At 65.7% G+C, this 57,671-nt stretch carries 47 protein-coding genes (1 of these 47 running past the window's edge); 21 read left to right on the top strand and 26 right to left on the bottom strand.

Features of this window, described 5'->3' with window-relative positions:
- The 3 genes from RMP10_RS22645 to RMP10_RS22655 form a co-directional block, all read left to right on the top strand.
- Positions 1-655: RHS repeat-associated core domain-containing protein (locus RMP10_RS22645; RefSeq protein ID WP_310572338.1), on the top strand; the 655-nt coding region annotated here is incomplete at its 5' end.
- Positions 656-964, top strand: coding sequence for a hypothetical protein (locus RMP10_RS22650; protein WP_310572339.1), 309 nt, complete (start codon positions 656-658; stop codon positions 962-964).
- A 135-nt stretch (positions 965-1,099) separates the two neighbouring features.
- Entirely contained in the window at positions 1,100-1,276 is a 177-nt protein-coding gene (locus RMP10_RS22655) for a hypothetical protein (RefSeq protein ID WP_310572340.1), read from the top strand.
- A gap of 116 nt (positions 1,277-1,392) precedes the next feature.
- On the opposite strand, the gene RMP10_RS22660 is transcribed toward RMP10_RS22655, so the two are convergent.
- Positions 1,393-2,661, bottom strand: a complete 1,269-nt coding sequence (locus tag RMP10_RS22660) for a VanZ family protein (RefSeq protein WP_310572341.1) — start codon at positions 2,659-2,661, stop codon at positions 1,393-1,395.
- A gap of 68 nt (positions 2,662-2,729) precedes the next feature.
- Between RMP10_RS22660 and RMP10_RS22665 the strand changes: the two genes are divergently transcribed.
- From RMP10_RS22665 to RMP10_RS22680, 4 genes are read left to right on the top strand one after another with little or no spacing between them, the layout of a single operon-like run.
- Positions 2,730-5,882 carry a glycosyl hydrolase gene (locus RMP10_RS22665; protein WP_310572342.1) on the top strand — a complete coding sequence of 1,051 codons (3,153 nt, stop codon included), beginning with the start codon at positions 2,730-2,732 and terminating at the stop codon, positions 5,880-5,882.
- Entirely contained in the window at positions 5,879-7,141 is a 1,263-nt protein-coding gene (locus RMP10_RS22670; RefSeq protein ID WP_310572343.1) for a serine hydrolase, read from the top strand. The genes RMP10_RS22665 and RMP10_RS22670 overlap by 4 nt, the downstream gene beginning before the upstream one ends.
- A 41-nt stretch (positions 7,142-7,182) precedes the next feature.
- The gene (locus RMP10_RS22675) at positions 7,183-7,833 is read left to right on the top strand and encodes a hemolysin III family protein (protein WP_310572344.1); all 651 of its coding nucleotides are present in this window, start codon (positions 7,183-7,185) and stop codon (positions 7,831-7,833) included.
- Positions 7,834-7,840: 7 nt separating this feature from the next.
- Positions 7,841-8,203, top strand: a complete 363-nt coding sequence (locus RMP10_RS22680; protein WP_310572345.1) for a hypothetical protein — start codon at positions 7,841-7,843, stop codon at positions 8,201-8,203.
- 519 nt (positions 8,204-8,722) lie between these two features.
- Here RMP10_RS22680 and pdeM read toward each other — a convergent pair.
- Genes pdeM through RMP10_RS22700 form a run of 4 tightly spaced genes read right to left on the bottom strand, consistent with a single transcriptional unit; the run spans position 8,723 to position 14,532 of the window.
- Positions 8,723-9,394, bottom strand: a complete 672-nt coding sequence (pdeM, locus tag RMP10_RS22685; RefSeq protein WP_310572346.1) for a ligase-associated DNA damage response endonuclease PdeM — start codon at positions 9,392-9,394, stop codon at positions 8,723-8,725.
- On the bottom strand, positions 9,391-11,922 hold the full coding sequence (locus RMP10_RS22690) for a ligase-associated DNA damage response DEXH box helicase (RefSeq protein ID WP_310572347.1): 2,532 nt from the start codon (positions 11,920-11,922) through the stop codon (positions 9,391-9,393). Before RMP10_RS22690 ends, pdeM begins: the two co-directional genes overlap by 4 nt.
- The gene (locus tag RMP10_RS22695; protein WP_310572348.1) at positions 11,915-13,519 is read right to left on the bottom strand and encodes an ATP-dependent DNA ligase; all 1,605 of its coding nucleotides are present in this window, start codon (positions 13,517-13,519) and stop codon (positions 11,915-11,917) included. The genes RMP10_RS22690 and RMP10_RS22695 overlap by 8 nt, the downstream gene beginning before the upstream one ends.
- Positions 13,516-14,532, bottom strand: a complete 1,017-nt coding sequence (locus RMP10_RS22700) for a ligase-associated DNA damage response exonuclease (RefSeq protein WP_310572349.1) — start codon at positions 14,530-14,532, stop codon at positions 13,516-13,518. Before RMP10_RS22700 ends, RMP10_RS22695 begins: the two co-directional genes overlap by 4 nt.
- Positions 14,533-14,702: 170 nt before the next feature.
- Between RMP10_RS22700 and RMP10_RS22705 the strand changes: the two genes are divergently transcribed.
- Positions 14,703-17,573: a CHAT domain-containing protein gene (locus RMP10_RS22705; protein ID WP_310572350.1), complete on the top strand. Its 2,871-nt coding sequence runs from the start codon at positions 14,703-14,705 to the stop codon at positions 17,571-17,573.
- On the opposite strand, the gene RMP10_RS22710 is transcribed toward RMP10_RS22705, so the two are convergent.
- Both RMP10_RS22710 and RMP10_RS22715 read right to left on the bottom strand, forming a co-directional pair.
- Positions 17,570-18,235, bottom strand: a complete 666-nt coding sequence (locus tag RMP10_RS22710) for a hypothetical protein (RefSeq protein WP_310572351.1) — start codon at positions 18,233-18,235, stop codon at positions 17,570-17,572. The two genes, RMP10_RS22705 and RMP10_RS22710, sit on opposite strands and share 4 nt — an antisense overlap.
- On the bottom strand, positions 18,232-18,852 hold the full coding sequence (locus RMP10_RS22715; protein ID WP_310572352.1) for an RNA polymerase sigma factor: 621 nt from the start codon (positions 18,850-18,852) through the stop codon (positions 18,232-18,234). Before RMP10_RS22715 ends, RMP10_RS22710 begins: the two co-directional genes overlap by 4 nt.
- A 159-nt stretch (positions 18,853-19,011) precedes the next feature.
- On the opposite strand from RMP10_RS22715, the gene RMP10_RS22720 reads away from it, so the two are divergent.
- Positions 19,012-19,809, top strand: a complete 798-nt coding sequence (locus RMP10_RS22720; protein WP_310572353.1) for a PEP-CTERM sorting domain-containing protein — start codon at positions 19,012-19,014, stop codon at positions 19,807-19,809.
- On the opposite strand, the gene RMP10_RS22725 is transcribed toward RMP10_RS22720, so the two are convergent.
- From RMP10_RS22725 to RMP10_RS22745, 5 genes are all read right to left on the bottom strand, one after another.
- Entirely contained in the window at positions 19,806-20,600 is a 795-nt protein-coding gene (locus tag RMP10_RS22725; protein WP_310572354.1) for a DUF481 domain-containing protein, read from the bottom strand. The two genes, RMP10_RS22720 and RMP10_RS22725, sit on opposite strands and share 4 nt — an antisense overlap.
- On the bottom strand, positions 20,601-21,506 hold the full coding sequence (locus RMP10_RS22730; protein ID WP_310572355.1) for a pirin family protein: 906 nt from the start codon (positions 21,504-21,506) through the stop codon (positions 20,601-20,603).
- Between the two features lie 65 nt (positions 21,507-21,571).
- Complete coding sequence (locus RMP10_RS22735) at positions 21,572-23,467, bottom strand: serine/threonine-protein kinase (RefSeq protein WP_310572356.1); 1,896 nt, start codon at positions 23,465-23,467, stop codon at positions 21,572-21,574.
- Between the two features lie 118 nt (positions 23,468-23,585).
- On the bottom strand, positions 23,586-26,165 hold the full coding sequence (locus RMP10_RS22740) for a zinc-dependent metalloprotease (protein ID WP_310572357.1): 2,580 nt from the start codon (positions 26,163-26,165) through the stop codon (positions 23,586-23,588).
- Positions 26,166-26,284: 119 nt separating this feature from the next.
- Positions 26,285-28,390, bottom strand: coding sequence for a TonB-dependent receptor (locus RMP10_RS22745; protein ID WP_310572358.1), 2,106 nt, complete (start codon positions 28,388-28,390; stop codon positions 26,285-26,287).
- Between the two features lie 219 nt (positions 28,391-28,609).
- Between RMP10_RS22745 and RMP10_RS22750 the strand changes: the two genes are divergently transcribed.
- From RMP10_RS22750 to RMP10_RS22770, 5 genes are read left to right on the top strand one after another with little or no spacing between them, the layout of a single operon-like run.
- Positions 28,610-29,329 (top strand): DUF4331 family protein, encoded by a 720-nt coding sequence (locus RMP10_RS22750; RefSeq protein ID WP_310572359.1) that lies wholly within the window; start codon positions 28,610-28,612, stop codon positions 29,327-29,329.
- A gap of 32 nt (positions 29,330-29,361) precedes the next feature.
- The gene (locus tag RMP10_RS22755; protein WP_310572360.1) at positions 29,362-29,922 is read left to right on the top strand and encodes a DUF4331 family protein; all 561 of its coding nucleotides are present in this window, start codon (positions 29,362-29,364) and stop codon (positions 29,920-29,922) included.
- Positions 29,919-31,208, top strand: a complete 1,290-nt coding sequence (locus RMP10_RS22760; protein WP_310572361.1) for a hypothetical protein — start codon at positions 29,919-29,921, stop codon at positions 31,206-31,208. Before RMP10_RS22755 ends, RMP10_RS22760 begins: the two co-directional genes overlap by 4 nt.
- Before the next feature lies 1 nt (position 31,209).
- Positions 31,210-31,809: a HupE/UreJ family protein gene (locus tag RMP10_RS22765; protein WP_310572362.1), complete on the top strand. Its 600-nt coding sequence runs from the start codon at positions 31,210-31,212 to the stop codon at positions 31,807-31,809.
- Positions 31,806-32,309 (top strand): DUF6702 family protein, encoded by a 504-nt coding sequence (locus tag RMP10_RS22770; protein WP_310572363.1) that lies wholly within the window; start codon positions 31,806-31,808, stop codon positions 32,307-32,309. Before RMP10_RS22765 ends, RMP10_RS22770 begins: the two co-directional genes overlap by 4 nt.
- A gap of 63 nt (positions 32,310-32,372) precedes the next feature.
- Here RMP10_RS22770 and RMP10_RS22775 read toward each other — a convergent pair whose 3' ends face one another.
- The 5 genes from RMP10_RS22775 to RMP10_RS22795 all read right to left on the bottom strand — a co-directional run bounded on the left by RMP10_RS22775 (position 32,373) and on the right by RMP10_RS22795 (position 39,317).
- Positions 32,373-34,934, bottom strand: coding sequence for a zinc-dependent metalloprotease (locus RMP10_RS22775; protein ID WP_310572364.1), 2,562 nt, complete (start codon positions 34,932-34,934; stop codon positions 32,373-32,375).
- Positions 34,935-35,140: 206 nt separating this feature from the next.
- Positions 35,141-36,769 carry an alpha/beta fold hydrolase gene (locus tag RMP10_RS22780; protein WP_310572365.1) on the bottom strand — a complete coding sequence of 543 codons (1,629 nt, stop codon included), beginning with the start codon at positions 36,767-36,769 and terminating at the stop codon, positions 35,141-35,143.
- A gap of 5 nt (positions 36,770-36,774) precedes the next feature.
- Positions 36,775-38,223, bottom strand: coding sequence for an alpha/beta fold hydrolase (locus RMP10_RS22785; protein ID WP_310572366.1), 1,449 nt, complete (start codon positions 38,221-38,223; stop codon positions 36,775-36,777).
- Positions 38,220-38,429, bottom strand: coding sequence for a hypothetical protein (locus RMP10_RS22790; protein WP_310572367.1), 210 nt, complete (start codon positions 38,427-38,429; stop codon positions 38,220-38,222). The genes RMP10_RS22785 and RMP10_RS22790 overlap by 4 nt, the downstream gene beginning before the upstream one ends.
- An 18-nt stretch (positions 38,430-38,447) precedes the next feature.
- Positions 38,448-39,317 (bottom strand): SPFH domain-containing protein, encoded by an 870-nt coding sequence (locus tag RMP10_RS22795; RefSeq protein ID WP_310572368.1) that lies wholly within the window; start codon positions 39,315-39,317, stop codon positions 38,448-38,450.
- Positions 39,318-39,687: 370 nt separating this feature from the next.
- Between RMP10_RS22795 and RMP10_RS22800 the strand changes: the two genes are divergently transcribed.
- Complete coding sequence (locus tag RMP10_RS22800) at positions 39,688-42,963, top strand: glycosyl hydrolase (RefSeq protein WP_310572369.1); 3,276 nt, start codon at positions 39,688-39,690, stop codon at positions 42,961-42,963.
- A gap of 61 nt (positions 42,964-43,024) precedes the next feature.
- Here RMP10_RS22800 and RMP10_RS22805 read toward each other — a convergent pair whose 3' ends face one another.
- The 7 genes from RMP10_RS22805 to RMP10_RS22835 all read right to left on the bottom strand — a co-directional run bounded on the left by RMP10_RS22805 (position 43,025) and on the right by RMP10_RS22835 (position 49,802).
- Positions 43,025-44,269 carry an MFS transporter gene (locus tag RMP10_RS22805; RefSeq protein WP_310572370.1) on the bottom strand — a complete coding sequence of 415 codons (1,245 nt, stop codon included), beginning with the start codon at positions 44,267-44,269 and terminating at the stop codon, positions 43,025-43,027.
- A gap of 14 nt (positions 44,270-44,283) precedes the next feature.
- Positions 44,284-44,736, bottom strand: a complete 453-nt coding sequence (locus tag RMP10_RS22810; protein WP_310572371.1) for a hypothetical protein — start codon at positions 44,734-44,736, stop codon at positions 44,284-44,286.
- A 12-nt stretch (positions 44,737-44,748) separates the two neighbouring features.
- On the bottom strand, positions 44,749-46,662 hold the full coding sequence (locus RMP10_RS22815; protein ID WP_310572372.1) for an ATP-binding protein: 1,914 nt from the start codon (positions 46,660-46,662) through the stop codon (positions 44,749-44,751).
- A gap of 3 nt (positions 46,663-46,665) precedes the next feature.
- Complete coding sequence (locus tag RMP10_RS22820; RefSeq protein WP_310572373.1) at positions 46,666-47,583, bottom strand: enoyl-[acyl-carrier-protein] reductase; 918 nt, start codon at positions 47,581-47,583, stop codon at positions 46,666-46,668.
- 40 nt (positions 47,584-47,623) lie between these two features.
- Positions 47,624-48,664, bottom strand: coding sequence for an L-threonylcarbamoyladenylate synthase (locus RMP10_RS22825; protein WP_310572374.1), 1,041 nt, complete (start codon positions 48,662-48,664; stop codon positions 47,624-47,626).
- Positions 48,665-48,732: 68 nt separating this feature from the next.
- A complete protein-coding gene (locus tag RMP10_RS22830) occupies positions 48,733-49,545 on the bottom strand; it encodes an SDR family oxidoreductase (RefSeq protein ID WP_310572375.1) in 813 nt (270 codons plus the stop codon).
- On the bottom strand, positions 49,542-49,802 hold the full coding sequence (locus tag RMP10_RS22835) for a DUF2007 domain-containing protein (RefSeq protein WP_310572376.1): 261 nt from the start codon (positions 49,800-49,802) through the stop codon (positions 49,542-49,544). The genes RMP10_RS22830 and RMP10_RS22835 overlap by 4 nt, the downstream gene beginning before the upstream one ends.
- Before the next feature lie 79 nt (positions 49,803-49,881).
- Here RMP10_RS22835 and RMP10_RS22840 point away from each other — a divergent pair, with 79 nt between their 5' ends.
- Positions 49,882-50,469, top strand: coding sequence for a 2'-5' RNA ligase family protein (locus RMP10_RS22840; protein ID WP_309670780.1), 588 nt, complete (start codon positions 49,882-49,884; stop codon positions 50,467-50,469).
- On the opposite strand, the gene RMP10_RS22845 is transcribed toward RMP10_RS22840, so the two are convergent.
- Positions 50,414-50,905, bottom strand: a complete 492-nt coding sequence (locus RMP10_RS22845) for a hypothetical protein (protein ID WP_171226546.1) — start codon at positions 50,903-50,905, stop codon at positions 50,414-50,416. The two genes, RMP10_RS22840 and RMP10_RS22845, sit on opposite strands and share 56 nt — an antisense overlap.
- Positions 50,906-51,076: 171 nt before the next feature.
- Between RMP10_RS22845 and RMP10_RS22850 the strand changes: the two genes are divergently transcribed.
- The gene (locus RMP10_RS22850; protein ID WP_310572377.1) at positions 51,077-51,883 is read left to right on the top strand and encodes an enoyl-CoA hydratase-related protein; all 807 of its coding nucleotides are present in this window, start codon (positions 51,077-51,079) and stop codon (positions 51,881-51,883) included.
- A gap of 12 nt (positions 51,884-51,895) precedes the next feature.
- On the opposite strand, the gene RMP10_RS22855 is transcribed toward RMP10_RS22850, so the two are convergent.
- Positions 51,896-53,044: a sugar phosphate nucleotidyltransferase gene (locus RMP10_RS22855; RefSeq protein ID WP_310572378.1), complete on the bottom strand. Its 1,149-nt coding sequence runs from the start codon at positions 53,042-53,044 to the stop codon at positions 51,896-51,898.
- A 139-nt stretch (positions 53,045-53,183) separates the two neighbouring features.
- On the opposite strand from RMP10_RS22855, the gene RMP10_RS22860 reads away from it, so the two are divergent.
- From RMP10_RS22860 to RMP10_RS22875, 4 genes are all read left to right on the top strand, one after another.
- Complete coding sequence (locus RMP10_RS22860; RefSeq protein ID WP_310572379.1) at positions 53,184-54,215, top strand: DUF1835 domain-containing protein; 1,032 nt, start codon at positions 53,184-53,186, stop codon at positions 54,213-54,215.
- Positions 54,212-55,696, top strand: coding sequence for a pyridoxal-dependent decarboxylase (locus RMP10_RS22865; protein WP_310572380.1), 1,485 nt, complete (start codon positions 54,212-54,214; stop codon positions 55,694-55,696). The genes RMP10_RS22860 and RMP10_RS22865 overlap by 4 nt, the downstream gene beginning before the upstream one ends.
- A gap of 80 nt (positions 55,697-55,776) precedes the next feature.
- Positions 55,777-56,253: a RidA family protein gene (locus RMP10_RS22870; protein ID WP_310572381.1), complete on the top strand. Its 477-nt coding sequence runs from the start codon at positions 55,777-55,779 to the stop codon at positions 56,251-56,253.
- Positions 56,250-57,671: the 5' portion of an NAD-dependent malic enzyme gene (locus RMP10_RS22875; RefSeq protein WP_310572382.1), read on the top strand. 216 nt of this gene lie beyond the right edge of the window; 1,422 of the gene's 1,638 nt are visible here — the first part of the coding sequence; it begins with the start codon at positions 56,250-56,252; its stop codon lies beyond the right edge, outside the window. Before RMP10_RS22870 ends, RMP10_RS22875 begins: the two co-directional genes overlap by 4 nt.

A 57,671-nucleotide genomic window follows, 5' to 3' on the forward strand; every position in this document is an offset into this window, starting at 1 on the left:
CGACAAGGCGGACGCGACGGGCACGTTCTTCCGCCGCAACCGGCACTACGATCCGGTGAGCGCGCGGTTCACGCAGGAGGATCCGATCGGGATCGCGGGCGGGCTCAACCTGTATGGGTTTGCGGGCGGGGATCCGGTGAACTTCGGGGATCCGTTTGGGCTGTGTCCAAATCCGATGGCGACGGGTTTGGGCGCGCTGCAGTGCATTCTGACCGACTTCGTCGGCGGAGCTTCAAACGCACTGTCGAATGTTGCGACAGCAATCGGAGCGGCACGCGCCGCAGGGCAGCAGCGGAATGCAGCCTGTATGAGTGATGCGATGTGCATGGCGCTGTCGTTCGGAGTTGGTGGGATGGGTGGGGGAGCTAAAGGCTGGGCGGGACTGAACGCCAAAACTCTTGCAGGCAAGTCCATGGCCGAGGTTGAAGCAATGGTGCCGCAAGCGTGGGCTCGACAGACCACAGCCAGAGGAGGTGGCATTCGATATGTTCACCCAACCAATTTGGGAGAACAGCTCAGAGTTCAACCGGGCAATGCATTTGATCCGAATCCCCTGAAGCAGGGGCCATACTGTCGGATAAGTCAGTGCGGTCAGACTTCAAATCCAATTTCTCTTTTAGGTAACCCAACACTTCCACCTTCGCGGGAGGAGTAGATGGACAATTTCGAATCAGCAATCCTCGAGCTTGCGACTGAGGACTACATGGGCCTCTGGGAGTTTCTATGGTCCGAGGAAGCGAAAAATCCCGATTGTGATAAACTCGGGCTCCTGGAAGGATTGCAGCGATCGGTAAAGGAATTGGTCAAAAGCGGACGGTTAAGGATTTATCGAGGCTCAAACTTTACCGGTGAGGAGAAACTGGTTCCAGTTAGCGACCTGACTGAGCTGATTGACCTTCGCAGCTCCTGGGAGGCTCCGCAAACTGGTAGTGAACATCTTCGTGTACTTACTCCCGACGCTTAACCTGAATCGCTCCGACCATTGTACCACATCGGTCAGCATGACCGTGTAAGAACATATTGAAGAAGCCCGGTCATTCTGTCGTCAATCGCTCTGACTTTCGACCACGCGTGCGAACCGTCGTTACCGGTACGACGCGTGGGCAATGTGCAATTCGAGCAGCACCCGGACACCCGCCAGCACGACGATCGCCTGGCGTACTACGGCGCGGATGAGCGACTGCGGGCGGTGGCTGCGCGCACGTATGTCGAGCTCGAGCCGGGGACGCTGGTGTTCGAGGAGTACGGGCACGACGCGTTCGGGCGGCGGGTGTGAGTGCGGACCGCTCGGCGCTGCGATGTGGGGCTGTTCACCAAGTCGCGTGCGCCTCTGCGTTCTCTGCGCTCTCTGCTCCTCTGCGTCATCATTTCTCCTCGCCCACAAGCAGTACGCTACGCCGCCCGCGACACCACGGGCTCCGACGCCGCCAACGACGCCAGCAGCCGTCGCCGCTCCACGAGGGCCTTCACGTGATCACGCTGCAGCAGATACAGCCAGCCGCCGAAGAGCGCGGCGACGACGGTGAACACCCAGAGCAGCACGCTGGCGCCGGTGTCGGGGTACCATCCGCGCGCCACTTCCAGCAACAGTGAAATCCCGCCCGCCCACACCGCCACGCGCGGGGCGGCTTCACGCAGACCTCGCGCATCGCGTCCGTAGAACTCGGCGATCACGTACCCGGCCAGCGTAAATGCGGCCACGTGTTCGAGCAGTCGATACACCGCTGGCTGCGTGAGCTCCACCTGCACCGGTGCGAGGGCGATGATCCAGTGCCACGTCGGCGTGACGGCGTCGAGCGGCCAGAGCGACGACAGCGCCAGATACGCCGCAAACAGCGGCAACACCAATCGCAGGGTGGGCAGCTCGAAGCGACGATGCGTGCTCGCGGCGAGGTCGCGCGTAGTGGCGATGCTGCGCAACAGCGCGATGCCGACGGTGAGCGTGGCGCCGGCGCAGATCAGATCGATGTCACCGCGTGCACCAGGGACCACCGCCACCATCACCCAGCCTAGCGCGAGCGCCACCAGCCAACGCCGGTCCTGATACCCCGACCGATGGCGAGACGGCGCGAGATACGCGGCGTGCACGGTACCCAGAATCGCGCCGGCAAAAGCGGCCAGCGGCAGCACGAAGATCCGTCGCGCGCCGCCTTCGCTGCCGCTTCCGATCAGCCAGCAGAGGGGGATCAGCTGATACACCAGCCCCATGAGCGGCAGCTCCAGCGCCAACGACTGCACGGCGGTGTCGTCTTCCAGATGACGGGCCAGGCGGGAGAACGCCCACGCCCCGAGCGCCGCGCCGGCGGTGTTGGTGGCCAAATCGAGCAGCGACGTGTACCGCGTGGGTGAGAAGAGCTGCAGCGTCTCGATGGTGCCACTGAGCACGGCGCCGAGCACCACGACGCGAGGCCAGTCGGGCGGGGCGCCGCGGGGGCGCGTGAGCTGATACACGAACCCGAACGGCACGAACATCAGCACGTTCATCACGAGGTCCGACCAGTTCCAAATGTTGGTCAGGCCGTGCGCCGGTGTCCACTGAAAGCGGAAGGGCGCCATGGTGATAATCGACGTGACCAGCGCGAGGTAGCCGAGGACCGCCCGTCCGAGTCGGAGGGCGGTGAAATCGGCGGTGCGCCGGAAGCGGAAGCGGGTGACTGGCATGCTCCGAGGAGTATCGGCAGGTGGTAGCTTTTTACGGTCCCTCTTCCACCCCTGCCAGGCGTTTGCCCATGCGTTTCCCTGCTCTTCTGACCCCGCTCGCCTGCGGCGTCCTCTTCCAGACCGCGCTCAGCCCGTCGGTGGCCGTGGCTCAGGCCCCGCGCGCGGCGGCTAGCCTCCCGGCGCTCGACTCGACCACGTTTGCGGCCTTGTCGTGGCGCAATATCGGTCCGTTCCGTGGAGGCCGGTCGGTGGCGGCGGTGGGCGTGCCATCGCAGCCGCTCACGTACTTCGCGGGCTATACGGGAGGCGGGTTGTGGCGCACCGACGACGCCGGCAACAGCTGGCGCAACATCTCCGACGGCTACTTCAGGACGGGGTCGGTGGGGGCCATCGCGGTGGCGCCGAGCGACGAGAACGTGATTTACGTGGGCATGGGTGAGCACGCGATCCGCGGTCAGTCGTCGACGTACGGCGACGGCATGTACAAGAGCACCGATCAGGGGCGTAGCTGGACGCACATCGGTCTTGCCGCGTCGCGCCAGATCTCGGCCGTGCGCGTGCACCCGAGCAATCCCGACGTGGTGTACGTCGCGGTGCAGGGCGATCGCTGGAAAGGCACGACCGATCGCGGCATTTATCGGACGACGGACGGCGGCAAGACGTGGACGCAGCTGCTGAAGGGAGAGAACGCGTTCAGTGGGGCGAGCGACCTGTCGATGGACGCTACGAACCCACGCATTCTGTACGCAGCGATGTGGGATCATCAGCGCACGCCGTGGATGGTGCGAAGCGGTGGCGCCGGCAGCGGCATCTGGAAGTCGGTGGACGGGGGCGACACGTGGAAGCGCAGTCAGGAAGGGCTGCCGAAGCTGGTGGGCAAGATCGGCGTGTCGGCGTCGCCGGCCAATCCCGATCGTGTGTACGCGATTGTGGAAGCGGAGAACGGTGGACTGTTCCGCAGCGACGATGCCGGCAAGACGTGGCGTCAGCAGTCGGGCGACCGTTTGATTCAGACGCGCTCGTGGTATTACATGAACATCACGGCCGATCCGAAGAACGCCGACGTGGTATGGGTCATGAACGCGCCCGCGATGAAGTCGATCGACGGCGGCCGCACGTTCGCGAGTGTGTCGGCTACGCATGGCGACAACCACCAGCTGTGGATCAACCCGACCAATCCGAACTACCTCATCAACGCGAACGATGGCGGCGCGTCGATTTCACTGGATGGCGGCAAGAGCTGGAGCACGCAGGACAATCAGCCCACGTCGCAGTTTTATCACGTGGCGGTGGACGACGGCTTCCCGTACAAGCTGTACGGCGGCCAGCAGGACAACAGCTCGGTGATCATTCAGTCACAGAGCGACGGTGGCAGCATCGGCATTCGTGAGTGGACGGAAGGCCCGGGCTGCGAGAGCGCCAACATGGGGGTGAGCGCCAAGAATCCGCGCTACATCTACGGCGGTTGCTATCAGGGACTGATCGACGAGATGGACGCGAACAACGGCCTCACGCGTACAATCATGCCGTGGCCCGAGATGAACCTCACCGAGCCCACCGACAAGACGAAGTATCGCTTCAACTGGACGGCGCCGATCGAAGTCTCGATGCACGACGACAAGGTCGTGTACCATGGCGGCAACGTGCTGTTCAAGACGACGACGCGCGGACAGAGCTGGACGCCGATCTCGGGCGACCTCACGCGCAACGACAAGACGCGTCAGGGATGGGGCGGTGGTCCGATCACCAACGAAGGTGCCGGCGGCGAGGTGTACGCCACGATCGTCGTGATCGAAGAGTCGCCGCACGATGCTAACACGATGTATGTGGGCACCGACGACGGCGTGATTCAGCGCACGCGCGACGGAGGCAAGACGTGGACGAACGTCACGCCGGCGTCGTGGGGCGATGGACTCGTGAACGAGATCGCGATCTCGCCGCACGATGCGGGCACGATCTATGTGTCGTTCCGCAAGGATCGCCTAGGCGATCCGACGCCGCACATCTTCGTGTCGAAGGACTACGGCGCCACGTTCACGCGCATCGTGAATGGCTTGCGCGACGGAGAGCCGGTGCGTGTGGTGCGAGAAGACACCGAGCGCAAAGGCCTGTTGTACGCCGGTACGGAAACGGGCGTGTACGTGTCGTACGACGCCGGTGCGCAGTGGCTGCCATTCCGCGGCAATTTCCCCGTCGTCCCCGTGACGGATTTGCAGGTGAAGCACGGTGACTTGATCGCCGCCACCGAAGGACGGGCCTTCTGGATTCTCGACGATCTCTCGGTGTTGCGTCAGCGCGCTGATGTGATCGAGAAGGCGGCGATGCACCTGTATGCCCCGCGCGCGGCGATACTGGCTGGCGGCGGCGGTTTCGGCGCGCCGCGCAACGCGGGCAAGAACGCGCCGTACGGTGCGGTGATCAACTTCCGCTTGGCGGCGGCGCCCGATACGGCTTCGACGCTGCTGCTGGAATTCGTAGACGGTAAGAACGCCGTCGTGCGGTCGTTCGCCACGAAGGGTGACACGGTAAACAAGCTCACCGTGAAGCCGGGGCTGAATTCGTTCAACTGGAATCTGCGTCGTGCGGCGCCGGCGCGGTTGGCTGGCGTGCTGCTGTTCGGCGCCCCGGGTGACGGTGGTGCGCGCGTGGTGCCGGGCCTGTACACGGTGCGTCTCACCATGGGCAGCACGGTGCAGACGCAGAAGCTCGAGGTGAAGCAGGACCCGCGGCTTGACGTGCCGGCGCGGGTGGTGGCCGAGCGGGATTCGGTGGCGAACCTGCTGTCGAGTCGCATCAACGAGATTCACGAAGCGGTGTTGCGTGTGCGTGATCTGAAGACGCAGGTGCAGGGCTACGTGACCCGCGCCAAGGAAACGAGTGCGCCCGACACGATCGCCAAGGCGGGCCGCGCGCTCACCGAGAAGCTGGGCAAGCTGGATCCGAAGATGACGACGAAGGCCGGCAACGGGCAGGACATCATCAACTACGCCAACGGCATCAACGGCCAGTATGGCTTCCTGCTCGGTCAGGTGGAAGGCAACAGCGAACTCACGCAGCCGGTGAAGGATCGGTTGGTGGAGCTCGAGAAGCTGTGGCAGACGCTCAAGGCCGAAGTGGAGCAGGTGGAAACGGTTGATGTGAACGCGTTCAACGCACTGCTGCAGAAGCACAACGTGCCGGGCGTGATCGGAGCCGCGAAGAAGAAGGGGCCGATTGCATGAGCGCAGTTCTGCGTTTTGGGTATCGGGTTTTGAGTGGGACGGCGCTGGTGGGGGGACTGACCTCACCGGCGTTGGCGCAGAAGAAGGGCGCGGTGGCGCCGCCGTATGTACCGCCGGCGGGGGCGTGGGAACGTCGCTCGCCAAGTGCGATGGGCATGGATTCGGTGAAGCTCGCCGACGCCATTGCGTACGCCATCGAGAAGGAGAGCAAGACGCCGCGCGATCTCGAGCTCAATCACTACCAGACGTTTGGTCGCGAGCCCTTCGGGGCCGCGATCGGACCGCTGGCGCCGCGCGGTGGCGCCACGGGCGTGATTCTGCGTAAAGGCTACGTGGTGGCCACCTGGGGAGATCCGAACGCGGTCGAGATCACCAACAGTGTGACCAAGAGTTTCCTGAGCACCGTGGTGGGGCTCGCCTTCGACGCGGGGCGCATTCGCAGTGTGGACGACACGGTATCACAAGTGATGCCTCCGATCCTGCGCGCGTATCCCAACGGCACCGGACTCGGCGCCGACTGGCCGGGTGACGCCAAGTGGCTGCGTCCGTTCGACAGTCCGCACAACAAGCGCCTGACCTGGGATCACCTGTTACGGCAGGTAAGCGACTGGGAAGGCACGCTGTGGGGCAAGCCCGAGTGGGCCGACCGTCCGGCGCAGCAGGTGAACACGTGGACTACACGTCCGCGCGTGGAGCCGGGTTCGGCGTACGAGTACAACGACACGCGCGTGAATGTGCTCGCACTGGCGGCGTTGCAGGTGTGGCGTGAGCCGCTGCCGGACATTCTGCGTGACAAAATCATGGAGCCGATCGGCGCGTCGAACACATGGCGCTGGTACGGCTACGACAACTCGTGGATCGTGCTCGACGGCAAGTTGGTGCAATCGGTGAGCGGTGGCGGCCACTGGGGCGGCGGCATGATGATCAACGCCTGGGACCTGGCACGCTTTGGCTTGCTCACGCAGCGTCGTGGCGTGTGGGGTGGCAAGCAGCTGCTCTCCGAAGCGTGGGTGACGAAAGCGCTCACGCCCACCCCGGCGCAGCCCACATACGGCTACATGAACTGGTTCGTGAATACCGACCGGAAGTACGTGCCGGCGGCGCCGACGCAGGCATTCGTGCATGTGGGAGCCGGGAATAACATCATCTACGTGGATCCGGTGAACGACGTGGTCGCCGTGGTCCGCTGGATCGACACGAATGCGTCGGTGAACGGGTTTGTGGAGCGCCTGCTGGGTTCGCTGGCAGCGGCGAAGTAACACACGCGGTATGGCTGGCTGATTCGATTAGATTTTGAGGTATGCACACGGATCGATTCGTCAGCCTCCGCGAGGAGTTGGCCAATGCCGTCACGCACGGCGTTGGTCTGGTGCTCAGTCTCATCGGGATGCCCATCCTGATCCTCGCCGCGATGAATCGCGGCGAACGCGCCACGGTGATCGGCGCCAGCGTGTTCGGCGCCACGCTGATCGCCCTCTATGCGGCGAGTACGCTGTATCACGCGATCCCGCACCCCACGCTCAAGCAGAAGCTGCGCGTGGTCGATCACGCCGCGATCTACCTGCTCATTGCCGGCACGTACACGCCATTCACGCTTGGCGTACTGCGCGGCACTTGGGGCTGGACGCTGTTCGGCATCGTGTGGACGCTCGCCGCGCTCGGTGTGTTGTTCAAGGTGGTGTTCGGCAGCGGCGCGATGGCGAAGTTGTCCACGGCGATCTACGTGGCGATGGGCTGGGTGATCATCATCGCGATCAAACCGCTGATGGCCTCCATGGAGCACGCGGGATTGATGCTGCTGGTGGCCGGAGGGCTCTGCTACACGGGCGGTGTGATCTTCTATGTGGACCGCCGCCGCGCCTGGACGCATCCGGTGTGGCATCTGTTCGTCATGGGTGGCAGCATCTGCCATTATTTCGCGGTGCTCTGGTACGCCGCTCCTGCGCGATAACCGAGTGGTGCCGTTGGCGGTGCTCGGTCCGGCACTGCTGTTCCTGACGGCCGGCATCCTGCACTTCGTGATGCCGGCGTTCTTCGACCGCATCGTGCCACCGTGGGTGCCCAACGCGCGACTCGCCACGTACGTGAGTGGCGTGTTCGAGGTCCTGGGCGCCATCGGGTTGCTGATCCCGGCCACGCGTGTTGCCGCGGCATGGGGGCTCATTGCTCTGCTGGCTGCGGTGCTGCCGGCCAACATCCACATGCTGAATCAGGCGCGCGCCGCCCATGCATCGGCGGGGTACATCGCGGGGCTGTGGCTGCGCTTACCGTTGCAGCCGCTGTTGATGTGGTGGATCTGGCGTGTGGCAATTCGCCGCTGATTGCAACGTCGTGCTTTGTGTGATGGCTAAATAACGGCAGACCGCTGATTCTCGCTGATCACGCACGAATTCGTGCGGTGTGGGTCGCGCGCGCCGCATGCCAAGTTGGGGTCGTTTTTTGTTGTTCAACTACAAACAACGACCCGGCGTGCACCCCCGGTCTCCGGAGCGCGTACGTGCGAATCCGTGTGCTATTCGCGTAAATCCGTGGTAAGAGCTGTTCTCCCCTTTGCTGCGATTCGGAACTGCTCTGGATGCTTCGGCAGCAAAAGAAACGGCAAACCGCTGATTTCCGCGGACAACGCACGAATTGGTGCTGTGCAGACCGAGAGCTCCGCATGCCGCGTTAGGCCTGCTGTTTGTTGTTCAACGACAAACAGCGACCCCGTGTGCCCCCCGGACTCCGGAGCGCGCGCGTGCGAATCCGTGTGGGATTCGTGGCAATCCGCGGTCAAAGCTGTTCTGCAACGGTTGCTGCACAGCTCTGCTTCACTCGACGCACCAGAAGTGGTCAACGCGTTACAGCGCGATCACGTCGCGTTCGGCGATCACGAACAGCGTGTCCTGCTCCGACCGCTCGTACATGCCAGAACCGGTAAAGCTGGAGAAAGCCGGCAGCACCCCGACGCGGGGACCGAACACGAACGTGGCGAGGCGCGCGTGCTGACGGCCGCGGCCGAACACCGAGACGCACGGGTGCAAATGTCCCGCCAGCACGTAGCCGCCCGCGTGCTCTACCGGCTCGTGCACGCCGATGAATGGTCCGATGGCAAACGGCGCATCCACGCAGACAATACCCAACGAAGCCGGTGGATCGCCGGCATGCGCATCGTGATTACCACGCACCAATGTGATCGCGACCTCCGCATGCACCTCGCGCCATACGCCGATCGTGGCCAGTGTATCAGCATGGCGTCCGGCGCGTGCGTGCAGCAGATCACCCAGCACGACCAGATGGGTTGCCGCCGTATCGTGCAGCACGCGAGACAATCGCGCCAGGTCGCTGGCCGTGGTGCCCGTGGGCACCGGCACGAACGCGGCCCGAAACGCCGCCGCCTTACCCCAGTGGAGATCGGCGACCACGACGATGCCGCGCTCGGGGAGCCAGAGCGCGCGATCGGGCAAGAGCACGAGCCGCTCGCCGCCTACGATATGCGTGACGGCGCCGGACGGTATGAGATGCCCCCTCACGTCACCACCTTCGTGGCACGGCCCGCATGCGCGCGGAATGTCATCGACGTGCCCGATCGTGTCGACTTCTCGGCCGCGACCGTCATGCGGCGCACCCGATCCGCCAGCTTCTCCGAGGTCACACGCGACCGCGTAGAGTCGACCAACAGCGGAAAGGCGAGCGGCGTCGGACGCTCGACATCGATCACGCGCACGATGCTTTCCGACAGGCGCTGCAGCACACGGCCCAAGCGGCTCGATTCGAGCTGCCGCTCGAGCACCTCACGACGGGCCTGCTGCACCAACAGGTTCTCGGGATCGTAGTTCACGAACACATCGTACAACAATCCACTCGACGCCTGCATCTGCTTGACCGATTTCGACTGCCCCGGATAGCCTCCGAAAATCAAGCCGGCAACCCGAGCGATCTCCCGGAACTGCCGTCGGGCCAGCTCAGCGGCATTGAGGCTGTGCGTGATATCGTGCAGCAGGTGCTCCGTCGCCAGTAAGCCCGACTCCAATGCCTCTTCCAGCGGCGCGGCGTCGGCGGTGAGCAGCTCGAATCCATAATCGTTACAGGAGAACGAGAACGAGATTGGCGTCAGCTGCGCCATGCGATACGCAAACAGCGCGGCGAGTCCCTCGTGCACCAAGCGGCCTTCGAACGGATACACGAACAGGTGATGACCGTCGCGGGTTTCGCAGCGCTCGATGAGCAGCTCATCCGGCCGCGGAATGATGCTGCGCTCGGCCTGCAGCGTGAGTACCGGCTGGACCGCCTGCATCTCGGGATCGCTGTACACGCCCTGTCGCGCCTCCTCGAGCTTCGCCCGTACCGCGTGCGAGAGCTCGGTGCTGAGTGGCATGCGGGCGCCCTGCCAGCGCGGAATCGCCCCGGTGATGCCCTTCGCCTTGCGTACCCATGCCGTGAGATCGCGCAGCCGCACGAACTCCAGCGGTGTGCCGGCGAAAATGAACTTGTCGCCCGGGGCGAGACGAGACACGAACGACTCTTCCACCGTGCCGAGTCGGCCGCCCTTGAGATAGCGCACGGCGATGGCGGCGTCACTGACGATGGTGCCGATGTTCAGCACATGTCGCATTGCGACACGGCGATCGGTCACCATGTAGCGATCCCCCACCAGTTGTACGCGCGCATACTCGGGATAGGCCTTCAGGGCATTACCGCCGCGCGTCACGAAGTCGATGACCCAATCCAGCTCCACCTCGGTGAGGCGGCGATAGGCTCGTGTGGAACGCAGCTCCAACAGCACGTCGTCACGGGTGAACCCTCCACCCAGCGCGAGCGTGACCAGATGCTGCGCCAGGAGATCGAGTGGACGATCGAGCGGTTCACGACTCTCGATCGCGCCGGCGCGCATGGCGTCACGGGCGGCGGCCACTTCCACCAGCTCGAACGCATGCGTGGGCACGCACAGAATGCGCGACACGCGCCCCGGTGAATGCCCCGACCGACCGGCCCGCTGCATCAGGCGTGCGACGCCTTTGGGGCTGCCGATCTGCATGACGAGGTCGACCGGTGAGAAGTCCACGCCAAGATCCAGCGAGCTGGTGGCCACTACCACGCGATAGCGCCCCGTCTTGAGTCCGTCTTCCACGTCCTCCCGCTGCGTGCGTGAGAGCGAACCGTGATGAATCGCGGTGAACTCGAACCACGCCGGATTGGCCGCGATGATGGATTGAAACCAGATCTCACATTGCGAGCGTGTGTTGGTGAACACGATCGCACTCTGTGCGGCCTCGAGGCGCTGCATGACCTCGGGCAACAGCTTGGTGTTGAGGTGCCCCGCCCACGGAAACCGGTCGATGGTGTCCGGGGTGAGCGCCTCGACCTGGGTGTCTTTCGGCACGATGCCACGCACGAGTCGTCGCGCGTGTGGGGCGCCGTCGGCACGGTAGCCCAGCAGCGTGTCGGCTGCGGTGTCGAGATTGCCCAACGTGGCCGACACACCCCACGTGCGGAGCTGGGGACAGATGCGTCGCAGGCGCGCCAGCGCCAACTCCACCTGCGCGCCGCGTTTGGTGGAGAGCAGCTCGTGCCACTCGTCGACCACAATGCAGCGCAGGTCGGAGAATATCGCCTCGTGATCCTTGCGACAGAGCAGCAGTGAGAGCGACTCTGGCGTGGTCACGAGCGCTGACGGCAACCGGTCGCGCTGTCGCGCGCGTCGAGCGGCGGTCGTATCACCAGTGCGCGATTCGACGGTCCACGGCAGGCCCATCGCTTCAATCGGCTCACGCAATGCCTGCTCGGTATCGGCCGCGAGCGCCCGCAGCGGCGTGATCCAGAGTACCCGCAATGGCGCGCCGTCGGCACGACGACGCAGGGTGCGCGGCACTTCGTGCTCGGCCAGCGCTTCGAGTACGGGTCCCATCCAGGCGGCGTACGTTTTGCCGGTGCCGGTGGCGGCGTGAATGAGTCCCGACTCGCCGCTGGCGTAGGCGCTCCACACTTCACGCTGAAAGGCAAACGGACTCCATCCACGCGTGCCAAACCACTGCTCGAGCCGTGCTACTGCGTCACTCACCGGCGGGCTCCGAGTTGAGCAGTGCCTTGACCGTGTCCAGCGTATCCGCCTCGCTGGCCGGTTTGTCACGACGCCACCGCGCCATGCGCGGAAAGCGCACCGCGATGCCACTCTTGTGGCGCGTGCTGCGCTGAATGCCCTCGAAGGCCAGTTCGAACACGAGCTCCGGCTTTACGGTGCGTACCGGTCCGAACTTCTCGAGCGTGTTGCGACGCACGAAGGCGTCCACCTCGCGGATCTCGGCGTCGGTGAGTCCTGAATACGCCTTCGCAAAGGGCACGAGCGCGTCACCGTCCCAGATAGCGAACGTGTAGTCGGTAAAGAGTCCGGCGCGCCGACCGTGTCCCGCCTGCGCATATACCAATACCGCATCGACCGTGAGTGGATTCACCTTCCACTTCCACCAGTCCCCGACCTTGCGACCGACGCCATAGGGCGACACGCGACGCTTCAGCATGAGTCCTTCGGCCTGCATGTCGCGCGAACGTTCGCGGGCGTCGCGTGCGGCACTCCACGACGACACGTCGAGTACCGGCGACATTCCCATCGACGCACCACCGGGAAGTCGCGAGACGATGGACACGGCCAGCGCGCGGCGATCACGCATGGGCCGGTCACGCACATCGACGCCATCCGCCTCGAGGCAGTCGTACACGAGCAGATGGCAGGGCACGTCGGCCAAGAGTTTCTTGCCCACCGTCTTGCGGCCGATGCGCCGTTGCAGTTCACTGAACGGCAGCGGCTTGCCGTCACGCCAGGCCAAGAGTTCGCCGTCGAGCACAGTGCCATCAGGCAACCACGTGGCGCTCGCTTCGACTTCGGGAAAGCGATCGGCCAGCAGCTCCTCGCCGCGGCTCCACAAGAAGGTGCGCCCACGACGCCGTACAAGCTGTGCGCGAATCCCGTCCCACTTCCACTCCAGCTGCCAGTCGTCGGGCGCGCCCAGTGATTCGAGCTCGGCCTCAAGCGGATACGCGAGGTAGAACGGGTAGGGTCGACTCCAGTCGGCGTCAGTGGTTTCAGTGGCGACCAGCTGCGTGAACCACGCCGCGCTCGGCTCCCATTGTCCCATGAGACGATGCGCGATGGTCTCGGCGTTGATCCCGCTCACCTGGGCGAGCGCGCGCACTACGAGACCGTCGGACACGCCGACGCGAAATGATCCCGTGAGCAGTTTGTTGAAGAGAAAGCGCGAGGTGCCGTTGAGCGCCTCCCACGCGTGCCGCAACGCGTCGCGTTGCACATCGCTGTCCATCCGGGCGAGTGGTAGCAGCCGCTCTTCCACCCACCAAGCAAGCGTATGCGCGTCGTTGGCGTCGCTCTCGGGCACCAACAGCGAAATCGTTTCGGCCAGGTCGCCGGCTTGCGCGTAGCACTCTTCGAACAGCCACGCCGGTACATCGGCGGCCTGGGCCGCCCAGGCGCGCAAGTCGGGGGCGCGTACCAGTCGTTTTGGTCTGCGACCCAACAGAAACGCGACGGCCCAGGCGGCATCCGGCGCGGCGGCGGCGTTGAAGTACGCCACGAGTGCAGCAACCTTCTCGCTGGTCGCCGTCGTGGCGTCAATCGTATCGTACAGCGCGGCGAACTGTCTCATGACGCTGTATCCACCGTGACGTCATCGCGCTCGCCCTCGTAGCGCGTCGCGATGGCCCGCGCATCGAGACCGTGGTCGGTGAGCCACTTCACCACGGGACCGGTGAAGCCATGCGTGACCCAGACCCGCTCGGCGCCGGTGGCGCTGATCGCGCTGAGCAACTGCGGCCAATCCACGTGGTCACTGAGGGTAAAGCCCGTGTCGACTCCGCGTCGTCGTCGCGCTCCGCGCACTTGCATCCAGCCGCTGGCAAAGGCGGCGCGCGTGCTGCCGAAGCGACGCGCCCAGGCCGATCCGTCGGCGCTCGGGGGCGCCACTACGATCGCTCGCGATGTGGCCGATGCTTTCGTGGCCGTGAGCGCATACAGCGTGCTGGGCATCGCGATGCCGCCGTCGCGGTACACCTGCGTCATACGCTCCACGGCGCCGTGCGTGAGGATCGGTCCGATGGAGGGGTCGAGACCGGCCAGCATGCGCTGTGCCTTGCCGAGTGCGTAGCCGTACAGCAACGACACATGTCCGTCATTCGCGTTCTGGGTCCACCACGTGTTGATGTCGGCGAACACCCGTTGCTGGTTCGGCCAACGGTAGATCGGTAGGCCGAACGTACTTTCCGTGATGAACGTGTGACAGCGGACGGGCTCCCACGCGGCGCAGGTGGGATCGGGGTCGGTCTTGTAATCGCCGGACACCACCCAGACCTCGCCGCGATACGCGAGGCGGATCTGGGCCGAGCCCAGGATGTGTCCGGCTGGGTGAAACGACACGGTGACGCCGTTGATGTCACGCGTCTCGCCATAGGCAATCGATTCGAGGCCGGCCGACCATGCGCCGAGTCGTTCACGGGAGACACCTTCGCCATCGCGCGCCACGAGGTAGCGCTCACATCCCCACGTGAGGTGATCGCCGTGCGCATGCGTGATGAGCGCGCGCGGCACGGGAGCCCACGGGTCGATATAGCAATCGGCGGCGGCACAGTAGAGTCCGCGCGCGGTCTCGGTGAGCAGGGACATGATCTTCTGAGTGTCCGACCGTGCGTTCAGGTTCCCGCTGAGTACCCCGAAAGGCGCGAAGCTCTCTCGACAGTGTGCGCCTGGGACGTGCAGATTGGTGGACGATGCGTCTCGCTGCCCTTCGATCGTTGAATGCTTACCTGTTCCACCGCGCGCGGTCCGTTTCGGGCGTGCCGACGGTGCTGGCGCTCGCCGTGCTGGCGGGTGCCGTCGACGCGTTGTCTCCCCGCGTGCTGCGGGCACAGCGCGCTACGTTCGCGTCCGACCCGGCGCGGCTCGTACGCGAGGTCGTGCGCGAAGCGGACACCGCGGGCGTGCTGGCGGCGGAACAGCGCTGGCGGCCGCGGGTGCGTGGCGATCGGTACATGACCGCGCTGCTCGATGGTTCTCTGGCACGGCTGCGTTATCGCAGTGACGAAGCGACGCGACAGTATCGCGTGGCGCAGTCGGACTCACTGAGTCGCACCGGTGCCTACGCGATGATGGGCTTGGCCTCGGTGAGCGGACAGCGCTCACAGTACACGGAGGCGCTCTCGTTGTACCGGCGGGCGGCGCGGCGCATGGCCCAACTCGGTGATTCGGCCGGCCAGGTCGAAGCCATGCTCGGTGAGTCGATGACCGTGTTGCGGACCGCCGGCATTGAACCGGCGAAGCAGCTCTTTCGCGACGCGGCTGTGCTGCTCCCCGCTGGCGATGCCTGGTTGCGGGCCCGGCAGCGATGCCTGCTCCTCCAGGTCCAGGTGCGCGCGAGCGAAGTGATTACCGACAGCAGTTGGCAATTGGCGCTCAACGACGCGAAGCCGCAGGGCCCGCGGGTGTACGCCGACTGCCTCTTTGCGCAGGCGCAGTATCTCGACGGGCGCGGAAATCGCCAGCAGGTCGGCATCGTACTCGATACACTTGCCAGCGTACAGCGCCGGGCTGGGCTAATGCCGGGGCTAGCGGCCACGCTGCAGTGGAGAGGCACGACTTTTATTGTCGGCGGCTATTACTTGGCGGCTCGAAGACGACTGCGAGAGTCGCTCGATGTCGCGCGACAGAGTGAGAGTCGCGGCGGTGAAGCGTGGGCGATGCTGAATCTCGGGCAGATTGCGCAGCGCACCGGTGCGGTGGGCGACGCCGGCCGCATGCTGACCGAAGCACGAGCGATACTGCTCGAGATCGGTGACCGAACCGGGCTGGCGTTTGCCGACCGGTTCATCGCCGAGGGCATGCTGCTGCGAGGGGATCTGGTCGCCGCCGATTCGGCATTCCGTGCGATGGCGTCGCACAGCGATGCGGTTGCTCCAACGGCGAACGTCGAAGTGCTGTTGACACGCGCCGACATCGCGCGTCGTGAAGGGCAGCTCGCACTGAGCGGTCAGCTGCTGAATATGGCGGACTCGTTGGCGTCTGCGCGCAACTACACAGGGAATACAACCAATCGTGCCTACCAGCGTGGGCTTTTGGCACTCGAGCACGGCGATGCGGCGACCGCCCTCGCGATCTGGCGCGCGCTGCTTGGCGTGCGCGGTATGCGCGGTCCGAACAGATTCGAAGTAGAGAGTCGGATCGCCGAGGCGGAAGCCTCGACGGGCGCGCTCGACGCGGCCTGGCGTGACTTCAGCCAAGCGCAGGCGACGATCGACGGCTGGCGCGCGACGCGGACGCGACGCGAAGATCAGTTAGCCGCGCTCGCCGACCGACATCTCGATTGGGATCTCGATCTCGGTCTGGCGACCCTCGTGTCGCACTTTGCGGTCGCGCACCGGGATGCCGAAGCGTTATCCATCGCTGAGTGGCGTCGGGTTCGGAGCCGCGAGCAGCAGGCGCTGCAGCGCGGCGTCCTCGCGGTCGACGGGACGCGTGTCGTCGGTGTGGCAGTTCGTGCGTTCGACTCGCTTGCGGTCGATCCGCTCCGCATTTCAGCGTTGGCGCGCGCAAGGCTCGCTCGAACGCATGCCGTCGTGAGCTACATCGTGGGTCGTGGCGGCGAGCCCACCACCGCGTTCGTGCTGACGCGTGACACGCTGGTCAGCGTTCGCATGGCGCCGATCGATTCGTTGGCGTCGCGCATCGAGCGCTTCAGTGCCTTCCTGCAGGCGGGTCGGTTGATGGCGCCACTCTCGCGCGAGCTAGCGGCCGCGCTGATCGATCCGGTCGTGCGTGCGCTCCCGTCACATATCACGCGCGTGGTGCTGGTCCCTGACGGCGCGCTACATCGTCTGCCGTTTGTCGCGCTGACCCATCCCGCGGGTGGCGCCTTCATCGAGCACTACGAAGTGGCGGTTGCGCCGTCGGTAGAGGATGCGCTCGGTGGTGCGGTCGGCGTGCCGCGTTTCCAACGCGATGGCCGCGACGCCTATCGCGCCGTGGTGGTCGGAGCGCCGGCGACGATGCCGATGATGCCCGGTACCACGTCGTCGTGGTCGGCGCTTCCGGGCGCGCGCGAGGAAGCGCGTCAGGTATCGGGCATGCTGCGTGGCGGCGAACTGCTCGACGGTCGGGGCGCGACGCGCGATCGGATCTCAACGCGACTCGGCGCCGGTGGACAGATCCTCCATATCGCCAGTCACGCCGTAGCCGATCCCTCGTCGTTTGACGGCAGCGGTATCGTGGTGCAAGCGACGTCCACCCATGACGGGCTATTCGATCTCGGTGACTTCTCGGCGCAACCGTTGCCGTTCGACTTAGTCGTCTTTTCGGCCTGCGCGAGCGGTGACGGCGTGATGTTGAGCGGCCAGGCGCTCCATGGCCTCGTGAGCACGGCGCTGGATGCGGGAGCGCGCGGCGTGCTGGCCACGCGGTGGCGGGTCGACGACGCGGCGATCGGGCCCTACATGGACGCGTTCTATCGCGCGCAGTTCGCCGGACGCGACGTGGTCTCGTCGCTGCACGCCGTTCGCACGGCAGCGCTACGCCACGGGGCCTCACCGGCCATCTGGGCGAATCTCGAGTACTTCGGCGATCCGACGCTGCAGCTGACGCTGCAGGCGCGCCCCGCCAGTGTATGGGGGCGATGGAGCAGTGCCGTCCAGCGCTGGTTCTCGCGCGTCGACTAACGCTGGCGGGTCAGTCGCAGCTCGCTGCGCGTGCGACGACCGTCGACCGTCGCGACGGTTACCCACCAGCCGGTGGTGCGGGTGCGATCGACCTCGGTGACCGACGGCCCGAGGACCGCGGTGGTGTCGTTGACCACGAGCTGCGTCACCGACCGTCCGTTCGCATCGAGCAATTCCAGCGTGTAGCTGGTGCTACCAGGCACCGCGCTCCAGACGAACCGCTGCGCGTCCAAGAGGACCGCGCCGCTGGCCGGAGCAATCAGCTGTGGCGCCGCGCTCACGGCTCCTGCACGAAAGCGAATCGCCTCATCGGTGGGCGCGCGCGTGGCGAGCGGCACACCGACAGCCAGCACCAGCGCCGCCGCGGCGGCGAGTGGCCACCAGCGGCGCGTCGAGCGCGTGGTCCCACGGGTCATCGACGCACGCGACGTCGTGTTGGGCAGCGCCCCGCTCGAGGCGACGTGCGCGGCTTGCAGCAGCGCGAGCTGCGCCGACGCCCCCGACGTGATCGCCTGCTCGAGGATACGCTCGCGTTCCGATTCCGAAAGCTCGCCGTCGAGCGCCGTGCGCATCGCCTCGGGCGTCGGCTGTTCCGACGCCGGTCGCTGCGCACGCGCACGCCGAAGCGCCGCGTAGGCGCTGCGCAATTCGTCGTCGTTCACGGCGTCTGCTCTCCATCCGCACGTAGCGCGGCTCGCAGGTCATCGAGCCCACGGTACAACAGGTTGCGCACCTTCGCCTCCGACCAACCGGTCATGCCGGCAATTTCTTGGCGTTCATATCCCTCGAGATGCAGCTGCACGACGAGACGGCGATTCTGCACGATGCCGCCGAGCGCGGCCTCGAGCCGGTGCGACAGCTCCGTTGACGCGCTCGAGTCGACCGGGGCGACCTGCAGCGACGCGGGGAGCGTCTCCGACGCCAACACCGTGTCGAGCGTGTCCTCACGGCGCGCCGTCCGTCGACGCAGGAAGTCGATGACGGCGGACATGGCGACCTTGTGCAGATATGACGCACCGAGCGCGTCCAGATTCTCATCGCTGGCGCGCGTCTTCCACAGTCGGATGCGGATGTCCTGTAGGACCTCGTCGACATCGTACTCGCGCAGTCCACGGGCTTGCGCGGCGCGACGCATGAGTCCGCCGAACCGCAGGAGCACGCGATCGATCGCGCCCCCGTTGACCGGCGCGACCGATTCCGAGTCATCCACGGGTTCCCCGCCGACATGCGGCGCTCGCGCTGTGGATTTGTTGGGGATCGGGAGCGCGTCGTGGGCCACGGCGTGGAATCTACTGACGGGACTGTCGCGCGCGAGCCACAGAAATCGCGAGAGTGAGAATCCGGCAATTCGTCACGCGTTACTCAGACGACAGCTCGCCGGGATAGATGATGAGCAGGCCCTGGCGCACAGTAACTCCTTTTCGAGCGAGTCAGACCGATGAACGTACGATCAGTGGTTGCAGTTCTCGCGAGTGTAATACTGGGGACGACGGCCGGAGCGCAGTCGGTACAGTTTCAGAACGGCTCGACGTTTACCACCTCGGGGATCGCCGGCTTCGCCACCACGGGTTCCATGATGACGGGGCTTCGCATCACGGCCAACTTCAGTGGAGGTAGTGTCTTCAGTGGCACGTGGGGCGACATCGGATCCTCGTCACCCGGCAACTTTGGACTCATTGACTCCAACTGGGGTCAGCTGACGCTCGGCGCCGCTCAGAACACCAACAACTTCTTTTGGCAGCTCCAAGTGACCAACCCGTTGGCGGGTACGTTGACGTCGCTCACGTTCAACGGAGGACCAGCCGGCGTGGTGTTCGACTGCCGCTATACCGTGTCGGGATGCGACAACGTGGCCGGGAGCGGCACGGCGATCGACGGTACGCCCGGCTCAAGCGGTGCAATCTCGTTTCAGCTGTCGCCCACCAATACGTTTCCCGCTGTCGGCGTGACGGCGATCTACTCGAACCTCGTCGGCCTCACCGGTCAACCGCCGGTGGGCGATCTCTTCGAGCAGTTCACACTGCAGTTCGGCAACGGAAACGGCGCGGGTCTTTCAACGGAGTCCGGCGCGTTTCTGTACGGGGTGGATACGGACAACGTGTTGACCGGCAGCGTGCTCGTGCCGGGCGGGCCGCCGCCCAGTACCACCGTGCCCGAGCCGTCCACCTACGCGCTAATGGCCGCCGGTCTGGCGGGCACGCTGCTCATGGCGCGTCGTCGGCGCACAGAGGCCTAGAAGCTCAGCGTCAACCCGCTGGAGAAGAACGTGTCGGTGGTGCGCAGCTGCACGCTGTTCCGCACCGGCGGCTCGGAGTTGTAGCGGATCACATAGCCCACCTTGAGGCCGATCTGCTTGGAGATCGGCGCCACGATCGCGCTTTCGGTGTTCAGGAAGTATGCGCTCGTGCTGTCGCCGATCGCGGGCAGATACTCGGCGGTCTGCTGTATGTAGGCGAGCTCGGTGAGTCGATGACGGAATTCCATTGCGGCGCGCGCGGCGGGGAAGGCGCGTGCCGCCTTGGCCGTGGATCCCGGCGTAAGCGTCTGTGAGAAGAAGGAACCGCCCAGCGCCACATTGAGCTTGGTCTGCTTGACGTCGACGGCGGCCACGGTCACGCCGAAGCCCTGTTGGAAGCGACTGCTGATGCCCTGCACCACGTTGCGATCGTAGCGCGACGCGACGAACAGCGCGACGCGATCGGCCACGGTGCGCTCGCCGCGCACGCCACCGTTCCAGAAGTTCGTGTTGACCTTCTCGTTCGCTTCACCGTAGAAGAACGCCAGATCCTGCACGACGGACCAACCGACCACACTGTACTTGAGCCGGTTGTTCACGTTCGTGGTCAGCGCGCTGGCATTCCCGCTGGTTTGCGAGAAGCCGAGGGAGCCATTGACCTCCCACATCTTTTTTTTCTTCGGCGTGGTGGACTGGGCCGCAGACTGCTTGGCCGCGTCCTGTGCGTATAACGCAACGGGTGCGGCGAGGAGCAGCGTGCCGATGAACAGACGGAAGGCGGTTCTGCGCATTCAGTGTTTGATGAAGGTCCCCGCTTGCAACTCGCGCATGGCGACCTGCAACTCGGCCTGCGTGTTCATCACGATAGGACCGTACCAGGCGACCGGCTCCTTGATGGGGGCGCCGGAGACCAGCAGAAAGCGAAGCCCTTGCTCGCCGGCCCGCACCACGACTTCATCGCCGCTGTCGAAGAGCACCAGCGACCGATTGCCGGACATGTCCCGCACGAGGTCGTCGTCGTTGCCCGCCGTCCGCTCCGTCAGCACGCCCATCGGGTCCGAGGCATGACGGAACGTTCCAGTCCCTTCAAAAATGTAGGCGAAGGTACTGCGATATGCGTCCACCGGCAGTGACTTCGTACGGCCCGCCGGGACGAATACATCGAGGTAGCAGGGATCAGCAGCGATGCCGTCGACCGGGCCACGTTTGCCCCAGAATTCGCCACAGATCACGCGCACGGTGGTGCCGTCGTCATCGATGATCTCGGCGATCGCCTCGGACTGCACATCCTGGTAGCGAGGCGCGGTCATTTTCAGCGACGAGGGCAGGTTGGCCCACAACTGGAACCCGTGCATCCGTCCCTGGGCGTCGCCTTGTGGCATTTCGTGGTGCACGATGCCGCTGCCGGCGGTCATCCACTGCACGTCACCAGCGCCCAGCGTGCCGCGGTTGCCCAGCGAGTCGGCGTGCTCGACGTTGCCGGCGAGAACGTACGTGATGGTCTCGATGCCGCGATGTGGGTGCCACGGAAAGCCGGCCTGGTATTGCCGCGGGACGTCGTTCCGGAAATCATCGAACAGCAGAAACGGGTCGGTTTCCGACGTTTCGCCGAACCCGAAGGCGCGGTGCAGATGCACGCCGGCGCCTTCCATGGTGGCCTGGGCCTGCACGATTCGCTTGACGGGACGGATAGACATCAGACACTCTCGAGGTTGGGATGCCCTGCAATATATCTCAGTAATGAGCTAATGCAAGGGTCACATTAGAAGCCCAGGAGGTCTCCGCCGGAACTTATCGGGCGGGGTGGGGGCGGGGTGGGTGCCTCCCCGAAGATGTCGATGGATCGCATGGCGACATCGATCGTGGCCAACGCGGCTTGCAGCTCGGCCTCGGTTTTCCGGATCTCCCACCGATACAGCGGGCCGGCGGTGGCCAGTACCGCGACACCGGCCAACAGCGCGCCGGCCAGCGCCGGTCCCCCGATGGCGGCTCCAGCGAGCAACAAAGCCTTCTTGCCGATGAGCGCGCCAATGAAGCCGCCAAAAACGCCGCCGCCGCCGGCGATCAGGCTGTAGCCGGCGATGTTGGCCGTGAGCCCTTCTCGGAGGCTGACCTGAATCGTGACTTCGCAGGCCCTGGTGCTCCCCGGTGCGGCCGCCAACGTCACACGGAGCTCCGGGACGTACACGCCGTAGCGAGTCCACGTCCACTTATAGTTGCCGTCGACCATAGCCGGCAAATCGAACACTAAGACGCCACCATCAAGAGGGTGTCCGCCCAGTGTGTCGCGAAGCGTCAGCGACCATGGGGCTGCTTGCAGTGATCGTCCCAGCACCTGAAGTACTGCGCGAGGTGCGGCGGCAAAGCGACGCGTGACAGACAGCGTGCGCTGGGTGGTGCCGAACAGACGAGTGGCAAGGGTCTCCTTCCAGCGGGGCATCGGCTGCGCACGCTGGATCGCGTTCGGCGAAGCGCGGAGTTCGTCGAGCGCTAAGGCCACGTAACGCTGCGAAATACCCGCTTCAATCGCCGCCGCCTCGACATCGCGCAGTCGGTAGGCATCTGTGGGTAATGCCGCATCAGTGCGAGAACTCTGATCGGATGCTGTCGCGCCCTCCTGCGCGTTCACTGGGGCCATCGAGGTCGCCACCAACTGCTTGGTACCGGCGGTTGCCCGCATGCGAGACTCCAATCGGGCCGCCGCCTCCGCTTGCAGCTCCGCCGCGCGACGCCAGATGACCATGGCATCGTCGCTGGAAAGCGCGGTCTGCCCGCCTTCGTCGCGGGCGGCACTCTCGACGGCCTCAAGTGCCTTGCCCAGCGCGTCGGCCAGCTCTTCGCCGTTCGCAAAGCGATCATCGGCCCGTTTCCGGAGGCACTGATCGATCACCGCGGCCAGAGCCGGCGGCACGGCGGGCGCCACCGATCGGAGCGACGGTGGCTCCTTGGTGGCGTGAGCGACCAAGATCGCCTGCGGCGCCGACCCTTCGAACGGCAGCCGTCCACTGAGCGCCAGAAAGCCGATACAGCCCAGCGCGTACAGGTCGCTGCGGCCGTCGAGCGGCTCCCCGCTGGCCTGTTCGGGGCTCATGAAGTGGACGGTGCCGAGGACGTACCCGTCCTGGGTCAGCGCCGGATTGAAGTCGGAGCGGGCGATGCCGAAGTCGGTCACTACTGACCGGCCGGTGCCGCGTTCGAGCAGAATGTTGTCGGGCTTCACATCACGGTGGACGATCCCGCGGGCGTGCGCGTAGGCGAGTGCCCAGGCCACTTCGCGCAGCACCCGGACCACATCGGCGGCGGGCAGGGCGCCGCGATCGCGAATCCGCTCGCCTAGCGTCTCGCCTTCCACGAACCCCATCGCGAAGAAGGCGAAGCCGTTGATCTCGTCGGCGCGGTATACCGGCACGATGTTCGGATGCGACAGCTGCGCCGCCATCCGCGCTTCCCGCAGGAAGCGCTCTTTCGTTTCGGCGTGTTCGGCCAGCTGCGGCGGCAGCACCTTGAGCGCGACCAGCCGGTCGAGGCGCTCATCGCGGGCGAGCACCACGATGCCCATGCCGCCGCGCCCGAGCTCCCGCTGTATTTCGTATTGGCCGCGCAGGGCGGCTCGAACCGGGGCGACCTCGCCGGGGGCGGAATCAGCGTGCAATGACATGTGCGGAAAATTACGTGCGCGCGCTGCCTACGGTTACAGCGGCGTGGCCGAGGGTACGGAAAACGGGGCGGCCGTGCGCATCGCACGATCGCCCCGTTTCACCGTTGCCGATGCCGACCTACTTCTCCGTGTCGAGCATCGCCTTGATCTGGTCGCGCGCGTCCATCAGGTGCGCGCGGGTCGTACGATCCCCGGCGCGACCGACGGCCGCCGCCAGCTCACGATCGAGCGTGCGCATCTCGTCCTTGAGCAACGGGCGGAAATCGCGCGTATTCACCACCCCTTGTCCGAACAGGGCGGCCAACGCGGCGTCCTGCGGGTTCGCGGCCGGCGGTTTGATCTTGGAGGCCATCGCTTCGAGGTATGTGGCCTGCAGGCGACGACGATAGGCGTCAATCGGTTTGCCCGAATAGATCTCGCTGAACACCCCCTTCCGCAGGTCGGAGAGCATCTCGCCCAGCGCGTAGACCTCGCTCTTATTCGTGGCGATGGCCTCGAACTCCACCATGCGCTGCAGCTTGGCGTTCTGCACCAACGACGACAAGGTGCGGGCCTGCGCACCGCTCACGCGGTTGATGTTGCCGTCCGATTCGATCTTGCGGAGGATATCCATCTTGATCATCGCGGTCGGCGTGGTGAACACCTCGTCGTTCAGAAACTTCATCGCGGCCTTCTGACGGGCGCGCGGTACCATCGTCCACACTGGTCCGCTTTGGCTGACCGCTTTCTCCTGCTTGTCGAGGCCACCGACCACACGCGTCACGTGCTGTGCTTCGGTCGCCCACTGATTGAGTACGCCGCCGTACGTGGCGCGCAGCAGCGAGTAGTCGGCCGTCTTATCGGTCGTGGAGGCGGGCACCACCAGATCCACGATGCGACGCAGATTCTTGAAGCCCAAGCGCGTGGACTTCACCGCGTCGGCATCACCGATGGCTTCCGACTGCTCGCCGGGATCGACCTGCCCGCCGCCGTAGCGGTACCAGGGCACGGTGTCCTGCATGCGAGCCCAGCTGTCGAGCGTCGTCTTTTCGTCTTCCGGCCGTTTCGCGTTCGGGATGGGCGTGTAGCCCCACTTCACCGCGAACATGTCGTAGGGGCCGACCTTCGGCACGAGATCGCCGAGCGGGATGCCATCTTCGGGCTGCGCGACATAGTTGAACCGCGCGTAGTCCATGATCGACGGCGAATGTCCCATCTTGGCCACCCACGTCTTGCTGCGGACCGAGTCGACCGGGTACATCGAGCTGCTCTTGAAATTGTGCGGAAAGCCGAGCGTGTGGCCGACTTCGTGTGCCGCGACGAACTGCACCAGGCGTCCCATGAGCGAATCAGGGAACGGGAAGGTCTGGGCGCGCTTGTCGAGATGGCCCACCTGCGAGAAGTACCACTCGCGCTGCAGGTCCATGATGTTGTGGTACATCTGCACGTCGGCATCGATGATCTCGCCGCTGCGCGGGTCAACCGTGCTCGGTCCTACGGCATTCGCCACCGGCGACGGGAGCCAGCGCACCATCGCGACCGACGCGTCTTCACCGGAGAAGTCGGGATCGGAGGGCACGACGCCCGCCACGATGCCCTTGGCGAATCCCGCCTGCTCGAAGGCACCCTGCCACTCTTCGATGCCGGCCTTGATCCACGGCTTGAGCCACTCGGGCGTGGCCGGGTCGACGTAGTACGTGATCGGCTTCTTCGGCACGCACAGATTGCCGACCTTCTGATCGGAGCACTCGAGACGCCAGCGCGAGATGTACCGCCGCGGCAGCACGCGCTGCTCGGCCGAGCCGAAATCGGTCTTGTTCGGGCCGAAGTAGCCGACGCGCGCATCATTGAAGCGCGGCATCATCGGCACGTCGGGCAGACGCACGATCGAGAAGGTGTACGCTTCCGTGGTTGACTGGGCGCCGCCGATGTTGAGCCCCGGAATGGCAATACCACCACCGCCCTGTGGCGTGAACGTCTGCGTGGCCGTCACATTCACGTTGCGCGTGAAGGCCGCAAACTTCTCGATGTACGAGCGCGAGGCGTCAACGGCGGCGCGACGTCCGCCCGCGGTGAACTCCTGCACGCCGCCGGTGAACATGCGCGTCACTTCCACGACGGCCGCGCTATCCTTGCCATAGGCTTCGACGTTGAGGGCGGCGATGATCGGATAGAACTCGATCAGCGACATCGCGCGACGCGTGGAGAGCATGCTGTCGGTCGCGACGTTGTTGTAGTTGATGTCGCGAATGAGGATGCGATTGTCGCGGCGCTCGAAGCGGATCACGCGGTCGGGACCGAGCGTGCCGTTGATGCCGATGCCGGCGGGGGTACCGGCCAGCACGGTCGTGACCACGAAATCCTTCCCGACTTCGGCCGCGGGGATCTCGAAGTACAGGCGCGATCCCACCTGATGCACGCCGAACACGCCGGTTTTCGTCTTGGCGCGCGGCGTGATGACCGTCGCGTACGGACGCGGCACCGGGTCAGCGCCACCGCCTCCGATACCGGCGAGGCCCGCCGCGAGACCAGCAGGGAGTCCACCAGCGGGTGGCTGACCTGGGGTCGGCTGGCCCGGTGTCGGTTGACCCGGAGTCGGCGTGCCATTCTGGGCAGCGGGGCGAGCGGCAGGCGTCGGAGCGGGCGTCGGCTTCTTGGCCGGTTGACACGCGGCGAGCGCGAGCCCTGCCGCGGCCAGCGGGAGGGAGCGAAAGCGCATTGGACCTGATCGGAAAAGGGAGGGCGCGCCCGCGCATTCGGCGGGCTCCCCTAGAGTCTAGGCGAGCGCTCGGCCCGTAGCGAGTCGAAGTCTCGGGTTTCCTCTTCGCGGCATGACGACTAGAAGCCGCGCGACACGCCGACGCGCAGCATGCGCGGTTCGACGGGATGGACGTGCACATCCGCGACGCCAGTGCCAGCCTCGCCGGCAAGGCGCGAGGTATAGTAGTACTGGACGTCGCTGCTGCGCGCATTGGCGGCGTTCAACAGACTCGCCGTGAGTCGCGTACCACGAAACGTGGTGCCGACGCTCACGTTGAGTAGCGTCGTGGGCGTGCCGCGCACGCTATTGTCCTCGATCAGCGCACTCGATCCGAAGTGGCGAACACGCGCGATGGCGTGAACACCGGCCACGGGCTCCCACGTCGCGCCGGCCGTGATCACGCGCTCGAGCGCCCCCGGAATGCGATCGCTGTCCGGGCCCGCGTCCGCGAAGCGTGCGCGCGTGAAGGAAAGATCGCTATCGAGGGTGAGGGTGGTGGTCGGCTTCAGGTAGTTGGCCATCGTCACGCCTACCCGGCGACTGCGCCCCAGCGCCTCCGTGGTGCCGGCATCGCCCACGAACAGGAGCTCGCTGTCCAGCTGCAGCGACCAAACTGACGCCGTGGTGCGCAGCCATTCACCGGCCGACGTCCGAAGACCGACTTCAGCGGCACGCGAGCGGACCAGCGGGTCCACCGCGTCAACGGGTGCCCCGCTGACCGGGTCAATCCGAATCGTCGTCCCGCGGGCATCGTTGCTGTGAAAGCCGAACCCCCCGCCGAGATAGAGCTCCGTTCCGGTGGTGGGGGTGAAGACCATGGACGCTTTCGGACTGGCGATGGCGGCGCTGCGTGTGCCGCTGTTTCGCGGATCGTTGCTGCGCACGCGAAATCCGTACACGTCCTGCCGCATGCCGAGCACGGTGCGCAGGCGTGGGTGCCACCGCGACTCGAGGCTGACATAACCGCCCAGACTTCCCTGGTCGATGCCGTCGCGACGCACGGTATCGCCGCGAACGCGCGCTACGCTCCGGTAGAGTCCCACGGCAATGTCGTCGCCACGGAGCTGCACACCGCTCCGCAGCAGATGGGGAATACCGGCCACAATGCCAACCGTGGTCAGTTCGGCGTTCACACCGCCCAGCGTGCGGTCGTCGGTTTGGTTGATCTGATCGCCCGCTGCGGCATTGTCGAGGAAATACGTAAAGTTCGAGAAGAGCGTCAGCGCGTGGCGCACCACAAACGCGTCAACGGTTAGCGAGCCGCGCTTCCGCGTGCGCGTCCAGGCGAGGGAGAGACTCTGCCGCTGCGCGTCACCTCCCAGCGTGGGATCGACCTGTCCAAAACGCCCGATGGCGCCCGAGGCGACTACCCGACTGGGAATCTGATCGGTGGAGTTCCATCGATTGGCGTAGCCAAGTGCCAGCAGCGAGAGCTCATTGGTCCGTCCGCGCCAGGTCCAGCGTGCCATGCCGCTGAACTTTCCCAGGCGCTGCGGCTGCTCCCATGGTCCATCGTACTGCTTTGCTTCGCCGCCAAGGAGTAACTGACTTCGGCCCTTCGTCGTCCCCGCGCCAAGTACCGTGCGTCGGTAGCCGAACGCGCCGCTCTCGAGCAACGCAACAGGCGACGCAAACGATCGCGCCAGGTGCAGCGTGGCGCCGCCGGCGCTGCCGAAGTCGCCGATCTCCGCAAACATGGGCCCAAGTTTGTACTCGAGATGATCGACGAACTCGGGGATGAGTTGATTGAGGTCGGTATAGCCGTGCCCGTGCCCGTGCGTAGGAAGGTTGAGTGGCATGGACTCGAGGCGCGTTTGAAAGTCGGTGCCGTGATCGAGATTGAATCCGCGCACGACCATTTGATTGGCTTTGCCGTCTCCGCTGTGCTGCGTGAGGATCATGCCGGGCACGGCTTCGAGAATCTCGCCTTCACGTTGGAGCGGACGCAGCCGCAGATCGGCGCGACCGACGCGGCCCTGAGAGGCGGTCGTCGCCACCCCGACGAGGTCGTCGGCGCGTCCCCGTACGCGCACGGTGCGCAAGGTCGTCAACGTCGACGAGTCCGCGCGCGCCCTGACCGTTGCGCTCGTGTCGGTCTGTTGTGCCGAGAGAGCGCCAACCAGAGAGGCGGAGGCAATCGCCCCGGACAGGAGGTGACAGCTGGCACGGGAGGTGAGGCGCATTGATCGTTGCGTAAAAATGAAAGGGCAAGGCGTAGTACGAACCCATTGCCATACGTCGGGCACCTTCACTTGGATGGATGGGGGTAGGGGTTCTTGCTGGCGCACCTTGTGCAATGGTGAAGAAATCCAATCCGGGGCGAGCGCCGTAGACCCTGTGTTGCCCAGTGAACGACTGTGCCTTCTCGTTCAAATCACGCTCTCCCACACCAGGACCTCTCTGTGGACATCTCCTTTCTCTCCCGACGCGCCACGCGCGTCGTCGCACTGGTCGCTGCCGTCGGCTCGATCGGTGTCGCCGGTGCGGTATACGCATCGGATCACCAGGACACGCCGGAAGTCGAGTTGAATCCGCGCATGGACATCAACGACGTCTATGCGTTTCCTGGCTCGTCGGCCGATCGCATTGCCCTGATCATGACGACGTCGAGCCCCATTGCCGGCACGACCGCGTCGTTCGATCCGGACCTGCTGTATCAGCTCAAGGTCGACAACAGCGGCGATGCGATCGAAGACTTGGTGTTCCAGGTCACGTTCGACAACGGCGTCGGTGCGGCGCAGAAGTACACCGTGCGTGGGCCCGTTGCCCCGACGATGACCGGCACGAAGTCGTCTCTCGTCACCACCGGCCCGGTGCTCACGGGCACGGTTGGCAGCATTGGCGGCTCGGCCACCGGCACGCAGGTGTTCACGGGCGTGCGCGCTGATCCGTTCGTGATCGATCTCGAGCAGTTCTTCAACATCATTCCGGACCGTCGTCCGTCGACCGGTCCGTTGTCTGGCCCGGCCACGCCGACCGCTACGGCATTCCGTACGCCTGGCATCGACTTCCTGCGTCCATTCAACACGCTCGCGATCGCCATCGAACTCCCGAAGGCCCTGCTGCAGTCGAACACGGCCGCGACCGCCAACTTCGGCGTCTGGGGCACGATCAGCCGATGAACGCCAATCTCAACTCTCACGGAGCCCTGCGCATGCGCCGCTCACTCGCTACTCGTTTGTTCACCGTCGCGCTTGCTCTCCCGCTGTTCGCTGCGTGCAGCGATGACGACAACGGGGGCACGATCACTGACCCAATCGTCACCACCCCGCGTGTGTACTCGCAGGTCGAGCGCCTCGGCAATCCGCTGGTGAGCGAAGTGTTCTTCGCCAAGCGCGATCACGGCTTGCACAACACGACCGCGCCGGCCACCGACATCACGAACGGTTTCCGCACGAAGATCAAGGCCTTCACGGATGCCTTCAACCGTGGCAACACGATCGGCACCACGCTCGGCGCCGTGCTGGTGCCCGACATGCTCATGGTGTATCCGAACCGTGCCGGATCGACTTCGGGCTGGCTGAGCTGGGCGCTCGCCAGTGGCTACGGTGGTCGCAATCTGAAGGACGACGTGGTCGATGCTGGTCTGACGGCGACGTTCGGCAATCTGCTCGACCCCGCTGCCACGGTATTGCCCGGCTTGACGTCGGACAACATCAGCACGTCGGTGCGTACGTACGGCACAGCGTTCCCGTATCTCGAAGCGGCACGATGAATCCCCGGCTGATGATGTGGCCGGCGGCGATTGGAATCACGATCGCCGGTCTTGGCGGAGTGGCGTATCACCAGGCGATGGGCGTCGATCTTTCGGTGCCATCGGCAGTGGACGCCACGGCCACATCATCAGCGTCTGCCTCGCGTCATGCGCAACGAGATGCGCAGCGCGCGGCAGAGCGTGCACAACGCGATGTGCAGATCCAGGTTTGGAATGAAGCGCTGACGGCTGATCCCGTCAGCGCGGTCTCGATGGGACAGCTCGCGGCGCTGCACCTGCAACGCGCCCGGGAAAGTGGTGTGTTCAATGAATACCAGCAGGCCGAATCGTTGGCGCGTCGCTCCTTATCGACGCGCACACGACGCAATGCGGCCACGGCGGTCACACTGACGAACAGCTTGCTGGCACAACATCGCTTTACCGAGGCGATGGACGTGGCACGCACGCTGGTGTCGTGGGAACCGGAGCAGCCCGCCTATCGGGCCTTGCTCGGTGAAGTCGCCATGGAACTCGGTGATGATTCCACCGCCACGGCCATGTTCAACTCCGTGTGGACTGCCCGCGCCGGACTGTCGATTGCGCCCCGCGTGGCGCGGTGGCTCGAGCTCACGAATCACGTGGAGAAGGCGCGTCGCGTGTTGCACGTGGCTCGCACGGAAGCGCTGAGCCGTCGTGATCTGAGTACGGAAACGAAGGCGTGGTTTCATCTACGCGTAGGTGAGTTGGAGTTGCGTGCTGGTCGCGCCCGCGACGCGGCGGCGGCGTATCGCGCCGGCCTGGCGCTCGACGACCAGGACCCCCGTCTGCTTGCCGCCATGGCGCGACTGGCTGATCAGCAAGAGAAGCCCGCGTCGGTCATCGCCTGGGGGGAGCGCGCCATTGCCGTGCGGATGGACCCGGCCACGCTCGGGCTGCTGTCGAGGGCGTATACACGGCTCGGCGACCGCGAGAAGGCGAGCGAGTATGCGCAAACACTGGCCGTGGTCGCATCGGCTCAACCGGGACCATACGATCGCGCGTGGAGTCTCTACCTGCTGGATCAGGAGGAGCAGGTCGGCACCGTGCTCGAAAAGGCGAAGGCCGAACTGGAAACGCGCCGGGATGTCTACGGCTACGACCTCACCGCGTGGGCGCTGTATCGCGCCGGCCGCTTCACCGAGGCGCGCGCCATGATGGCGCAGGCCATGCGGCTGAACACGCCGGATCCGCTGCTGCAGCATCATGCGGCAATGATCGCCGCCGCGCCGACCGCGGTGTCAGCAAGCAACGCTTCCGCGGGCCAATAAGATGCTCTCCGAACTGTACAGCTTCGCCGTGCTGGGCTTTCAGCACATCGTCGCTCTCGATGCGTTCGATCATGTACTGTTCCTGCTGGTGCTGGCGGCGATCTACCGTGGTCGCGACTGGCGTCAGGTGCTGTGGGTGATCAGTGCCTTCACCGTCGGCCACTCGATTACGCTGGCGCTGGCGGTCACCGACGTGTTGGTGCTGCCGCCGGGTATCGTCGAGTTTCTGATTCCCCTCACGATCGTGGCCACCGGCATCGAGAACATCGTGCAGCGCGAGCGCGCGGCGCAGGGCCTCTTCTCGAGGCATCGCGTGGTGTTCGCGGCAGCATTCGGCCTGGTGCACGGGGCCGGCTTTGCGGGGTACCTGCGCAGCCTGTTCCTCGATTCCATCGCGGTGCCGCTCGTGGGATTCAACCTCGGCATCGAGGCCGGACAGATCGTCGTGCTCGCCGCGACAGCAGTGCTCTTTCGCGTGGTGGACGGCGGATTGTCCGCTGCATTGCCGTCGCGTGACCCGTTCCCGCTGCGGCTTACCGCGGTGTCACTGGGCGTCTCGCTCGTCGCCACCGGTTGGGCGTGGCAACGGTTCCCGCAATGAAGCGCTTGGCGGCCGTGCTCGTGATGAGTGTTGGCGTCGCGACGACGGCGCATGCCCACGCCATTCACACCACGCACACCACCGTGACCGCCGACGCGAAGGGGTACATGCTCACGGTGCGGGCATTCGCTGACGACTTGTCGGCATCGGTGGCTCGCTTCAGCGGACGTACGCCTCCGGCCGATTCGTCGGTGCGGGTGCCTGAACTGGTGGCCTATGCGACGGCACGTTTAGGACCGACGAGCGCCGCCGGGGTGCGTCTCGCGCTGCAGTCCTGCGGCGTGAAGCGCGTGCAGGACGCCTACGTGCTGTGCTTCCGGATAGCCACCACCCCGCGCACCGTCCCGCTGCGGCTGGGCAATCAGATGCTGGCCGAGCTACATGCTGATCAAGTCAACATTGTGCAGTGCGATGTAGCCGGCAGTCGCCGCACCAATCTGTTCACGCGCGGTCGCGCGGCGAAGGACATTGTCGAACGTGGGGTGTGCGCGGCGTCATAGCGACGGACCGCACACACCCCACGTTCATTTCGTACTCGTTACTCCGTACTCCGTACTCCCGACTTAGCTTTTCGGATCAAGCATCTTGGCGATCAGATCGCGCGCGTCTTCGAGATGCGCCTTGCTCATGCGATCGCTGGTCTTGGCGATGGCGGCCACCAGATCGGCGTCGAGTACACGCATTTCACTCTTGAGGATCGGGCGGAAGTCGGCGGTCGTGACCGGTGCCGGAGCGCCACGGGCGCCAGCCGGCGCCTGCGGTGCTGCCGAGGCGGCGGGCGGATTGATCTTGCTCGCCATCGCCTCGAGGTACACGCGCTGCAGACGACGACGGAACGCGTCGATCGGCGCGCCGGTCTCGATTTCCTTCCAGAGCCCTCGACGGAGATCGGTGAGCATGTCGGCCACCGGATACACCTCGCTCTTCGACTTGGCCATCGCTTCCAGCTCGATCATACGGGCAAGGCGGTCGTTGCTGACCACCGACGCCAGCGAGCGCGCCTGCGCGTTGCCGACACGGCTCAAGCTGCCGTTCGACTCGATCTTGCGCGTGATGTTCTCGTCGAGCAGCCACGTGGGCGTGGTGTAGGCGTTGTCGAGCAGGAACTGGAGCGCCTCCTTCTGGCGCTTGGGCTCCACGTTCTGCCACACGACACCCTTCTGACCCACCAGCTTCTCCTGCTTGTACTCCGAGCCGATGATGCGGGCCACATGGCCCATTTCGGTGGCCCACTGTCCGACCGTACGGCCGTAGATCTCTTCGAGATCGTCGTACGTGCTGCCGTCCTTCCACGCCGTGGCCGACTCCAGAATGGCCATCGTGCGCTTGAGGTTCTTCACGCCGAGCGTGGTGGCCTTCACCGCATCGGCATCGCCGACGGCTTCCGACTGCTCACCCGGATCGGCGCCCTGACCACCGGCGTCGCTGGCAAAACGGTACCACGGGATGGTGTCCTGCATCTTGGACCACCTGTCGAGCGTGGCCTTCTCCGCTTCCGGCGTCTTCGCGTTCGGAATCGGCGAGTAGCCCCACATCACGGCGTACTTGTCGTACGGACCGACCTTCGGGATCAGGTCGTCGAGCGCAATGCCGTCTTCCGGCTGCGCGACGTAGTTGAAGCGCGAGTAGTCCATCAGCGTGGGCGTGTGGCCCATCGTCTTCACGAACGTCTTCGAGCGCACGGAGTCCACCGGATACATGGAGCTCGCCTTGAAGTTGTGCGGGAAGCCGAGCGTGTGTCCCACTTCGTGCGCGGTCACGTACTCGAGCAAACGGCCGGCCAGCGAATCGGGGAACGGGAACTTCTGCGCGCGCTTGTCGAGATGTCCGACCTGCGTGAAGTACCACGAGCGACCGAGGTTCATGACGTTGAGATACGTCTGCACGTCGGCGTCGATGATTTCACCGGTGCGCGGATCCTTGAGCGACGGACCGACGGCGTTTTCGGTGGCCGACGGAAGCCAGCGCACCATGGCCACGGTGGCGTCTTCACCGGAGAAGTCGGGATCGTTGGCCGGCGCTTCAGCGGCTACGATGCCCTTGTAGAAGCCGGCGGCCTCGAACGCGACCTGCCAGTCTTCGATGCCCTTCTTGATCCACGGCTTGATCCACGCCGGCGTGGCGGGGTCGAGGTAATACGTGATCGGCTTCTTGGGGACGCAGAGGTTGCCGACCTTCTTGTCGGAGCACTCGAGGCGCCAGCGCGAGATGTAGCGCTTGGTTTCCACGCGCTGCGTGCCGCCGGAGAAGTCACGCTGCTGCACACCGAAGTAGCCCACGCGCTCGTCGAGCAAACGCGGCTGCATCGGCACATCGGGCAGCTTGGCGATGGAGAAGGTGTACTTCTCGGTTGTCGGTGCCGTTGCGGCGGCGGCCGCACCGGGCGCGCCACCACCACCGGGCGCTCCACCTTGCGGCGTGAAGCTCTGCACGGCGGTCACGTTCACGTTGCGCGAATAGGCGGCAAAGCGATCGATGTAGGAGCGCGCGGCGTCGACTGTGGCGCGACGACCGAGCGCGGTGTATTCGGCCACGCCGCCGGTGAACATGCGCGTGACTTCTACGACGGCCGAGCTGTCGGGGCCGTACGCTTCGATGTTGAGTGCGGCGAGAATCTTGGTGACGCCGATGAGCTCCGCCGCCATGCGCTGCGACGACGCGGTGTCGGCGATGATGTCGCGGTAATCGGCTTCGCGCACGAAGAGGCGATTCTCGCGACGCTCGAAGCGCACGAGGTTGTTGCCGCCCTGCGTGCCACGAATACCGATTTCGTCGGGCGTGCCGGCGAGCGTGGTGACGATGACGTAGTCCTTGCCGAGTTCAGCGCGCGGAATCTCGAAGTAGAGACGGCTGCCGACGGAGTGGACCTTGAACACGCCACTCTTGGTGATAGCGCGCGGCGTGATGACGGTGCCGTAGGGGCGCGGCTGCGGGTCCTGCGCGGCGTTGGCACCACCCTGGGCACCGGGCTGACCACCGCCCTGGGCTCCGCCCTGATTCGGGGCGCCGGTGGGACGACCGCCCGGTGCGGCGGTGGGGGCCGGCGTCGGCGCGGGGGTCGGCTTCGGGGCGCAGGCGCCGAGCACGAGGCCGGCGGCGGCGATCGACAGTGAAGCGGGTCGCATAGCGTGTCGCATGCAGTTGTGTTCTCTGGGAGGGGACGTTGCCCGGGGGCGCGTGGTGGCGCACCGGCAGACGCAGGGTAACGCGCGGCGGTGGCGGGGTGCTGACGGGTGGTCCCGCTTAACTGCAAACTCCCTAGTAAGCAGGGGGGAGGGTATCAAGGGGCAGGAGGGAGGGGACTGCGGGAGGTGTTCTTCGCGTTCCTCCCCTACTTCATGACCAGCACCATCCAATCCGCCAACGCGCCCAGCACGTCGCGTCGCACGCGCGTGTCCTTGAGCGCGGTGTAGCCTCCGGGCGCGCCGCTCGCATCGACCAGGAACAGATGGTTCGTGGCGGGGAAGTGGCGCACGGTGACGCGCGCGTTACCGCTGCCCTTGAGAATGGTCGCGATCGAGTCGGCCTGCTCGGGGGTGACCTGCTGGTCGGTGTCGCCTTGCAGCACCAGCGTGGGCTGCTTCACGCGCTTCAGGGCGGCGGCCGGCTCGGTCGTCATGAAAAAGCCCATCCACCGATTCGTGGCCGCGATGGAATCGAGCCCCTTCGGGATGGTGCGGCGGATCGAATCGCGCTGCGTCTCGGTGATCTGCGTGGCGGACGTGATCGCGTTCTCGTTCTGGAATTCGAGGATGCGACGGCCGTTGTAGGCGGGGCCGGCCAACAGCGCGACCGCACGCAGCGTGGGATCCTTGGCGGCCACCAAGGGGGCAATCAGGCCACCTTCGCTGTGGCCGGCGAGCGCGATGCGGGTACCGTCGATGTCGGAGCGCGTGCGCAGATAGGCGACCACGGCGGCGACGTCGTCGGCGAAGTCGCCGCTGGTGGCGCTGTTGCGCGAGGAGGCGCCGCCGCTGGCGCCCACGCCGCGATCGTCGAACCGCAACACCGCGATGCCGCGTCGGCCCAACGTGTCGGCAAGGTCGCGGAACGGCGCGTAGTTCGGCACGATGCTGATGCGGGAGTCGCGGTCCTGCGGGCCGCTGCCGCTGATGGTCACGACGGCGGGAACTTTGGACGAACCTTTCGGACGGGTGAGCGTGCCGGCCAGCGTGTAACCGCGCGGCGTGGGAATGACCACGTCTTCCGACGTGTACGGCGCGTTGGCTGGCGCGCTGTAGTCGATCTTCACTGGCGCCGTCGTCGCGCTGATGGCGCCAGCCGCGGCCGCACTCGTGCGCACCACGCGCAGATTCTGCGCGGGAATCGTGATCTCGCGCGGGCCGCCGTTGGGGTCCCACAGAATGCGCGCGTCCATGCCGCCAATGGAGAACACTGTCGTGTCGCCCTGCTGCGTGACCGTCGCCGGTATCGTGCGACCGCCGTTGGTGAGAAACACCGGCAGCGAGGCCTTCTTCGCGCCGCGCGCGTGATCAGCCATGAGCGCGGTGTGCAACACCGAGTTGCCCACGAGTGCCACGGCACCTGTCGCGCTCAGCAACGCCTGCTCACTGGTGGTGCCGTTCGCCGAGATGGTGAGCTTGGCAGTGTCGCCGACCATGTTGACCACAACGTTTTGTGTCGGGAGGCCGGTGGTGGGTGCGCCCGGCGCGAAAACCGCCAGCGTGAGGCGACCGGGGGTGGTGTTCACATGCTGCTGTTCCCAGCGAATGACCGGCGCACCACGCAAGGTGAGCAGGCCGGCGATCGACGACGGGCCTGGCGTGACGACCTCGGTGCCCAGGGTATCGATGCTGCGCAGATATACGAAGTGGTGGGCGGGCGCGGACTGCGCGCGCGCGGTCGTGGCGAGGATCGCGCCGAGCACGAGGGCGACCACTGCGGCCAGCAGCGCGATGATGCCGGCGCGGCGCGAACGACGGAAGATGACGTGGAGCATGGCGACTACCGGGCAAAGGAAGGCGTGGGCCGCACGACGCGCGCACTTCGCACGTCCTGCCCGCGCAGATAGCGCATCATGGCCGGCGAAAACGCCGCGTCGCCCATGAGCGAGTGAGACTGGTACTCGATCACGAGATGCCGCGCATTCGGAAACTGCGACAACAGCGCCTCGGCGTTCTCCGGGGGTGTCCGCCCGTCGAGCGAGCCGCTCACCATCAAGATGGAGCTTGGGTTCCGCGACGTCGCGCGAAACGCGTCGGGCAGCCGCGGGACGTCGAGCGTCGTGCACACGCTGTTCGCTGGAAAATCGATGACGTCACCCAGTCGCGCAGCGGCGCGCTCGCGCACGATCTGCTGCTGACGCGCTACCGACGCCCCCGAGGTACAGTTCACGAGTAAGTTCATCGCGTTACCGAGTCGTGGCTGCCGAAGCCGCGCTGCGCCGCGCGCCAGGAGCTGCCAGTCACCGCGATCGAACGCGTAGAGTTGAGACGGCAGTTGCTGGATCGCGCGCATGTCACCGAGCGCGTCCGCAACGAAGCGTTGCAGATCCCATGTACCAAGTGCGACCGTGGCACCGCCCAGCGCAACGCGAACGGAATCCCCATCGAGTCGGGCGCGCAGGCGATCGAACACCGCGAGCAACGACGGCCGGTCGCGGAACGCCGAATCGGCGGCCGCGAGTCGCGATACCTCGCTGAAGCTGGCGTCGACGCGACTCGGCAGCTTGAACGTATCGTCGGGGCCTTCCACACCGGCCAGCACGATGCGTGATGCGCGCGCCGGATAGCGGCGCGCAAAGGCCAGTCCGAGATGCGTGCCGTAGCTTCCGCCGAGCATCGACAAGGTCGGCACGCCGAGCGCGATGCGCAGCGACTCGAGATCCTCCACGCTTTCGGCGGTGGTATACCCTTCAACGTCGACGCCACGCGCGCGGATGGCGGCAACGCATCGCTGAGCCACCTGCCGTGCGGCGGAATCGCGCGATGCTGTGGTGAGCACCCGGTCGAGCGGCAGTTGTCCGTCGACGCCGCACGGAAGCAAGGGCTCCGACCGGCCGGTGGCGCGCTGATCGAAGGCGATCACATCACCGACAGCGCGCAGCGAATCCAGGAACGCCGACGGCATGGTGGCGAAGGCGCGAGTCGCCGCGTCGCCGGGGCCGCCGGCGAGGAACACGATGGGTGCCGTCGGAGCCGCGGCCGTGCTGGCGAAGCGAATCCATCGAATCGTGATGCGTTGTGCCCCGCGCGCGGCGCGACGCTCGGGGACGCGCAATGAGGCGATGGTGCCTGCGCGCGCACCATCGCGTAGCGCGAAGGTGATCGTATCACTCGACAACGAGTCGCCGCGCGCGGTGACTATGGTCGGCGCGGATTGCGCGTGGGCCGAGGTCGCGGCGAGACCGCCGAGCAGAGCGGCCGCGATCGCCACTGGGGCGTGACGCGTCATGTCGTGCCCTCGTGGTCGACATCGTCGACCGGGGTATTGCGATCAGCCGGCGCCTGCTTCGACACGCGCCCGGCGTCCCGCAGCGCGTGTCGCAGCAAAAACTCGATCTGGCCGTTCAGGCTGCGCAGGTCATCGTTGGCCCACCGCTGCACCGCGTCGAGCACATCGCGGTCCACGCGAATGAGAAATGACTTGCGTTCAGCCATGAGAGGATGCGCCCGTGCTCAGGAGTACAGCGTGCCGGTGTTGACCACCGGATGCACCGAGCGATCCGAGCAGAGCACCACGAGGAGATTGCTCACCATCGCCGCCTTCCGCTCATCGTCGAGCGTGACGATCTGTCGGCTCGACAACGCGTCGAGCGCCATTTCCACCATCCCGACGGCGCCTTCCACGATCGTCTGCCGCGCGGCCACGATCGCGCTGGCTTGCTGACGCTGCAGCATGGCGGCCGCGATTTCCGGTGCGTAGGCCAAGTGGCTGATGCGCGCCTCGATCACTTCGACGCCGGCCGTGGCGAGCCGCTCGTGCAGCGCCTCGAGCAACCCCTTGGAGATTTCGGTGGGGTGCGTGCTGAGGGCGATCGCATCGTCGCCGTGGTGATCGTATGGATACGAGGACGCCAGCGCGCGCACGGCCGACTCGCTCTGCACGGCGACGTACTGCACGTAATCGTTCACTTCGAAAATGGCTTCGGCGGTATCGATCACTTTCCAGACCACGATCGCGCCGATTTCGACGGGGTTCGAGCGCGCGTCGTTCACCTTGAGCTTGTTGGTCTCGAAGTTCCGGATGCGGAGCGAGACCGCTTTCTTGCCCATGAACGGGTTGGTGAACCACAGTCCCGGCGTTTTCACGGTGCCTTTGTAGGTGCCGAACAGCGTGAGGACCTTGCCTTCGTTGGGCGCGACCGTGAAAAGGCCGGGCATGCAGAGAAAGGCGAAGAGCAGAATGACCAAGCCGATGGCGACGTCGAAGCCGCTATCTCCGCGGGCGCCATTGGCGAAGACATACCCACCGGCGATGACGGTGACGGCCAGGAGGACGGCCATCAGGATGCCGGGGGAGGGCTTGGCCTGGATTTCGCGAAACATGCGATGAACCTCTGTGGAGGGGTTGGTATTGAAGTGATATCACTTCAGTATCGCTGTACGCAACTGGGGAGGGAGAGGTTTCAACGGTGAGGCTTTGAGCTTTGGGCTTTGGGCTCTGGGCTCTAGGCTCTGGGCTACTACGGGCCATCGGCAATGGGATCCTCCGCACTCTGCTGGTCACCCACAGCCCATGCTCAGAGCCCACAGCCCACAGCCCACAGCCCCACAGCCCCACAGCCCCATAAGCCCAAAGCCCAACCCATCCGTCCCCCCCTCCCCCCTCCGTCCCAAAAACCAGTCTTGCTTCCGACGGAATGCGGAGCAATAGTCGAAGGTTGAAGCCCCGTCCCCTGTACCTGGAGAGCATGTCGTGAAACGATTTAGCCCTCGGTTGGCATTCGCTGCCGCCGTTCTGCTTCCCTGCCTGACCGCCGGTGCTCAGCCGGCGCGTCCGGCTGCCCGCGCTGCAGCGCGTCCTGCGGCGATCGCACCACTGGCGGCCCCCTTCGATACGGGCGCCCTCTCGGCCATCAAGTGGCGCGAGATCGGTCCGTATCGCGGCGGCCGCTCGGCGGCGGTGGCGGGAAGCGTGGCCCGTCCCAACGAATACTGGATGGGAACGACCGGCGCGGGCGTCTTCAAGACGGTCGACGGCGGTGATACGTGGGTGCCGATGAGCGACAAATACTTCGGCGGCACGATCGGCAGCATCGGCGTGGCCCCCAGCAATCCCGATGTCGTGTACGTGGGCGGCGGCGAGTTCACGATCCGCGGCAACGTGTCGCACGGTGACGGTGTGTGGAAGACCACCGACGGTGGCCGCAGCTGGACCAACATCGGCCTGAACGACACGCGGCAAATTTCACGGGTGCTGGTGCATCCCACCAACGCTGAAATCGCGTATGTCGCGGCACAGGGGCATGCGTGGGGCCCGAACGCCGAGCGTGGGGTGTTTCGCACGAAGGACGGCGGCAAGAACTGGACAAAGGTGCTGTTCCGCGATGACTCGACCGGCGCGGCGGACCTCGCGATGGACCCCAGCAACCCGAACGTGCTGTACGCTGGCTTCTGGCAGATGCATCGCAAGCCGTGGATGCTGGTGTCGGGCGGCAAGGGCTCCGGCATGTTCAAGAGCACCGACGGTGGCGACACGTGGACCGAGATCACCAAGCACAAGGGTTTGCCGGCCGGGCTGTGGGGCAATGTCGGTATCAGCGTGAGCGGGGCGAATACGCAGCGCATTTACGCTCTCATCGAAGCCGATGAGGGCGGCGTGTTTCGCAGCGACGACGGCGGCGCGACCTGGGCGCGTGTGAATGACGAACGCAAGCTGCGTCAGCGCGCGTGGTACTACTCCAAGATCTACGCCGATCCGAAGAACGCCGACATCGTGTACGCCAGCAACGTGCAGTTCCAGGTGTCGCGCGACGGTGGCAAGACGTGGAGCAACATCAACGCACCGCACGGTGACTCGCACAATCTCTGGATTGCGGGTGACAACGGCGATCGCATGATCGAAGCGAACGACGGTGGCGCGAACGTGAGCACCGACGGCGCGAAGACGTGGACGGCGCAGGACTTTGCGACGGCGCAGTTCTATCATGTGACGACCACAAACCACTTCCCGTACAAGATCTGCGGCGCACAGCAGGACAACAGCACGCTCTGCGGTCCGTCGCGGGCGGCCGGTGGCATCACGATGGATATGTGGCAGGATGCAGGTGGTGGCGAGTCGGGCTTCATTGCCGCGCTGCCCAACAATCCGGACATCGTATTCGCCGGCAGCTACGGCGGCTTCCTCACGCGCAAGGACATGCGCACCGGGCTCGCACGCGACATCAATCCGTGGCCGCTCAATCCGATGGGGCACTCGGCCATCGACTCGAAGTACCGCATGCAGTGGACGTTCCCGATCGCCGTGAGCCCACACGACGCGAAGACCATCTACGTGGGTTCGAACGTGCTCTTCAAGACCACGAACGAAGGCGACAGCTATACCGCCATCAGCCCCGATCTGTCGCGCAACGATCCGCGTACGCTCGGTCCGTCTGGTGGCCCGATCACGAAGGACCAGACGGGCGTGGAAACGTACGGCACGGTGTTCGCGATTTCGGAGTCGCCGGTGATGAAGGGTGTGATCTGGGCCGGTACCGACGACGGTACGGTGCATGTCACGCGCAACGGTGGCACGTCATGGACGAACGTGACGCCGGCGTTGCTCAAGGAGCGTGAGTGGGCGCGTATCTCGATCATCGATGCGTCGCACTTCAACGCGGGCACGGCGTATGTGGCCGCGAACCGCTTCCAGATGGACGACAACGAGCCGTATCTGTTCAAGACCACCGACTTCGGCAAGACGTGGTCGCGTATCGACAACAGCGGCAAGGCCAACGGGATTCCGGCCACCGAGTTCACGCGTGTGATCCGTGAAGACGAAGTGCGTCCGGGGCTGCTGTTCGCCGGCACCGAGCGCGGCATCTATGGGTCGCTCGATGATGGTACGACGTGGTTCTCGATGCGTCGCAACATGCCGATCGTGCCGGTGCACGATCTGGCCATCAAGGAAGGCGACCTCATCGCCGCGACGCACGGTCGTTCGTTTTACGTGATCGACGACATCACCCTGCTGCGTCAGCTCACGGCGAGTGCGATGGCTGAGCGCGCGCATCTGTTCACGCCGCGCGCGGCGTACCGCATCAACTGGGGCGGCGGCTTCAACCCGGGTGGCGGCAACGGCTCACCGGTCGGTGCCAATCCGCCCAACGGCGCGATCGTGTACTACTGGCTCAAGTCGGCGGCCAACAAGGTCACGATCGAGTTCAAGGATTCCACGGGCCGCACCGTGCGCACGTTCTCGAGCGACACGGCGGGCGCGGGTACGGCGGCACCGGCCGGTGGTCGTCGCGGTGTGGCGGCTGATGCGGCACCGACGAACAAGGTGGGCATGAACACGTTCTCGTGGAATCTGCGGGAGAGCGATGCGACCACGTTCAACGGCATGATCATGTGGGCCGGCGTGCTCACCGGTCCGCTGGTGCTGCCGGGCAACTACTCGGTGCGCCTGCTGGTGGATGGGGCGCCGGTGTCCGACACGAAGCTGCTGGTGAGGAAGGACCCGCGCAGCGATGCCACGGCGGCCGATCTGGTGGCGCAGTACAAGATGCTGATGCAGATCCGCGATCGCACGACGGATGCGAACGATGCCGTGCGCACCGTGCGCTATGTGCGCCAACAGGCGGTGTCGCGCTCCAAGGACGTGGGCGCTGACTCGGCGCAATACGCGCAGCTCGTGAAGACGCTCGACACCAAGATCAGCGAGATGGAAGCGCAGGTCTATCAGGTGAAGAACCAGAGCGGCCAGGATCCACTCAACTACCCGATCAAGGTGAACAACCAGATCGCGGCGTTGGCGGGTGTGGTGGGCAGCACCGAAGCGCGTCCCACGAAGCAGTCGGTCGTGGTGTACGACACGCTGTCGAAGGAGCTCGAGGTGTATCTCGTGGAGCTCCGCAAGGCGTACAAGGAGTTGCTGCCGCCGATCGACGAGATCCTCAAGAAGCACGGCCTGCCGGCGATCGAAGTGAAGGCCGGTGACGTGCAGACGCCGCGCCGCATCGGCGCGGAGGAAGAGACGACGGGGATGTAGTCGGTCCGGTTGGTTTACCTGCAGTGGATAGACGGCGGGTCGTTGCGGGAACCTTGGGTTCCTAGCGACGGCCCGCCGTACTGCGTACCAAGCGGGCAATGCTCGCAATGCCAAACACCGGCCCCAGCGACAGCACCGCAAACGCCCACTGCCACCCCACCAGTTCGGCGAGCGGCGGCACGAGTTGAATCACTGCGGCGGTAAGCAGAAAGCCGAGTGACGTTTGCAGTGTGAGGGCGGTGCCCACGGCGTGCGGCGGCACGCTCTCGGTGACCAGCACCGAGAACTGCGCGCTGTCGGCAATCACGAAGAAGCCCCACACGAGCGCGATCGGCACCAGCACCCACAGCGAGCGCCCGAAGGCGAAGCCGATCAGCACGGAGCACGCGCCGCTGATGGCCATGGCTCGCGTAACCAGCCAGGCGCGCCCACGACGATCGGCCACGAGTCCGCCCCAGATGCACCCCGCTCCGCCGATCGCGAGAGCGGCGAAGGCGATCGCCGAGGCGATTGATGCGCCGCGCGCGCCCGCTGCGGGGTTATACGCGGCGATGCTGGCCGCGATGAACACCGGCAACCACGTCCACGCCGCGTACAGCTCGAACATGTGGCCCAGATACCCGCCGGTGGACAATCGCCACGCCGGCGTGCGCACGACATCGCGCACGAGATTCCACGAGAACGGCCGCGCGGGAAACGGATACGGTCCTTCGCGATACCCGAACCACACCAGCAGTGCGGCAATGCACGCCCCTACGGATGCGCTCAGTACCACCGGCGTGATGCCGGCGCCGGGGATCGCGTGCACGAGATACGGCATCGCTTTGCCCACCGTGAGCGCGCCGACGATGGTGCCCACCGCCAACCCGCGTCGCGCGCGGAACCACGTGGCGATCATCTTCATGGCTGGCGGATACACGCCCGCCAACGCGAGGCCGGTCACGAAGCGCCACAGCAGTGCCCCCGATAACCCATCGGCGGTGAGCAGCATCGTGTTGGCGATCGCGCCGATCATCGCGCAACTGGCGAACAGCACGCGCGCCGGCACAATGTCGGCCACGTTCAGCAGCGCCGAGATCGCGGTGCCCGCCACGAAGCCCAGCTGCACAATCGTGGTGAGCCACGCGGCTTCGCTGCTGCTTAGCGTCCACTGCGCGGTGTACTGCGCCGACACGGCACTGGCGGCGAACCACAGCGACATCCCCAACAACTCGGCGATGGTGAGAATGCCGAGCATGCGCCAGCGATCCGGATGCGAATCACCGGCCGGCATCACTGCCGCGAAGTCGCCAGCCGGAGCGCTCATCGTGAATGCGCCGGCTAAAGCCGTTCGACCGACACGTCAAACTCGTCGTGATGCTCGGCCAGCGCGCGCAGCGCGCGCTCGGCATTCCCGCCGTGTCCACGGAGCGCGGCGAAGAAACGAATCACGGGATTGCCCACGCGACCGTGTTCGGTGAGCGTGACGATGCTGTGGGTAGCGTCACCGTCGATGTGCCATTCCCACTGCAGCTGTGACGCGGTGTCGTCATCGGTCACATGCAGCGCGATCGAGGCCACATCACTCGACGGCCGCCGCTCGATCGTTAACGGCGATGGCGACCACTGTTCGTACGACGCCAGGTCCGTGAGCAGCGCGCGCACGTCGTCCGCACCGCGCTGCAGCCGCATCCGACGAACCACGCGATAGTCGGCCGGCGTGACCAAGCCACCAACCACCAGCGCGATCAGACTCGCCGCGATGGCGGCCATGATGGCCAGAATCCAGTACATGGCCGGCGGCGCTCAGCTCACGCGCGGCGACTGATCGAGCACCACGCGGACGCGCTTGGCGAGTTGAAGCGAGGTAAACGGCTTCTGCAGGAAGGTGCGCTCGTCGAGCGATACCCCCTTCAGCAACACGGCGTCATCGGTGTAGCCCGATACGAACAGCACGCGTATGCCCGGGCGCATGATCTCGAGCTGCTCGGCGAGCTCGCGACCGTTCATGCCGGGCATCACGACGTCGGTGACCAGCAGATCGATACGGCCGGGAAACGCGCGCGAGATGGCGATCGCGGAGTCACCGTCGGCGGCCGCCAGCACGCGATAGCCGCGACGTTCGAGCGCCGCGGTGGCGACGGCGCGCACACTGTCTTCATCTTCGGTGAGCAGGACGGTTTCCTGTCCGGTGAGCACCTCGGGTACTTCTTCCTCGACCGTCAGATCGGTGGGAAGCTCGCCAAGACGGGGTAGCAACAAATGAAACGTGGTGCCGTGTCCCGGCGCGCTGTTCACGCGGATCTCGCCGCCCGACTGATCGATCATACCGTACGCGAGCGGCAGGCCGAGTCCTGTGCCCTTGCCGCGCTCCTTCGTGGTGAAGAAGGGCTCGAAGATGTGCTCGCGCACGGCATCGGTCATACCGACGCCCGTGTCGGTTACGCGGATCACGATCCAATCGCGCTGCACGTCGAGACCGAAGGTCTGCACTTCCTGTTCGCTCACCCGCGCGGTCGACACGCGCAGTGTTCCACCTGATGGCATCGCATCGCGTGCGTTGCTGGCCAGGCTGAGCATGACCTGTTCCAGCTGTGCGGCGTCAATGCGAATGGTACCGAGGTCACCGCCAAGCGTGGTGCTGACTTCGATGTGCTCGCCCATGAGCCGGCGGAGTAGACGGTCGAGAGCCATGATGACCGTGTTGGGATCGAGCACCGTGGGCTGCACGATCTGCTTGCGGCTGACGGCGAGGATCTGCTTGGAGAGATCGGTGCCGCGCACGGCGAGGGCGCGAATCTCACTCACGTCGCGACGTACGGGATCGTCGGCGGTCATCAGGGCAAGGGCGAGATCGCAGTAGCCCAGCATGCCGGTGAGCAGATTGCTGAAGTCGTGTGAGATACCGCCGGCGAACGTGCCGATGGCTTCCATCTTCTGCGATTGCCGCAGCTGTTCTTCGCTGCGAGCCAGCGCGCGCTCGGCTTCGCGCCGCGCCGTGACATCGATGCCTACCGACAGCCAGCTGGCGCGACCGAGCCGTCGCGAGGAGGTGGTGATGACTTCCATCTCGAGCTGACGGCCGGTCGCGGTGCGATGCAGCCAGGTGCCGGCGCTTTGCTTCGATTCGGAGAACGGCAGACGCGCCCCGCTGAATCGGGCGTGCTCGCTGGGTTCGAGCAGGTCGAGAATGCGCAGCGACAGAAACGTGTCGCGATCGTAGCCGTACTTCTCGACAGCGGCTTCGTTCACCGCGAGGACGAGCATGGTGTCGGCGTCCCAGGCCCACATCGGCAGCGGATTGGAATCGAACAGAAAACGATAGCGTCGTTCGCTGTCGGCCAGTGCCGCGTTGCGTCGCTCGACAGTCTCGGCCATCTGATTGAGCGCTGTGGCGAGCGAGCCGATTTCATCACTGGACCTGATGCGCGACCGGTGTCCGGCCACACCCACCGCCAGCGCGTGCGCATCGTCGATGAGTGCCTGCACCGGCCGTGAGATCTTGGTCCCGAAATACATGGCGAGGGTGATCGACACGATCAGCGCCCCGCCGAACAGCAACAGCCCCCGCCAACCGCTGTTCGGCATCGGTGTGAGCAGACTGACGAGCAGCGGTGGAGTGGACACGATCAACGCCATGCCGAGCAGTCGCGTGCGAAGCCCCGTTCCCCGTTGCGGTGGCGGAACGTCTTCTTGCTCGAGGGGCGATCGGTCGGGCACGGACTACGCGCCGAGCGGCTCTACGCCGGCTGGCATCGTGATGGCCATGCCCATCGCGTGGTATCCCTTGTCCACATACACGGTGGAACCGGTGATGCCACTGGCCAACGAGCTGGCCAAAAAGGCGGCGGTGTTGCCGACTTCGCTGGCGGTGAGTTCTTCAGCGAGCGGCGCATTGGCGGCGCAATACTTCACCATCTTGTCGATGATACCGATGGCGCTGGCCGCACGCGACGCATAGGGGCCAGCGCTGATGGTGTTCACGCGCAAGCCATACTTGCGACCGGCCTCGAACGACAGCACGCGGGTGTCGCTCTCGAGCGCGGCCTTGGCCGACGACATGCCACCGCCGTAGCCGGGAATGGCGCGTTCACTGGCCATGTACGTGAGCGAGCAGACCGAGCCGCCCGGGCGCATGAGTGGCGCCAGGCGCTGTACCATGGACACGAGGGAGTAGGCGCTGGCGCTGGATGCGGCGAGATACCCGGCGCGGCTCACTTCAAGCAGTGGTTTCTTCACTTCCGGCCCGTTGGCCAGCGAATGGAAGACGATATCGAGCGACTGGTCGCCGAAGTCGGTCGCAATACGCTGGGCGAGCCCGCCGATCGAGAAGTCGCCGATGTCCTTGTAGCGCTTCGACTCGCGCACCTCGGCCGGCGCATCCTCGAGCGCGTCGTAGACGGCGTCGAGGGGATAGATGCGCTCGAAGGTGAGCAGCGATCCATCGCGCAGTGTGCGGGATTCATCCATCTTCCCGCGTTCGAGCAGGTTGAGGAAGATGTTGAGCGCCGGCGGCCACGTGGCGACACAAACCGAGGCGCCGGCCTCGGCGAAAGCCTTTGCGACGGCGAACCCGAAGCCGCCGTCGTCGGCGACGCCCGCCACGAGGGCGCGCTTGCCGGAAAGATCGATGGGTAGCATCTGGGCAAGATAGCAGCGAAGAGCGACTTGCGAAGCGCGTCTACCGCGCCGCCCGGGTGAGTCGATCCCGCAGGCCGGCCCAGCGGTCGTCTTCCGGCGGACGTTCGATCACGATGAGCGACGCGCCGCCAGCGTCAGCGGCGTGTAGTGCGGCGTACAGCGCTCTCGCGTAGGACGCCGGATCGTCCGGCATGCGCACGATCGTGCCATCCGGCACCGAGAGGGTGGTCGCTCTGAGGAGCGCCGTTACGGTGCCGGTTCCTTCACGCCTCTCCACGAGCGCGGTCTCGATCTCCGGTTGCTGCTCCGTGTCGAAGAGCCACACATCGGCGCGCGGGGCGTAATGACGATCGGCCATCCCGGGCGATCGCTGCGCCGCGGCCGTCGCCGCTGGTGCGTCGTGCGACACTGTGGCCGTCGCCGTTCGGACCGAGACGCCCGACCCACGCAGGGCACGCTCAAGATCGGAGGCGGAGATCATGCCGGGCCGCAGAATGACCGCGTCAGGGCCGGAGAGGTCGACCACGGTGCTTTCGATACCCACCGAACTCGGACCTCCGTCGAGAATGAGCCCGACGCGGTCGCCGAGCGACGCCTGCACATGTTGGGCGGTGGTGGGACTGACCTGCGTAAAGCGATTGGCGCTGGGGGCCGCAATGGGTACGCCGGCGGCGCGTAGCAGGGCGAGCGCCACCGGATGTGCCGGTATCCGTATCGCCACGGCATCGAGCCCGGCCGTGGCCACGTCGGGCACCTGAGGGGCCTTGGGGAGCACTATCGTGAGCGGGCCCGGCCAGAATGCGGTCGCCAAGCGGTCGGCGGCTGGCGGCCAGTGCCGGGTGAGCGCTCGGGCGGCGACCACGTCGGGCACGTGGGCGATCACCGGGTTCCAGGCGGGACGCCCCTTGGCGGTGTAAATGGCCACCACCGCGTCGGCGTCGAGCGCATTGGCCCCCAAGCCGTACACCGTTTCGGTGGGGAAGGCGACGAGCCCACCGCGTCGGAGCAGAGCGGCCGCGTGCTCGACGACCACGGGATCCGGGTTATCGGGGTCAAGCGTGAGAATGGGAGCGCCAGCCATGCCGCAATCTAGCGTTCAAGGGGTCAGCGTCCTTGAACGGGCCCTTGAACGCCTCGAACGGCGGACCGCTACTGCCGCGACTCGATCACACCACGGGCAATCCGGTCCACCAGCGCGGGCGACATCAGCTTGAGCAGGCGGCCGATCTTGCCACGCCACGTCATCACGATATCGCGATCACGCGCTGCCACGGCCGCAAGAATGAGGCGTCCGCACTCATCGGTCTCCATGGTTTCGCCCTTCCGACGCTTGTAGCCGCGATCCCCGAACGGGGTGCCATCGGGCGACAACGCCCGCTGGTTGATCTCCGAGAACACGAACCCGGGATAAATCATCGTGACCGTCACGCCGGTGCCATCGAGCTCGATGCGGAGCGAGTCGAAGAAGCCCGCCATCGCGTGCTTGGTGGCGGCGTAGGCGGTGCGCTTGGGGACGCCGGTGAGCCCGGTGAGGCTCGAAATCGCCACGATGCGGCCGTTCGAGCGCTTGAGATGCGGTAATGCATGGGCGGTGCACCACACGCTGCCGAGGTAGTTGACCTTCATCAGCGTCTCGAAGATCGTGAGATCGGTGATGTCTTCGAACAGCCCACTCGAGCCCATGCCGGCGTTGTTCACCAGAATATCCAGCTGGCCGAAGTGCGCCACGGTGCGCTCGACGATCGACGCGCACGACGGCTCGACTCCCACATCGCCGACCACCACCAGCGCCTGAGCACCGAGCGCCCGGCACTCGGCGGCCACGGATTCCAGCCGCGCGGCATCGCGCGCCGCGAGCGCCACCCGGGCGCCGTTGGCGGCGAACTGTCGGGCCAACTCCGCGCCGATCCCGCTCGAGGCGCCGGTGATCAGCACGACCTGCCCGGCGAAACGACCGCTCACGGGTGCCCGGCGGCGTCATCAGGGCCGAGCAGGTCGTCGATGTACGGATCGCCTTCGAACGGCGCATCGAGGATGCGCAAGGCATGCTCGGCGTCACCGACCCGTACGGCGAGGCGCACCGGATACACGAAATGCATGGCCGGCAGCATGCCGCCCGCGTCGTCGCGCAGCACCACGGCCGGAATGTGATGTGCTTCCAGTACGCTGCGTGCAACGAGCGCTTCCATCTCGTTCACGTAATTCCGGATGACCTTCATGGCGGCTCCCATAAGGGCGAACATATCGCGCGGGTCGCGCCACCGTGAGGGGAGCGTGTACACCGACTAGATTGCAGGAATGGCGGCGTCCTTCGGCATTTTCGTACTGGCAGAGCTTCCTGGCGAAGCAGGCGCCATGGTGCGCGAGATTCAACAGCGTTTCGATCCCAAGCTGGCCCGGCTCACGCCTCCACATGTGACGCTGGTCGGCTCTTCGGGCGTGGGCGCGATGCCCACGGATACCCCGGTCGCGCGTATTCGGGAAGCGTTGGAGCCGATCGCGGCCAGCACGGCACCCATGGAACTGGCGCTGGGGCTGCCGCACCGGTTCATGCAGACGGATATCGTGTCGTTGCCGTTGGATCACAATGGGCCGCTGCGGGCGCTCCACGAACGGATCGCGCGCAGCGGACTCCCGTTCAAGCAGGCGCGGTTCCGGTTCACGCCGCATTGCACCCTGAGCTTCTATCCCATGCTGACGCCGGCACGCGAACGCGAGCTGCTGGCCATGCGCGTGAATGCCCCGGCGATCATCGAGCGGCTGCAGGTCTATCTCACGCGCGATCCGCAGCCGTCCAAGCTGTTGTTCGAGGTCGCGCTGACCGGCGAACTTACGGGCAGCGCGTCTCCGGGCGCAGCTTCTGGTACGTCGACATCGCGTGCTTGAGTCCCAGTAGCGCCGAGGCTTCGAGTTCGTACTCAAGCTGCAGGTCGCCGAGCTTCTCGGCATCGTGCTGGGTGAGCTGACGCGACGCCTTCTCGGCGATGCTGTGACGACGGAGGTACTCGCGGGCGGCGAGCCACATGGCGTTGGCGGCTTGCCGGATGTCGGCGTCGTCACTGATGGTGACTTTCGAGCAGGTCTTTTCGAAGTCGCGCACGCACTCGGCGAGCGCCAAATCGATGTTATCCACCATGGCGTGGGCGGCTCCGAGCTCGGATTTTGCCACCGACAACGCGTTCAGGCGGGCGAGTCGCTCGTGCTGACGGCAGGTCTCCGACGCCGTACGCGCGAGGGCGTCGCAGCAGTACATCGGCCCCTGCTGCGCAGCGGTCGGGTCGTCGAGCATCATCGAGGAAGCAGCAGCGCGGGAGGGAGACATGGTGGGGGCAAGAGTGGCCAGCGGGTACGTGCGCCTGATAACCGGTTCGAACAGACGTACCATGTGATCTAGCGAACGCACCCATACGCGTGGTAGTGGGTGCGCGAAGGCCGATACGTGAATCGACACAAGTCGGACCCGAGGTTTCGGCGCGGCCTGTATGCTTGATGTATGACTGCCCATATCGATTCCTTCGAGCATTTGCTCATCGACACGACGGCCGCCGGCGTGCGCACGATCACACTGAACCGTCCCGAACGGCTCAATGCGGTGAACCCGCGACTGGCCGACGAACTGCCGATCGCGATGGCGAACGCGGCCCGTGAGGATGCGGTCCGCGTGGTGGTGATCACCGGCGCGGGACGGGGGTTCTGTGCCGGTCTCGATCTTGGTGAGCCGAGTCTGCGTGAGGATGCCGACCGTGCCACGCGACTGGATCCCTACTACTGGGTGGGACGCTGGGTGCAGTCGATCACGTCGTGCGAGAAGCCGGTGATCGCGGCGGTGAACGGCGCGGCGGCCGGTGCCGGATTCGGTCTGGCCCTGGCCTGTGATCTCCGTCTCGTGCGGGCGAGCGCAACGGTCACCGCGGGCTACGTGCGCCGCGGGCTATCGCCCGACGCCGGTGTCACCTGGTTTCTGCCGCGGTTGATCGGACACGCGCGCGCCACCGACATCATTCTCACCGGTCGTGATGTGCACGCCGACGAAGCGGAGCGCATCGGACTCGCCACCTCGGTGCTGGCCGACGATGCGTTCGCCGATGGTGTGCAGCGCTATGCAGCGCAGCTGGCTGCCGGCGCACCGCTCGCGCTGGCACTATCGAAGCGACTGCTGCTGGCGAGTCCCGACGCGACGCTCGACGCGCAACTGCGCGAGGAGTTCACGCACATCAAGAGCTGCTTCGCGAGTGCCGATGTGCGCGAGGCGATGGCGGCGTTCAGGGAGAAGCGCGTCCCGACGTTCGATGGACGCTGAACGCGACGTGACTCAGCTCGTGTGGTTGCGCCCAGGGTTGTAGCGCAGACTGCCGGGCAGGGAGTTGAGCAGCGGTCCAAGTTCGGTGGCCCGCTCGAGCGTGGTCACGAAGGTGAGTCCGTCAAGTGACACCACAAGCAGCCCTGAAATCCCGTAGGCAACGACGCAGCAGCCGTCGGCGTGAATCACGTTGCCGGAGGCGTCGACACAGTGTACGTGGCCCATCACACCATTGCCGGTGTCGTCGAGGTCCCGCACGCGGCGCAGCGACGCCCAGGTGCCGACGTCGTCCCACGCACACTCGGTCGGTAGCACCACCAGATTGCGACTGCGCTCGAGCAACCCGCGGTCGATCGAGACCGACGTGACCAGCTCGGCGAAGCTGGACATGTCGCCGGCGGCCAACTTGGGCAATCCGTGCTGTAGCTCACCGGTATTGGCCTCGAGCTCGTCGAGCACGACGCGCGCGCGCCACACGAAAATGCCGGAGTTCCAAAGCGCGCCCTTGTCGATGAGCGTGTCGGCCAGCACCGCGGTGGGCTTCTCCACAAAGTGCTCCACCCGGCACGCGCCGCCCTCGGCCCGCGAGATGAACGGATCGAACGGCGCGCCGGGCTGCAGGTAGCCGAAGCCGGTTTCGCATCGCGTGGGCGTGGCGCCCAGGGCCACGAGCACGGGCTCCGACGACGCGATCGTAGCGGCCCGTCGCAGCGCGTCGCGGAAGACCCCGGGAAACCCGACCGACAGATCGGCGTGCAGGGCGCAGAAGACGGTGTCGGGACCGGCGCGCTTGGCGACTTCATGGGCGCCCCAGGCCAGCGCGGCGGCTGTGCCGAGCGGGCGCGGCTCGATGAGCATATTGGCGCGCGGGACTTCCGGAATCGCTTCGTGGAGCGCGTCAGCGATGTCCGCGCTGGTGACGACGAGCACGCGTTCGGCGGGCACCAGCGGAGAGAGGCGCTCGATGGTATCGACAATGAGCGGGCGCTCGTTGACGAGGGCCAGCAGCTGCTTGGGGCGCTTGGGCGTGCTCAGCGGCCAGAAGCGGGTGCCGATACCACCAGCGAAGACCACGGCCCAGAGTGCGGTCTGCGTCTCGGGCAGGGGCTCAAGTTCGAACTCCTCCATGGGATCCGCGATCGGCGATGATTCGACGATCACGGGTGGTGCGACGTGAGGAGCGACAGCGCGGGGCTCTGGCATCGTGGCAGCGGAGTGAAGAACACGAAGGGCGGGCCGCGAATGCAAACGCCCGTGGCAACTGGCGCATCTGCTCGGCTACGGACAACATACTTATGCCATGCTCACCCTGCACCTTACCAACGGCGACTCGGCCGCCAGCGCGCTCGCGCGCTCCGGCCTTCCCGGGGACATTGTCTCCTGGCGCGACCTGCTGCACGACGGTCCCGTGCCAGCGGATGACGACCTCGGCGCGTTTCATCGCGTCCGCGCCGATTTTCTGGCCAGCCGAGGGTGGTCGAACATCGCGGCGGCGGTCAGCGACTTCGAGCAGCGGGATGCGCGCCTGGAGGATGTCGGCGCGGGCGATGAAGTGGTGTTGTGGTTCGAGCCCGACTTGTACGATCAACTGCAGCTGATCCAGATTCTGGCGCGATTCGAGCGCCGGGCACCGAGTGAGCGGCCGCTGCTCACGATCGTGCCTGCCGACTGCTACCTCGGACCGATGTTGCCGGAGAAGTTCGTGCCATTGTACGCGGCACGTCGCGCGATTACATCGGACGATCTGGTGCACGGTGGGATCGCTTGGCGCGCCTTTACGTCGAGTACGCCAGACGACTTGCTGCACGTGACTAACCGGCTCGACCGCGAGGTGACCGCGCGAACCTTCACGTCGGACGATCGCGTGCGGTTGCCGCATCTGGTGGCGGCGTTGCGTCGGCAGCTCGAGGAGTATCCGGATACGGACGCCGGATTGTCGCGCAGCGAGCGACAGTTGTGTGAAGCGCTGTCGCCGGGCACGATCACGCTGGGCAAGCTGTTCGCGGCGCATCAGGCGACGGAGTCGTGGGTATGGCTCGGGGATTGGAGCTTCGCGTGGTACGCCGAGCGTCTCAGTGATTGCGCGCATCCGATCGTGGTGCATACCAACGGATCCCGCGTGATTGCGCCGTTGCGGGACACCGATGGCCGAGCGTTCTGGGAGCGTGCGGTGCAACTCACGCCATTCGGGCAGGATGTGGTTCGCGCCCGCGCCGATGCAGTTCGGGCCAACGGGATCGATCGCTGGATCGGCGGCACGCACTGCACGAATGCGCAGTACTGGCGTTGGGACGCGCGCACGCAACGGACCGAACTCTTTCCCCGCCCATGACGGACACCATCGCCGACATCGACGCCGAACTGCTGGCGATGCTCGAAGCAGACACGACGCTCGAAGCGGCACGACCGATTCTCGAGTTGGCGGCGAGCTACTTCGCGGATACGCGTCGGGGCGAGGGTCCGGTATCGACGTGGCACAGTGCGCAGGTGATCGCCGATCGCATCGCCGGCCCGATGCCGCGCGGTGCGCGCGCGCTGCCGGATGTGGCGCGTCGCTTGTCGTCGCTGCTGCTGGAGGACGTGAATCGACTGGCGCATCCGATGTATATCGGGCACCAGGTGTCGGCCCCGCTGCCGGCGGCGGTGTGGACCGATGCGCTGATCAGCGCGCTCAATCAATCGCAGGCCGTGCGCGAGATGTCGCCGTCGTTCACGCCGCTGGAGCATCAGGTCATCGCTTGGATGACCGACTTGGTGGGGTGGGATGAGCAGGCCGGCGGCACCATGACGTCGGGTGGTACGGAAGCGACGTTCGCCGCGCTCTTGGCGGCACGCAGTCGCGCGGTGCCTGACGTGTGGACGAACGGGTTGGGGGCGAACCCGCCGGTGGTGGTGTGCGGCGAGCATACGCACTACGCCGTCTCGCGGGCAGCCGGTGAGATGGGACTGGGACTGGCGCGCGTGATCGTGATTCCGTCGCGCGCGTTGCGCATGGATACGGATGCCCTGGGCGAGCGACTGGCAGCCTTGCGGGCCAGCGGTACGCGCGTGATGGCCGTGGTGGCCACGGCCGGATGTACCGCAACCGGCAGCTTCGATGATCTGGACGTGGTGGCCGATCTGTGCGACGAGTTCGCAGACGATCGTGGTCCGTTGTGGCTGCATGTCGACGCCGCGCATGGCGGTGCGGCAATCTTGTCTGCGCAGCATCGCCATCGCGTGAAGGGGCTGGTGCGCGCGCGGTCGCTGGCGTGGGACCCGCACAAGACACTGTTACTGCCACTGTCGGCCGGTATGGTGCTGGTGCGTGATCAGGATGAACTCACGCGCGCTTTCACGCAGGCGGCGCCGTATCTCTTCAGCTCCGGATCCGACGCCCAGATCTGGGATATGGGTCCGCGTTCGTTCCAGTGTTCGCGTCGCGCCGATGTGCTGAAGCTGTGGGTGGCGATCGAGCGCTACGGTTCCGACAATCTGGCGCGTCTATACGATCGGCTCTGCCGGATGGCGCAGACGCTCCATGGCCTGCTCAGCGCCCGCAGCGACTTCAGGCCGCTGCACGAACCGACGTCAAACATTCTCTGCTTCGCGTGGACGCCGTCGGGCGTGGCGGACGCGGATCTCGACACGTTGACCGATGTGCTGCGCGAGCGGTACAACCGGTCGGGGCGTGGCTGGATTACGGCGACGACACTGGACGGTCGCCGGGTACTGCGCATTACCGTGATGAACGCACGCACCAACGAGACGCATCTCGCCGCGCTCGTGGACGGACTGTCGGCGGAGGCCGCGCTGATCCTGCACAAGCGCTAGCACTAGCGCTTCGCGGTTCGAGGTCGCATTTGTGTTCTGATGCGAAACCTCCACTCCCCTCGCTTCATGAGAACACCGCCATGCGCAAAGCTCTCCTGACGCGTCGCGCCGCCGCGGCGTTCGGTCTGCTGCTCAGCGGCTGTGCGCCGCCCGCGTCCACCCGCCGCCCGATCAATCCACCGGGCATCGCGCCGCTGGTGCCGGCGTACTCGGTGGCCATTCGTGCCGGTCATCAGGTATTTGTCTCGGGCATGACCGGCATCAAGCCGGGCACGCAGGACATCATCGAGGGCGGCGTCGAGATCCAGACGCGTCAGACGCTCGAGAACATCCGCACGGCGCTGCAATCGGCCGGTGCCACGATGGCCGATGTCGGCGAGTGTACGGTGTTCCTGACCGACATGCGCGACTACGCCGCGATGAATGGTGTATATACCGAGTACTTCCGCGTCGATCCCCCGGCGCGCGCGACGGTCGCCGTGACGGCCCTCCCGCGTCCCGCCGCGCGCGTGGAAATCAAATGCAGCGCACAGATCCGTTCTCTGGAGAAGCCGTGACGACCCCGCTCCAACTCAAACGTGGTTCCGACCTGCTGCACGACCCCGTGCTGAACAAGGGTACGGCGTTCACTGATGCCGAGCGCGATGCGTTCGGGTTGCGCGGGCTGCTACCGCCGCGCGTGATGTCGCAGGACGAGCAGATGGCGCGCATCCTGCCCGGTGTGCGCTCGAAGCCGTCGCCGCTGGAGCAGTATGCCTATCTGGTGGCGCTGCACGATCGGAACGTGACGCTCTTCTATCGGTTGGTAATGGATCACCTCGAAGAGCTGATGCCGGTACTGTACACGCCCACCGTGGGACAGGCGTGCGAAGAGTTCGGCCGCATTTTTCGTCGCAGCCGCGGCATGTACATCACAGCTGCCGACAGGGGACATGTGGCAGAAGTGCTCGCCAACTGGCCACAAGACGACATTCGCATGATCGTCGTGACTGATGGTGAGCGGATTCTCGGTTTGGGTGATCTCGGGGCCAACGGAATGGGCATCCCCATCGGAAAGCTCACGTTGTACACGGCGTGCGCGGGGGTATCGCCCAATCAGTGCTTACCCATTACGATCGACGTCGGGACGAACAACACCTCGCTGCGCGAAAGTCATTCCTACGTCGGACTGCGTCAGCCGCGGTTGCGAGGCGCCGAGTACGACGAGCTGCTGGATGAATTCGTGGAGGCAGTACAAGCGCGCTTCCCGCTGGCCTGTCTGCAGTTCGAGGACTTCGGCAACCATAACGCGTTCTCGCTACTCGAACGGTGGCGCGATCGCATCTGCACCTTCAACGACGACATTCAGGGCACCGCGTCGGTCGCGCTGGCGGGCTTGTACTCGGCGGCGCGCATCAGTGGCACGCCGCTGCGTGACATGCGCCTGCTTTTCCTCGGCGCTGGTGAGGCCGGCATCGGCATCGGCGATCTCGTGGTCGAGGCGCTCTGCTCAGAGGGACTGTCGCTCGCCGAAGCGCGGCGTCACTGCTGGTTCGTGGACTCGAAGGGCCTGGTGGAGCATTCGCGCACCGACTTGGCGGAGCACAAGAAGCCGTTCGCCCACGATCATGCGTCGGTGCGCACGCTGCTGGACGCCGTGGAATCGCTCAAGCCGCACGCGATCATCGGCGTCTCGGGCACGCCGAATACGTTCACCAAAGAAGTGTTGGAGGCGATGGCGCGGGAGCATGCGCGACCGATCGTCCTCGCGCTGTCCAATCCCACCTCGAAGGCCGAGTGCACGGCGCTGCAGGCGTACGCGGGCACTGACGGTCGCGCCATTTTCGCCAGCGGCAGTCCGTTCGCGCCGGTCACGTACAAGGGCAAGACGCACGTGCCGGGGCAGGGCAATAACGCCTATATCTTCCCGGGCGTCGGACTCGGCGTCATCGTGAGCGCCTCGTCACGCGTGACCGAAGCGATGTTCGCGACGGCT

This window comes from Gemmatimonas sp. (genome assembly GCF_031426495.1).
Classification (GTDB): Bacteria; Gemmatimonadota; Gemmatimonadetes; order Gemmatimonadales; family Gemmatimonadaceae; genus Gemmatimonas.

What these genes read in the sequence shown, in the direction of transcription:
- RMP10_RS22700 (WP_310572349.1), bottom strand. Translation starts at nt 14,532, where the DNA reads ATGTCCCTGCTCACCGAGACCGCGCGCGGACTCTACTGTGCCGCCGCC.
- RMP10_RS22730 (WP_310572355.1), bottom strand. Translation starts at nt 21,506, where the DNA reads ATGTCTATCCGTCCCGTCAAGCGAATCGTGCAGGCCCAGGCCACCATG.
- RMP10_RS22745 (WP_310572358.1), bottom strand. Translation starts at nt 28,390, where the DNA reads ATGCGCCTCACCTCCCGTGCCAGCTGTCACCTCCTGTCCGGGGCGATT.
- RMP10_RS22670 (WP_310572343.1), top strand. Translation starts at nt 5,879, where the DNA reads ATGAGCGCAGTTCTGCGTTTTGGGTATCGGGTTTTGAGTGGGACGGCG.
- RMP10_RS22660 (WP_310572341.1), bottom strand. Translation starts at nt 2,661, where the DNA reads ATGCCAGTCACCCGCTTCCGCTTCCGGCGCACCGCCGATTTCACCGCC.
- RMP10_RS22720 (WP_310572353.1), top strand. Translation starts at nt 19,012, where the DNA reads ATGAACGTACGATCAGTGGTTGCAGTTCTCGCGAGTGTAATACTGGGG.
- RMP10_RS22725 (WP_310572354.1), bottom strand. Translation starts at nt 20,600, where the DNA reads ATGCGCAGAACCGCCTTCCGTCTGTTCATCGGCACGCTGCTCCTCGCC.
- RMP10_RS22825 (WP_310572374.1), bottom strand. Translation starts at nt 48,664, where the DNA reads ATGGCTGGCGCTCCCATTCTCACGCTTGACCCCGATAACCCGGATCCC.
- RMP10_RS22795 (WP_310572368.1), bottom strand. Translation starts at nt 39,317, where the DNA reads ATGTTTCGCGAAATCCAGGCCAAGCCCTCCCCCGGCATCCTGATGGCC.
- RMP10_RS22865 (WP_310572380.1), top strand. Translation starts at nt 54,212, where the DNA reads ATGACGGACACCATCGCCGACATCGACGCCGAACTGCTGGCGATGCTC.
- RMP10_RS22675 (WP_310572344.1), top strand. Translation starts at nt 7,183, where the DNA reads ATGCACACGGATCGATTCGTCAGCCTCCGCGAGGAGTTGGCCAATGCC.
- RMP10_RS22805 (WP_310572370.1), bottom strand. Translation starts at nt 44,269, where the DNA reads ATGAGCGCTCCGGCTGGCGACTTCGCGGCAGTGATGCCGGCCGGTGAT.
- RMP10_RS22840 (WP_309670780.1), top strand. Translation starts at nt 49,882, where the DNA reads ATGGCGGCGTCCTTCGGCATTTTCGTACTGGCAGAGCTTCCTGGCGAA.
- RMP10_RS22740 (WP_310572357.1), bottom strand. Translation starts at nt 26,165, where the DNA reads ATGCGCTTTCGCTCCCTCCCGCTGGCCGCGGCAGGGCTCGCGCTCGCC.
- RMP10_RS22810 (WP_310572371.1), bottom strand. Translation starts at nt 44,736, where the DNA reads ATGTACTGGATTCTGGCCATCATGGCCGCCATCGCGGCGAGTCTGATC.
- RMP10_RS22780 (WP_310572365.1), bottom strand. Translation starts at nt 36,769, where the DNA reads ATGCTCCACGTCATCTTCCGTCGTTCGCGCCGCGCCGGCATCATCGCG.
- RMP10_RS22650 (WP_310572339.1), top strand. Translation starts at nt 656, where the DNA reads ATGGACAATTTCGAATCAGCAATCCTCGAGCTTGCGACTGAGGACTAC.
- RMP10_RS22770 (WP_310572363.1), top strand. Translation starts at nt 31,806, where the DNA reads ATGAAGCGCTTGGCGGCCGTGCTCGTGATGAGTGTTGGCGTCGCGACG.
- RMP10_RS22735 (WP_310572356.1), bottom strand. Translation starts at nt 23,467, where the DNA reads ATGTCATTGCACGCTGATTCCGCCCCCGGCGAGGTCGCCCCGGTTCGA.
- RMP10_RS22760 (WP_310572361.1), top strand. Translation starts at nt 29,919, where the DNA reads ATGAATCCCCGGCTGATGATGTGGCCGGCGGCGATTGGAATCACGATC.
- RMP10_RS22870 (WP_310572381.1), top strand. Translation starts at nt 55,777, where the DNA reads ATGCGCAAAGCTCTCCTGACGCGTCGCGCCGCCGCGGCGTTCGGTCTG.
- RMP10_RS22850 (WP_310572377.1), top strand. Translation starts at nt 51,077, where the DNA reads ATGACTGCCCATATCGATTCCTTCGAGCATTTGCTCATCGACACGACG.
- RMP10_RS22845 (WP_171226546.1), bottom strand. Translation starts at nt 50,905, where the DNA reads ATGTCTCCCTCCCGCGCTGCTGCTTCCTCGATGATGCTCGACGACCCG.
- RMP10_RS22785 (WP_310572366.1), bottom strand. Translation starts at nt 38,223, where the DNA reads ATGACGCGTCACGCCCCAGTGGCGATCGCGGCCGCTCTGCTCGGCGGT.
- RMP10_RS22755 (WP_310572360.1), top strand. Translation starts at nt 29,362, where the DNA reads ATGCGCCGCTCACTCGCTACTCGTTTGTTCACCGTCGCGCTTGCTCTC.
- RMP10_RS22775 (WP_310572364.1), bottom strand. Translation starts at nt 34,934, where the DNA reads ATGCGACCCGCTTCACTGTCGATCGCCGCCGCCGGCCTCGTGCTCGGC.
- RMP10_RS22665 (WP_310572342.1), top strand. Translation starts at nt 2,730, where the DNA reads ATGCGTTTCCCTGCTCTTCTGACCCCGCTCGCCTGCGGCGTCCTCTTC.
- RMP10_RS22860 (WP_310572379.1), top strand. Translation starts at nt 53,184, where the DNA reads ATGCTCACCCTGCACCTTACCAACGGCGACTCGGCCGCCAGCGCGCTC.
- RMP10_RS22790 (WP_310572367.1), bottom strand. Translation starts at nt 38,429, where the DNA reads ATGGCTGAACGCAAGTCATTTCTCATTCGCGTGGACCGCGATGTGCTC.
- RMP10_RS22695 (WP_310572348.1), bottom strand. Translation starts at nt 13,519, where the DNA reads ATGAGACAGTTCGCCGCGCTGTACGATACGATTGACGCCACGACGGCG.
- RMP10_RS22820 (WP_310572373.1), bottom strand. Translation starts at nt 47,583, where the DNA reads ATGCTACCCATCGATCTTTCCGGCAAGCGCGCCCTCGTGGCGGGCGTC.
- RMP10_RS22765 (WP_310572362.1), top strand. Translation starts at nt 31,210, where the DNA reads ATGCTCTCCGAACTGTACAGCTTCGCCGTGCTGGGCTTTCAGCACATC.
- RMP10_RS22835 (WP_310572376.1), bottom strand. Translation starts at nt 49,802, where the DNA reads ATGAAGGTCATCCGGAATTACGTGAACGAGATGGAAGCGCTCGTTGCA.